This is a genomic window from Methanosarcina sp. (genome assembly GCF_028693135.1).
Classification (GTDB): domain Archaea; phylum Halobacteriota; class Methanosarcinia; order Methanosarcinales; family Methanosarcinaceae; genus Methanosarcina.
Window position 1 is genome coordinate 1 of the sequence record NZ_JAQUVZ010000024.1, and the last position, 47,200, is coordinate 47,200.

The window sequence follows — 47,200 nt, forward strand, 5'->3', positions numbered from 1 at the left end:
TTGTAGGAAATGCTCTTAGTTTTATGTTGTTATTCATTGGATCGAATAACACAAAACAAAGAGCACTTATTTTTATTTATCTACCAAAATGAAGTTCAAAATAGTGGAAACTGTCAAAGTTAGGATACACTTCACTCAACTTCATTATCGGGGAGTATCTCCACAGTAAACAAAAGAGACTTTGAGAATTTCAAATCAAAGTTGCGCTGGCGCACCCCGCCGCAAGCAACGGGGTATGTTCGCGCCACCGCTATTGTTGTAATGGAATATTAAAAATCGAGTATTTTCATTTGCTTATATGCTTCTTTTTCTTCTTGGTTTCCCTGATTTTGAACATAGTTTTTTATTACATCGGAAGTTGTTCCATCTCCTACTGTTCCAATGTAACCTCCATCACTCCAGAATTCACCACCCCAAAGCTGTTTTTTGATCTCAGGGTATTCTTTAAAGATTTGTCTTGCTGTAATACTTTTTAGAATTTGCATGACTTTTGAAGGAGAATACCTTGGCTCAGCTCCAACAAAAAGATGGACATGATCACCATCAGTACCAATTGCATCAAACTCAAAACAGTACCTTTCACCAATTTCAAAACAGATATTTTTCAAAAAGTTGATGAGTTCTATATCTAAAAGAAGATTTTTACGGTACTTCACACAAAAAACCATGTGATATCTAATTTTATAGACACAATGGTTTGCATGCCGTAGTTCCATTTATAGCATAAAGGTAACTAAAATATAAATCAGTTAGTTAACAACGGTTACTGGGGAAGTTTTTCATCCCCGCAGCAAGCTAGCGGGGTATTCGACTGAAAATAAACTTAAAAAAAGGTAAGAAATTAGATTGTAGGTCAGCTGTCCCTACCATCTAATCGCATTTCTTCTATTTTATCTTCTTCTATATAGGAACACTCCAAGCAGCCCGATAATACAGTAAATCATTTCAAATCCAGGCATACTTGTTTTTTCCTTCTGCTCAGAATCCTGTTCAATTTCTGATTTTGTATTTTCGTTTTCTTCAGAGTTATCAGATTCATCTTCAGGCTGTATTTCAGTTACATCTTCCGGAGATGTATTTGCCTTCCCTGTTATTGCAAAGGGAGAGAATCCCGGGGTTTTGGCTTTGAAATACAGGTATTTGTCGTCTTCGTTTACCAGGCTGGCTGGCAGCTGTCCCCATTTCTTATCGTTGTACCTGTTCAGGACAATGGAAAACTTGTCTATATTTTTATCCTGTATCCAGGATTTTTCAACCTTGAAGCTGATTACCGGGTTTTCGATGTTCTTTTCAGTTGCATACCCACCGTTTCCAACCCATAGGTTAAAGGACTTATAGACCTCACCTGAAGGCAGTTCGGAAACCAGTGAGGACTTACCTTTTAATTGTTCAGCAGTGGTTGTGATTTTACCTGCGGTCTTCTTAGCATCAAAGCCCACATAAACAACACAGGTTGCTTCCTTCGTGAAATCAAACTTTACAGCTTTTCCGTTTGAAATGAAGACCTGGGAAAGTTCCTTTACCTCAATATTTCTGGAAGATTCAGGAGAGCCGCCACCGCCACCGCTGCTTTTGCTGCTGCTCTTTCTATCTACATATATCAGAATAGTTTTTGTAGCCGGGCCGTTTGCATTATTCACAGTCAGTTTAGCTGTGTAAGTCCCTGTAGAAGTGTATGTATAAACAAAACTTGCTTCGTTTGAGTCTTCGATGCCGTCATTGTTAATATCCCAGCTCCTCGAGGTTGCATCCTGTGAAAGGTCAGTAAAGAGGACTGAAAGGGGAGCGTAACCACTGGTAACATTGACACTGAAGTCTACTACAGGAAGTCCATCATTTTCTTCTTCCTCTTCTTCCAGCACAGTTATATCAACAGTTTTTGAATCCGTGCCGTTCAGGTTTCTTACTGTCAGATTAGCGTTGTAAGTCCCTGTAGAAGTGTATGTATAAACAAAGCTTGTCTCTTTTGAGTCTTCAATGCCGTCATTGTTAACATCCCAGCTCCTCGATGTTGCGTTTTCTGAACAGTCAGTAAAGAGGACTGAAAGGGGAGCATAGCCGCTGGTGACGTTGGTGCTGAAAGCTGCTACAGGCAGTACATCAATTTCTTCTTCCAGCACAGTTATAACATCAGTTTTTGAATCCGTACCGTTTGAGTTTTTTACTGTCAGGTTAACGGTATAGTATCCTGCTGAGAGATAAGTATGCGGTGGATTCTTCTCAGTTGAAGTACCTTCGTCTCCAAAGTCCCAATTCCACGAAGTTGGAGACCCAGTACTGGTGTCATTAAACTGAACAGTTAATGGGGCATTTCCAGTTGTGCAATCACTGGTAAAACTAGCAACGGGAGTTATCGGTTGAATAACCGTAATTGTTTTAAGCATCGAATCATCGGAAACGTCATTTTGTACTGTCAGATTAGCCGTATAAGTCCCCGGTGTTGTATATATATGATTAACGTTTGCAGTAGTACTATCAGACCCATCACCAAAATCAAGCAGTTCAGAAGTCTGGTTGACGCTGTAATCTACAAAAGTTACAGTTTCCCCGACCAGTACATTATCTGAAGAAATTGCGAAATTTGCATTCACATTGGAAAATCTGGGGGGTCGCACCCAGGTCGAATCACCCAGTTCTCCCATGGTATAAAATACTCCGCCCTTCTGGTAGGTATAATTTAGAATTTCATCCAGTCTCGCTGTTGAAGTTTGATAATCTACGGTAACGGTTGGAGTGATTGTATGCCCATATAACACCAATACGTACCCATTATCTATTGCGTGGTCAATCCCGTATTTTATAGACTGTAAACTAACATTAGCACTTTCATCTATTTCAACACCATACAGAATTTGAGCATCGTCCCATTTGTAATAAGCCAGTGGGGTTTCATTTACATTCCCGTTTATAATTGCGGGGGCTCCCGTTCTAAGTGTCCGGAAATATGGACTTATTGTTGCATCAGTAGTATCATTTCTATGAGAATAGGGATATGCAAAGGTATAAACTGGAAAATCGTAACTGGTAATATCTACAATGTTCGGGAATATTTCCTGGTTTAGCAGTTCCTCAGGAGTGTTATTCCGTAGAAATACAACTGAATCTGTGTGATTATATCCATGCCCGGATATTTCCCATCCATCCGAATGCAGTGCATTTAGTTCATCTACCAGAGTCTGTGTTGGGATTCTTGAGTGATATATTATATTTGTATTCATAGTGCACTTAGCATTATACTTCTCGAATATTGACAAATATTGATAACATTTTTCAGTATTTGCTGTATCGTCCCATGATAGAGCAATACCTCCGGTATGATTCGTAGCTGCATTAGCAGTGCCAACCAGACTAATTATAAGTATGAGCAATAATCCATATTTTGCATATGGTTTAAAACTGTGAAATTTCATCGTGATCAGACCTTTTTAAAAGACAATATGAAATGTTTTCTTTTTAAATAGGGATTCAAAAGTTTCGTTTCTATATTTAAACTGCAAAAAAGTCTCTTTTTGGTAAATAGAACCCGAATATTCATTTTTAGCTTGATGCAACTTCATTATTATCCTCCGAGTATGTACCTGGTATAAACCTCGTATTTGGACTCTGATATGTTCAGAAATGCTCCTTTAATCAGAAGGTAGAATCTTAAAATAATCGTACAGTTTGTTTTCAAGTGGGGAATTTTATTGGTACACTGTGTTAAGATTGTTTAATAGATTACAATATAACATTCTAATATTTATACTTAAGTTATCAATGTAGTTCGCCCTATTTATGGCATGCTCATGAAGGGGGCAACCTGTAAAAAATTGATATAGTTTCGAGTGAAAACACTCACATTTAAACCGCCTGGTGGTGCATAACCACTGTCAGCAAGAAAAAACACGGAAAAACTGTTCCTGTACTGCACGCCCACATAAAAATAAGAAAAAATTGGCTTTGTAGAAAACTTATCCAAATCGGATTCAATAGGCGAAAAACAAATAAGTAACAAATATTTTCCAAAAAATAGGACTATTTAATTTTACATCCATAGTTGCCGTGTTCATGGGCATACAGTGTACAAATTCAGCGGCACCCATACAAAAAAATTGATTCCAAACAACAGAACTGGAAAAGTATACATAATTTTTTAAAAGAAAAGAGCAGATGAACTGCTCCAGCTAAAAAAGTAGCAAATTATTTTACAGACCTTTTTTACTTCCTGTCCTGTTCAGCATTTTTCAGCTTCTCTTCAGTGCTGCTGAGAGTCATCAACCTGCTTTCAACAAGCCCAATCGGAAGGTCTGCACCAAGGGTGAGCAAGCCGACTTTATCTCCTGCAAGAGTCCTCCCGGGCAGGTCAGGCATGACCTCAAGCCTTTTTCCGACAGGCGTTTCAGAGTATTCGGTTTTGGGCCCGGAAAGAGGGCTGGAAAGAGAACCGGATACAAGCCCAAGGGCAGAGTCGGAAACCAGCCGTGGGTGAGACTCGGAACACAGACGGGGATTCCCGAGGGGAGAAAGCCCGAGATCCAGCGTAGGAGATAGCCGGTTGTTAAAGTCAGGTACAAGGCCTCTAAGCTGGTCAAGGTCAGGGCTCGAAAAAGTAGAAGATTCGTGTGTACGAATGGACTTCACGGCAGGTGACTTTTCACTGTTCTTACGGGCTGCACGGTCAGAAGGGTGCGAAGGTAAAGCGGAATCTTCAGATTTGCGGCTATTCATGGCTTTAAGGATTGTCACAATGGTATATCAATTATACGAGATTCAAACGTCAAGTTTTGGGAACATATTTCGGAATCACAGTAATAGTTAACACTAACGTTTATCCATTATAATAATAATTAATGAATGGGGGAATTTTATGGAAACAATGGACGCGATTTTCACCAGAAGAAGCATCCGAAAATACCTGCCAGACCCAGTCAGCAGGGATATGATTGAGAATATTTTGAAAGCCGGCATGAGTGCACCATCAGCAGGGAATGAACAGCCCTGGCATTTCATTATAATTGACAGGCGTGATCTCCTTGAAAAAATCTCGGAAATGCACCCTTATGCAAAGATGTTAAAAGGTGCTCCGGCTGCATTACTGATCTGCGCAGACCGGAATACTCCGAAATTCAAGGATTTCTGGGTTCAGGACTGTTCTGCTGCAAGCGAAAACATGTTACTGGCTGCCCATGCCCTGGGGCTGGGAGCGGTCTGGATAGGAGTTTACCCGGCTGAAAAACTTGTCACCGGTATCCGGGAATTATTTAAGATCCCAGAGCATGTGACCCCGTTTTCAATAATCTCAATTGGTCATCCGGCCGAAGAAAAACCAGGAGAGCCCAGGTACGAAGCCTCAAGAATTCATGACAATTCCTGGTAAAGCCTCTCTAAATACTGGTTATGAAACAGGTTAGATAACTGATTGGAGGCTTTTTCTCCCTATTTTTAATCTTTAAGTGCCTTTTTATTTTTCGAAGGGATTTTCATACCTATTTATTGTATTAAATGGGAATATACCAGCAAATGGGAATATACCAGCAAATGGGAATATACCAGCTAGAATATCCTGGTATTCGTCGGAGTGGTTAACCGGAAAGACTCAATTTAATCGGAAAAATTCACTGATACCAAAAAGGTGATTTTTATGGAAAAGAAGTTGGAATCACTACTTATTTTATTCATGATCCTTTTTGCCGTACTGCCTTTTTCGGCAGGTGCCGCTGATGAAGAAACCATGCTTAAATATACGAGCTCAGGAAACGTTTTCGGCGGCGGGGATCAACTTAAGATCGATCAGGATATCCCGGGAGACCTGGTCCTTGGAGGGTCCAGGCTTGAGATAAACGGAAACGTTATAGATGATTTCATCGGCGCCGGCGGAGAACTGATTGTTAACGGGGATGTTTCGGGGAACATCATAGCAGCCGGAGGCTCGATTCGGGTAAATGGAAATGTTGGCGGAGACCTGGTAGCAGCCGGAGGTCAGATTTTTCTCTCAAAGGACAGCACAGTTGAAGGCGATATCCTGCTGGCCGGAGGAGAGGTAACTCTTAACGGGATCATCAATGGAAACGGATCAGTCTCAGCCAGGACCTTCCAGACAGGTGAGGACTTTGAGCTTAAAGGGGACCTTGAACTTGAAGCCGAAAATCCCCCTTCTGACCTTAAAGATAAGGTAGGGGGAAGCCTGAGCATCATACCCGTAACCAGACAAAACCAGTATAGAGGTGGAGCTGAAGGTTTCAGTATCTTTTCCTTCATTCTTGGGCTGCTGGCAACTCTTGCCCTGGGCTTTATCCTTATCTACACTTTCCCGGGTTTTGTAACCGGACTTGCAGAAATTGTAAAGGGCTCAACGTTGAAAGCCGGACTGCTGGGCTTAATGCTCCTTATTTTTGTTCCGGTTCTCTCCGTAATCCTGCTAATTACAATGTTCGGGTGGAGTCTTTCTATCCTGCTGATGCTGATGCTGGCACTTGCAGCCCTTATCGCTACAGTACCGGTAAAACTGCTCGCAGGGGAAATGATTTACGCTAAGGTCTTTAAAAAAGAAGCCGGGAAAATGATATATTACCTCACCGGAGCGGTTGTATTTGCAATAGTGTATGAAATTCCTTTCCTTGGAGGGCTAATAAAGTTTATTGCACTGCTGGCAGGGCTGGGAGCACTCGGAATCTGGATTTCAAAGAAGGCAAAGCCGGAAAGTTAACCGGCTTCCACAAGTTAAAAGGAGTTCAGGGAAGGACTTCTTCCCTGTATTTTTCAATTCCCAGCCTTTCAAGGAGTTCTCCAAACCTCTCTCCGTCAAGGCCTTCTCTCCTGTAATACTCAAAGGTTTTTTCAAAGATTGAGAAAAGCTGCTTCTCGTCCGCAAGCTCAAGAAGCTTTGTCCCGTGCCTGGGTTGGCGTCCTGCTTTGCCTCCGACAAAGATCGTGCATCCGGTTTTTTCTGCTCTCAGAGCATCTTTCCGGCAGGCTGCAATACAGGCTCCGCAGAGGATGCACTTTTCGGTATCTATGTGGGCTTTATCTTCCAGGACTGTTATTGCCCCCACCTTACACGCCTTTTCACAGCGCTTGCAGCCGACACAGTTTTCCTCGAGGATTTCAGGTTTTACCGTGCCCATTATCCCGAAATCATTTTCTTGAGGCCTCATACAGGCTGAAGGGCAGCCGGTAACTGCAATTTTGAGCTTTTTAGGGACAGCTTGTCCAAAATATTTTTCATCAATCCTGCAAGCCAGTTTCTGGCAATCAATCAAACCGTGTCTACAGACCGTATTCCCCTGGCAGGCAACTACAGCTCTTACCTTCTTACCGGAAGAGCCTCCTGAAATACCCAGCTTTTCAAGCTCATAGCTGGCTTCTTCCACATCTTCGAGTTTGACAAAAGGAATCTCAATCTGCTGCCTTGAGGTTATGTGGACATAGCCATAGCCGTATTTCTCGGCTGCATCCGCAATTTCCCGCAGCTTTTCGGCGTCTACATTCCCACTCACGACTTTCAGCCGCATTGAAAACATGTCTTCCTGCCTCTGAGGCAGAAAACCTTTATTTTTGATTGAAGATAAGTCTATTTTTTTCTCAGCCATTTGAAGTCACTTCACTGCAAGATGCATTAAAATTAATGTATATAAAAATTGTGAATGATTCTGCTCTCTGCCCTAATACTGCTTTCTTCCGGAGAAAAGATCTGAGAGAAGCTTAGAGAAACGAAAAGACATGGAACTGCACAAGTACCATGTAAAGCCCTGTCCCTGCAAAGATGCTGAGCATGGCGTTTCGTTTCCAGAAATGCAGCCCAGCAACAACCCCTATTGTAAACAGTTCCGGAACCCCGTATGGAGCTGCAAACCACTGCACATCCTTCAAGCAATAAATGACCAGCAGCAGGAGAATCATCGGAGGCAGGTTTTTTTCAATCGTAGAAAGTATTGCCGGAGGCTCTCTTGAACCAAAACACAGGAACGGAAGGACTCTTGTAGCAAAGGTTGCAAGGGCTATTACCGCAATGGTTACGAGCATCTGCAAAGTACCGGTCATCAGCTTTCCTCCCGTGCACTATCTTCAACAGGCTTTGCTGCTGCTGCATGAGTCTGTGTATGAGTTTTTCCTGTTCCCTTATTAACACGCAGATTTCCCTTCCCCAGTTTTTCCCTGCCAATCAAAATCAGAGTCCCCAGAATGATCGAGATCAGCAGCATATTGTCAGGGCTGAAAAGTATCAGAGAGGTGACTCCTGCACCCACCGCGGCTATGAAGGGAAAGCGTACGCTGGAATTGAAATACTGCTCTATGGTCAATACCACAAAGAGTGCAGTCAGCACAAAAGCCATGCCCTCAAGATTAAGGTCCAGCAGAGAGCCAAGCCCTGCTCCGAGTACCGACCCTGCAATCCAGTAGAGGTGGTCGAGAGCTGCAATGTAGAAGTAAAACCTTGATTTTGATCCGCCTGTCGGGACTTCGGTTGTGGTGAGGAGGGCATATGTCTCATCAGTTAATGCAAAGATAAGGTAAGGCTTGACTTTCCCAACATTGGAAAACTTTTCCAGCAGGGACAGCCCGTAAAAGGCGTGCCTGAGGTTCAGGAGCAGGGTAGCTATAGCAAACTCAGGAAGTCCCGCCCCTGCAGCAAGTAAAGCTACTGCCAGAAACTGGCCTGATCCTGCATAAATGAGAAGGCTCATAAGGAAAGCATAAATCCAGTGGTATCCGGCACCGTCAAGCAGGAATCCAAAAGCCATTCCGAGGGGTATGTATCCGAGAAATACAGGAACCGTGGTCTTGAGGGCACTCAGGAAAAGGTCCATATTACCTTCCCTCATTTCGTGCCTTTTTGCCTCCTTTTCAATCATACTATCTCTTCTGTTACCCTTTTGCCATAATTTATTATGAAGAATGAAAAACATAAATTGTATTTATTATATTTAAATGTAATTAAAAAATATAGTAACAATTGTCATATTATGGTAAATCTGGATGATTTATTATAATATGAAAAAGCCTTTCAAGCTCCCCTGCACGGCTGGAACTGATCAAGTTCAAAAGGCTGAGTATATTGATATATAAATAAAATCATATTTAATCACATGAGGGTTTTCCAGAGACTGAATGCTTTAATCCTGCTGGTTTTGATACTTTTTATCGCATATATCCGGTATCTAACTGACTTTTATATCTTCGAGGATCGGTCTCTATTGGATGCTCTTCTTACCTCTTTAATTGTAGTTTTTCTAGCCTATATAATAAATTCCCTTGCCGGAAACCTCATCCTTAGAAGAGTTTCGGCTTCCAAAGATAGATATACTCTGCGAAAGACGATATCTATCCTTGTTACAGTACTTGTTTTTGCCTCCCTTTTTGCAATCTGGATTGAGAGAACGACCACCCTGATTATTGCCTATGGGATTTTGAGTGCCGGAGTTGCAATTGCACTTCAGGATCTTCTGAGGAACATAGCCGGAGGAATTCTCGTAATCATATCCAGACCCTTTAAAGCAGGAGACAGGATCCAGGTCGGAGACAGTACAGGGGATGTGCTGGATATAGGGAGTTTCAACACCACAATTATGGAAATCCGGGAATGGGTGGACGCAGACCAGTACACTGGCAGGATTCTCCATATCCCTAACAGTTTTGTCCTCAATCAGACGATTAAAAATTATACCAGGGACTATTCCTTTATCTGGGACGAAATCCGGATTCTGTTAATCTATGGCAGCAACTGGAAAAAAGCCGAAGAGATCGCCCTCAAAACTGCAGGCCCAATCGTAGGGGAGTTCGAAGATCTGGCGCAGACGGAGCTCCGTCTCCTGGGAGAAAAATACTTTATTACAACATATGATGTGCAGACAAAACTCTTCATGAAGATGCAGGAAAACTGGATCGAAATGCGGTTAAGGTATGTTGTAGAGCCCAGAAAAAGAAGGGCAATCAGTCACCTTTTGATCTCAAGCATTCTCGAAGCTCTGGAAAAAGAAGAGGATATTATGGTAGGAACAGCAACGAGTATCGATCTGATGAAGTCCCGGACAAAAGATGATGTATGATATAGAGTAGTTGTATGATATACAGTAGTTGGTTTAGCTGCCCGAATTGCCGCCCGAATTGCCGCCCGAATTGCGCCTCGGGAGTACGCGGTCCTTTTCGCTTCGCTCAAGAGGACTACTTGATGGGTTATAGTAGTGAACTTTGCTCAGGGGACTAAATTATGGATGTTAATACTGAACTGCGCTCAAGAGGACCAATTTAGAAGTTATAGTAGTGAGCTTCACCAGGTCAAGCGGACTAAACTACGATTTCTCTGACTCGCATAACCTTATTCACTGTACCATGTCGTTTGTGTCACGCTCGACGCAGGAGAGCGGCTTTCAGACAAAAAAGAAGAGAAAATAAGAGACGAAGAAAAGTAAAAGCTACTGAAAACGCTGTAAGAAACTAACAGATATACACAAGCTTTTTTTTGTCTATTTTTATATATTTTTCTTCTGTCTTCTTTTTTGCAGGGCCGCCAGACAAGCTGGCGGAAGCATCCAATAATGGATGAATTTAAAACCGGTTTCTGGGGGGTAAAGAGAAGTATTTCTCGAACAGGCAGCAGTATTTCTTCAGTTATTTTTTGCCTGGCAGCAGGCGGTTACAGCTCTGTGCGGTAGGGGGAAAAATCAGAAGATATCTTCCCAGCGTTTCTGGATAGTATCAAAAGATCAATAGGGGATTGCCCGGATTTGGTAATCAGTTCTTTCCGAGGTCCTGTATTATTTAACTGGAATTTCTTCGGGGCGTATCATTTTATTCACTGATTTCCTCTATTGCAGGAATATTGAGGATGTGGAGTTGTGGAGGCTTGATCCCATTCTTCTGGAATTCTATCCAGGTTCTTGTGTGCACATCGGATTCAAATTTGAATTCATCTCTTAGATCATTTACATATGCTTTAGCCCTTAACCTGGTATAAAACGGGAGAGCTTTGTGCAGCAGGGTAACAGGTCTTTTTTTGGAGATGTAGACATATTTAGAGCTTACAACTGCTTCCCGCAAAATTCTCATTGCAGGCTCTACATCTGACTCTCCCGCAATATACAGGTCTATTACAACCATCATTTCCGAAGCCCCAGAATTTCCACTGGCAACACTTTCATTGAATATCAGGTTATTCGGGACTGTGACAGTATTATCATCAGGTGTGACCAGTTTCGTTGCCCTTAGCCCTATATCAGTGACTTCCCCATAATAATTTCCAAGGGCGATTTTGTCTCCTATCTGGTACGGTTTTTCAAATGTAATTACAATTCCTCCGACAAAGTCTGCAAAAAGGTCTTTAACTCCAAAACCGATGGATGCACCCAGAATCCCTGTAAGAAGGAACAGTTCCGTCCCGAAAATTATGAATATTTGCCTAAAAATATAATATAAAGCCACAATATAGATTACAAACTTTACCACAGGGATAATCAGTTTTACTTTTACCCTTCCACTCTGGCTCAGTTTATCCGAAAGCTTTGATAAAAGGATGGTAACAATCTTGCCGAGGATATATGCTATGGAAAATACCAAAAACATAGTTATGAGGGTTTGGGTATCTATAGACCTGATGGAGTCCAAAAGTTGCTGCGCGCTTGTGTCTCCATTTGCCATTTACCACACCAGCCTTAGTTTTTTCATATAAGCAACAACGCTATGCAGGGCTTCAGGCCTGATACGGAAGAAACCGGCTTCATCTTTAAAAATCAGTTCCTGGGTTAGAAGCCGGAAGATAATTTCGTCCACCCTCGATGTAGAACCTATCATGTCGGAGATTTCTGTTTTTTTGAGGCTCTGGTATAAAAGGATCAGGCTTAAAACAAAAGCTTCCTCGTATTCAAGCTCTATATTAAATGAAAACTGACCTATATCTTCGGGCTTTATCCGGGGATAATCAAGCCCAAGTTCCCAGATCCTCCGTGCGATGCCTGGGTTGCCTTTTGATTCCAGGTAGATCTTTTCAAATATCCGGTCTTCAGTAGTTTGTGTTTCTTTCTTATTCAGGAGACGGTTCTTAAGGTAAGGGATGTTTATTTTCGGGACCGGAATGAGGATTTTCTTGCCCAGCGAGGACAGCTCAAGCGGATATTTTGCCACGTATATGAAAGGCTCTTCTTTGGCCTCTTTATCATTATAAAATCTGATCTCCTCTTTTCCATACCTTTTGAGGATAAAGAGTCTGAGATTTTCCTTCTCGAAATCAGGAATGACAACCTGTACCGGAAAATACTTCTCAAGCCCGAATACCTCGTTTAAGTATCTCCAGGAATAAAGGTTCCAGGTAGTGATAAACAGCTTTTCCTGAGAGCTTATCATGTCCAGAAACTCATAAAATATGTCAAAACCACCGGTTTTTCTCCTGTACAGAAAGTGGCAGTTGTCAAGGAGCACTATCCTTTTAGTGTCATCAGGAAGGGAAATCTCCTTTTTGTTCCGGATAATTTCGGAAAAAGTGATTCCTGTCGCCCTGCTTGAATTTATCCTCTCTATTTCACCAAGCAGAGTAGTTTTTCCCGCAAGAGGCCCGGCTATTATGGCTATATTCAGTTTTTTCCCAACCTCATAATCAGCAATTGACGCCTGTATTTCTCCGATTTCATTCTGCAATCCAAGAATTTCACCGAAGCTGTTTTCTTCAGAGCCATTGTGCTGAGTTTCCACTGTATCCCCTTTCTTATATTTCTTGTATTGTACTTAATAGATACTGTTGATATTTCTGCCGGGACAGAAGTTATTTTCAGGAACAGGAATTTTTAAAGTAGGCAGGAATCTTTAGACGCTCCCTGGTAAATTAGTTGTTATTATTCCGAAATGGCCGTAAATGGCATCTCACGTTCTTTCTTTTCACGCGCTGCGCACGGCTTGAGCCCGCCTGTGTACAGTAGATATAAACGAACTCAATAACCGTGCTGGGAAGTCTGACCCCAGAATATCAACCAGGTAGCTGGGGACGACCAATCTTTAATGTATGCTTAAAAGAAACGAAGTCCTGCTGGAACTTTTAAATATTTATAGCCATTTATAGAGTCTGAAAATTATTCTTCAAGATTAATTTCTCACTTAACTCATTTATTCCTCACTTAACTTATTTATTTACTCTATTTACTCTATTTCCTGTATTTACTCTATTTACTCTATTTACTCTATTTACTCTATTTACTCTATTTACTCTATACTCTATTTACTCTATAAAAAAACCAACCCTTTACGGAGAAATAGCTGTGGACGACTGGATGATTTCAACCCTGATCCTTTTTCTTGCCCTGCTTATAGTGTACCTGCTCGTTAAATACATCAAATTGAAAGGCAGAGTCGAATCCCGTGCAAGAGACCTGTATGAAGCCTGGCAGACGCGAGAGATGGAACGCCAAGTTTCCGAAAAAGCTGACATTCTCTTCAGAACCTGGAAAATTGACGAGGAGAAAAAAATCCGCCAGGACGCCGTAAAGAAAAGTGAAGCCGTAATCCGCGGCAAGGTCACAGAACACCTGATCCCTTACTTCCCTGAATTCGAATACAATCCCAAGGACGCTAGATTCCTCGGCACCCCTGTGGACTTCATAATCTTTGACGGTCTTTCCGAAGGAGAAATGAATAAGGTGGTCTTTGTCGAGGTCAAGTCAGGTAAAACCGGCGCTCTTTCCCCAAGAGAAAAGCTTGTCAGGGAGTGCATCAACAGAGGAAAGGTCAGTTATGAGGTCATTCACAACAAGGAATGATCTCTTTTCATTAACTTTTTTTCCGGGACCGCTTAGTTTTTCATTTTTTAAACTTCAATTCCTTCATATTACTCGTTTTTATCCTGTGTGTTTCAGCCCGACGGAAGACCGACAGAAATGATAAGTATTAGGGTAAAGTTACCGATATAAATGATAAGTATTTGAGTGAAATTACCGATATAAATGAGATTTATCATATAAAAGTTACCGATATAAATGATAATTAGTAGAGTAAAATTACCGATATAATTGATAACTTTTAATAGCTACAAAAGATATCAAGATATATGGACAAAAAAGAGATACTGGAAATACTTCTCGATTGGAACTTCTGGAAAAAAGACCAGTACACTGGTACAAGAAGAGAAGGACTGTTGGACACAATAGAAAGAAAAGCACAAGCCAAAGAAATAATGGTCATAACCGGTGCAAGAAGGACAGGTAAATCAACTATAATCCTTCAGTATCTCGAAGAGAAAATCAACAAAGGAACAGCAAAAGAAGACATACTCATAATAAACTTTGAAGACCCACGTTTCAGGGGCCTTGATCTCGAGCTCCTGAACAGGATTTATGAGATCTACGAAACGGAAATAAAAAAAGGTTCTGAAGAGCAATATGTGGTTCTTGACGAAGTCCATGTAATAGAAGGCTGGGAAAAATTCGCACGCTACCTTCATGAAAACAGGCGGATAAACGTATTTATAACCGGTTCAAGTTCAAGGCTTTTGAGTTCTGAATATTCAACCGTCCTTGCAGGCCGCCACATAGACACAGAAGTATATCCTCTATCGTTTAAAGAATATCTTGAGTTCAAGGGAATACACATTGAGAGCGAGCTTGACCTTATCTCGGAACGTCACAGAATACAAAATATGCTCAAGGAATACATAGATACAGGTGGCTTTCCGAAAGTTGCGCTGGAGGAAGACGAAAGAAACAAAAAAGAGCTCCTCTACACCTATTTCCGAGACATCCTGATAAAAGACGTAACTATGAGGTACGGAATAAGAGACATAGCAAAACTGGAAGAACTCGCAAAATATTATCTAACAAACATATCATCTCCAAACTCATACAACAGGATAAAAAATGTCCTAAAAACAAGTCTCGATACAGTCGAGCGTTACTCCTCATACATTGAAGGCACATACATGCTGTTCTTTATTAAAAAATACTCTTACTCCTTAAAAGAACAGATCCTTAACCCGAGAAAGGTCTATTGCATAGACACTGGCTTAAGAAATACAGTATCCTTCACCTTTTCAGAAGATTACGGTAGGCTGGTAGAGAATGTCGTGTTCATGCAGCTCAGAAGAAAATACCGGGATATCTATTACTGGAAAAACGAAAAGCAAAAGGAAGTTGACTTCCTGGTCAATGAAAAAAACAGGATCGTTCAGGCAGTACAGGTCTGCTGGAACATAAGCAGTGAAAAAACGAGAAAAAGGGAAATTGAAGGACTGATGTCAGCCATGGAGACCTTTGAACTGGACGAGGGGCTTATCCTCACTGAAGATGCGGAAGAAGAAATCATGCTGGAGAGCAAAAAAATAACCGTTATACCTGTCTGGAAATGGCTGATTGTTGATGGGGAATGATGAAGGAATTAAGATCTTTGAGGGTGCTAAGATCTATGAAGAAGTAGATATCTATGTACATTCAGGCACTTTAGTTGTAAGATTGTGAAGTTTGCCGGTTTTTTACGGGAAAATTCCGGAAAAGGCGTTTAATTCTAATAATCTGAGGTCTAAATTCCATTTATGTCCAGACAAGCCGAAGATTTGTTAAATAGGAATTTAAAGGACATTTCGTCTCTGATTGAAGATAAAAAGTACAAAAAAGCCCTTGAAAAACTTGATAAGGCCGAAAACCTTGCGGGAAAAGCAAAGAGGCAGGATCTTTTATGCCGCGTCTTGCTACAAAAGGGCGCGGTCCTGTTTTCCATGCATAAACCGGATGAGGGCCAGAACCTGTATGATAAAGCCCTGAATATTTTCAGGGTTTCCGATTTAAACGAGGATGAGAATTCGGTTCTTCAATCCACTCTTTCGAATACTTTCCGTGAGCTTGCAAGACATTTTAAAATGGCAGAAAGTGTCGAAAATGCAGAAAAGTGTTACAGGAACGAAATAAAGGTCTACGAGATTCTTCTGGAGAAAAATCCAGAAGATGAGGACCCCAAACTGGAAATTGCCAGAGCTTTCGATGCCATCGGGGATCTATATAAGTATTTTGAACCAGAGGATATGGACCCCGAAACTGAAAGGCAGTATTACGAAAAAATCCTGGATGTAAGGGAAAAAGCATTTGAGCTGCTTGATGATAGTGAGACCTATATATATGGCCTGGCCCATGCTCTTGGAAAACTTGTTGATTTTTATATAATTCAGCAGGACTATGAATCCGCGATTCAACTTCAGGAACGTGTCGTTGAGGTTATGGAGGAACTTATTGATCTTCTGGCAAACTGGAAGGATTTGAAAGCCAAAAGCAATGCCTATGATAAACTGGGCTCCCTTTATGCGGAAGTAGGAAAAGAGGAGCTTGCAGAGGAGCAGTATTCGGAAGCCCTTGAATATTATGTAATGATTTTTGATGATGAAATCTGGCCCCTTTCTGTTAAAATGAGGCTGGCTGCCGAAGTTATGGAACGTGGAAAGACCCTCCTCCTTTCAAAGAAATACGACAGTGCAAAAGAATCCATGGACCTTGCCTTCGATTTCCTTGGAGGAGTAGACAAAGAAGAGCTGAAAGACAGTGTGAAAGAAGCCATGGATCTGGCCTATGTTCTCCTTGGAGAAAGAGATGAAGAAGAGTCGGAAGACTCCGGCTATCTGGCAGAAATGGCTGGAATCTCCGTGGAGTATGCAAAAACTCTCTCAGACCTGAACCGGAATAAAGAAGCAGAGGAGTTTACTGCAAAATCGGAAAAAATATTCAGGAAACTGGCTGAAGAGGGTAATGAAGATTCATAAATTTCCTCCAACATACCCTTCAATTCTTCCAGAAAATCCAGGGTTGTTTTATCGAATTGTTTGGTGAGTACCGGGATTCTCACCAGCCGACGAAGGAGGGCGGCTTTCTCAAGAAGCAAAAGAGGAAGTGACTATATAAGTGAGATAATCAGAGAAAAGAGACGTTTACAGATAAAAGAAGTTTACAGTTGCAATCGGGTTGGGTAGATAACGAATCAATAAACTTATCCGTGTAAAATTGATAGTTATATTCTATGAAGGACCCTCGTGAAACGGAAGGTGCAGGTCATAATTGCATTAATCGTATTCCCGGCTGGAATGAAGAGCTTGAATCGGCATTTTCTGCCTACAAAGGTCCCTACATTGCCGGAAGAATCGTATCCCGGCATAAAACGGTCTGTGAGATTCTTATTCCGGGAGCTGTCGTACAGGCAGGAATTTCTGGGGCGCTCCTGCGAATTGGCAAACAACCGGTAGTAGGGGATTTTGTCGTTTTACTGGACCAGCCAGAACTGGGCTCGCGCATGATTGTGAATATCCTCCCCAGAAGGACCTGCCTGTCAAGAGGGGCGGCGGGGGATGGGAGCGGGGAGCAGTTGATTGCTGCAAATCTTGATACCATCTTTATTGTAACTTCTGCGGGAAAAGACCTTAACCTGCGAAGGCTTGAACGGTATCTTACTGTTGTGTATTCCTCCGGGGCAAGCCCGGTGATATTACTGAACAAAATTGACCTTGCGGATGACCCTGGCCTGCTGACAGAAAAAATACAGTCCATTGCAGGAGACGTCCCTGTCATTCCCATAAGTGCCCTTTCAAAAGACGGGCTTGATGCACTCAGCCCTTATCTCAATCCCGGGGAAACAGTGGCACTTATAGGTTCCTCCGGCGTTGGAAAATCCACGCTTATAAACGCTTTTTTCGATGAAGCCGTCCAGAAAACCGCAGATATCCGAAAAGATGATGAGAAAGGGAGACACACTACCACAGTCCGCCAGATGTTCCTTCTTCCCAACGGTGCAATTGTTATAGACAACCCCGGGATCAGGGAAATCCAACTCGGAGACTCTTCTGACGGCCTTGAGAAAGCGTTTTCCGACATCATTAATTTAGCCCGCAACTGCCGGTTCAAAGACTGCACTCACCATGATGAGCCTGGCTGTGCCGTCCTGAAGGCAGTAAAGGAAGGGCTTATTCCAGAGGAGCGGCTGGACAGCTATCACAGGTTAACCGATGAACTCATGTTCCAGTCGAAAAAATCCGAAATCGGCCTTAAGCGGCTTGAGAAAGAAAAATACAGGGAAATTGCATTGACCATAAAAAAATATCGAAAATTTACGGGAAAACCGTAAGCTGAATGCTCTGCATGAACTCAACCGGAATCTCCTGAATTATCTTCCAGAACAAGCTGAAACCCTGCCAGGTTTTCCGATTCTGAAGGTTCAGAAAGCCCGGGGTCTTTCTACAGAATTGTCTGGTGGGTACCGTGACTCTCACCGGGCGTCAAAGGCAGCCAGCTTTCTCAAGAAAAATGGAAGGAAAAATTTTAAAGTTTGAGGACATGCCATGAGTCCTCGGTTAAGCGTTAGGAAAACACGTTTGTATATATTTTTCATAAACTAATCAGCAGTACATATCTCCTTTTACTCCAGCTTTTCTCCCTCTACATAGCACCCAAAATAGGTGTTTTGCTCCACTTTTTTAAGGATACTGTTAATGCTTTCCAGTGTGCTTTCCATCTTATCCATTCTCTTCTCTATCTCCTGTAGTCTAGCAAGAATTTCCTGGTCTGTAGTCACAATTTCATCCCCTTACACATCTACGAAAGTTAGCATATTAACAGAATAGAAGCTTCTAATGTATATTCCAGTATATTCAGCAATGTTCTTATAATCAACGTAAAATGTATTGCTGGCGGATTTAAATAAAATCAAGGTCTATTTTTTTCCGGGAAATGGAAAACGAAAGGGGAAGAAAAAGACTATGTTGAGAATTGCAGTAACCGGCAGTCCAGGTATTGGGAAATCAACAGTTGTGGCGAAAGCTGCCGAAAAACTTGCAGATCAGCCCGGCTTCAAAATAGGCGGCATCCAGACTGCCGAAATCCGAAAGGAAGGCACAAGGGAAGGCTTTTCAATCCGGGACCTTGCAACCGGGAAAAACGGCATCCTGCGCAGCGTCAAGGGGAGTGGGCCGAGATTTGGAAAATATCACGTCAACCTCGAAGACCTTGAAAAGATAGGGGCAAATGCTCTCAGGAATGCCCTTGACTGTGATCTGATAGTTATCGATGAGGTCGGGCCGATGGAGCTTAAATCCGGGGCTTTTATTTTGGCGGTTGAAGCAGTCCTCAAATCAGATAAACCGGTTCTTGCAGTGCTTCACCGGTCAAGCAGTCACCAGCTGGCGCAGAGAATACGGGAAGAGTTTCAAGTTTTGACGGTTGATGAGGGGAACCGGGATGAGCTACCTGAAAAAATCGCAAACCGCTTCTTCAGAGAGTTGGGATGAAACTAATCATTCCAGACCGGGGCAGTATTGATTCAATTCCACTTAAACAATTACACCAGATATCAGGATAGAAATTCTCAGCATATTCTTTACATTTTTTTGTAACTGGCCCGAGGTAAATATTTTTATCTTGATCAGACCCTGCATTTGGATACTTCAACCAGATTAACGAAACGCCAGTCATATTTATGTGGAAATATAATATAGAAGAAAAGAGTGAAATGCCTGGCAGAGTTATTATTCAAAATATGGAATTAATCAGGACGCGATACACTAAAATAAAAATCATAGGGTGTGCAGTTTATGAACATTAAAATAAAATACATTGTTTCAGACTTCAATGGAACTCTTGTGGATGCTATGCCAATTTACACCAGAGTTTTCTGCGATGTAGTGAAACGACAGACAGGGATTGAATCACCTAATGTAGCCGCATATTCCATCGCCGCAACAGGCACACCGTGGGATGAACAATTTTCTCATATTTTGGAACACCATAAACTACCTAAAGATGCAGTGCCAAAACTGATGGACGAATTCTGTACCACCATTTATGATGAAACATATTCACTGTTTCCGAAAGCAGAAGCGCTTTTAAAATTATTCAAAACCAAAGGCTACAGGGTGTTCATCACTTCTGGTAGTGGTACTGGACCAATGATGAAGCGTCTTTATGAAGTTGGTATTTTCCCTTACATTGATTGTTTATTAGGATTCGATATTTATAAGAAAGGTCCAAAACATATTGAAATGCTCGCTGAAAAAGAAGGTTTGTCTTTAAAACAGTTTGCGTTGCAGTCAGTCTATTTTGGGGACGGACCGGGTGATATGCGACTTGCTAAGAACGCAGGACTTTTCGCTATAGGAGTGGCTCAGACGGTAGATCCAGAGATTCTAAAAGAAGCCGGTGCTGATATGGTGCTTGCGAAAATCGGCGATGCACTGGAGATGGACTGGGAGAAGTTGGAGATAAACATTTGAGAATCATTTCATTGGTCATCGGTTAAGAACTTACTTCCATCTACCAATATTGTTTTTCATTTCACCTTCTTTTTAAATTCCTTTATTTAGATAATTAATATCAGATTTAGATTATTAATACCAATTATCTAACGCTTAACAGATGACGCATGGAAATCGTTGCAAATAGTCTTTCGTGCTGTCAGGCGGGTACGGCATCAAAAGTATCGTTTTCTGTACAGGAGATAATTACGGGCCGGTCTCTTCCGGGATCAGGGTACATTGTGGAGCATCCTGTCTGGTAAGATAAAGTAAGTTGCCCGAATAAATCGATCCCAGAAGCGGGCCCGTCTGCTTTATCCTGCTTTATTTCTGGGAGAGCAGAGCTAGCAGGATCACGGAAATTACGATCAAAAGTTTTGAGGTAACCAGAATAAGTTTTTTCCTCAATATCCTTTCTTTTTCTGATTTTTCGTCTTTTTCCGGTTTATCGTATTTTTCCAGTTTTTGCTCCGGATTTCTGGCCATCCTTCTCGATCCTCATCTTTTTTACGTTAATTTCGTTTTAAAGCTTGAATAATTTTTCCTTTTTCTCCGGAAAAAACGCAACTTGGATTCTGGCTAAATTTTGTTCCTGGATCAGGAGCGTCATCAATTTTTTTAGAGTCGGAGCACCCCGGTTTGCCAGTCATTGACTATTCTGGCAACTGCCCTCATTTCATCCACCTCGCCTTTCTTTTGCAGGAAATTGCACTGTTTGCCTATCAGTTCAATTACGGAGTGACCGCTCTGGTCTTCGATTGTGACATTGTAACAGGACTCAAGGGCAGTTTTGTTTTCGGCAAGCAGTTTCTCTATAATCTTAAGGGCAACACCAATGGGGTCCTTCAGGTGAGTTACATCCTTTATCCCTAGCAGGCCCTGTACATATTCATCGTTTTCATCGAAGGGGATAACTCCCGGTGTATCAATAAACATGATACGTGAACCTCCGTCCACATTCTGCAATCCTCTTGTGTAGCCGGATATGGGGGAGGTGCCCGCCCTGTGCCTGCCAGTAACGCCATTGATTACGGAGGACTTGCCTACATTGGGATAGCCGAGGGTGCCGACAAGGATATCACGCTCTTTTATACTGCAGGAGGATGCAAGGATCTGGTGCCTTAACATGGTTGTCCCGGACCTGTCCTTGCTGGATATAAAAACCGTAGGGGCAATTTTGGAGAGGCGGGACTTGGTTTTCTCAAGTTTCTCTTTTGATACGAGGTCACACTTATTGATGACTATTATAAACGGCTTCTTTAAACGGACAATATCCTTTTCAACCTCACTGTTTCGGGTCTCTTCCGGAAACCGGGCGTCTATGACTTCAAGAAGGACATCGGCTTTTTTGATAACATCCCTTACCAGAACTTTGTAGCTTGCCATTGGCTGTGCTATGATGGAGTAAGGATATAAGGATATCTTCAAATTAGGGATATCTTCATGGGAAACTTTTGTTTCCATAACCTATGACCAAAGGGATGAAAACAAATACAAAACAATAAAATGGCACAGTTAGCCATCAAACAATACATCCGGCAAAATCCAGACAATGATTTTTCAACGATGGTTTCTCAGCTACAGAGTTTCAGGTACAGAATTTCAGCTACAGAGTTTCAGCTACAGAGTTTCAGCTAATGGTTTTTTGGTTCTCTAATACTTTTAGAACGGGTTCAATTATCTTCTGTCGGATTGCTGGCAGTTCAAATCTAAATGATGAGCCTTCTCCGATTTTACTTTCCACATGTATATTGCCACCGTGCATTTCAACATATTTTTTTACCAGGGTCAGCCCCAATCCCGTACCTTCGAAAGTGCGGTTAAGAGAAGAATCAATCTGGATAAATGGCTTGAAAATTTTATCAAAGCTATCTTCCAGGATTCCTATTCCGGTATCTTTGACGGTAATAACTACAAGGTTGTCTTCCTTCTTTGAGATTACATCAATTGAACCACCCGAAGGCGTGAATTTTATAGCATTATTTAATAAGTTGTTCATAATCTGCTGGAACTTAACCTCGTCGGCAAATATCCATAATCTTCTATTTTCTGAATTATAATTTAATTTAATATTCTTCTCATGAATTTGTGGAAGAATCATTGAGATAACTTTATTGATAGATTCATCAACAGAAAATACTTCTATGTTGAGCTCTTCATTTCCTGATTCTGCTTTTGATAACTCGAGTATGTCGTTGATAATATGGAGAAGGTTTTTTCCGCTTGAAGATATGAACTGAACATACCTGGACTGCTTTTCGTTCAGGGACCCTGCAATTCCTTCTTTTAGCAGGTCCGAAAACCCGATTATAGAGTTCAAAGGAGTCTTCAGTTCGTGACTCATGGTTGCAAGAAACTCGCTTTTTGTGCGATTTGCCGCTTCAGCAGCTGTTTTTGCATTTATTAGAGCATCTTCTGCTTTTTTTCTAACGGATATATCCCTTATAACCACAATGATTGTCGGCTGATCCTGGTAGATTATTTTTGTACCAAGGCCTTCAATCCAGAAAGGCTCTCCTCTGGAAGAGACTGCTTTGTACACACTGAGGTAGCCTCCCCTGTCATTGAAAACATTTATCTGGTCTTCAATTGCCATCGGTAATGATTCGGGAGCGAGATATTTTGCAATGTTCGTACCTGTTACCTCTTCGAGCTCCAGTTCAACCATTTTTCCAACAGCGGCGTTTGCAGCTATTATCCTGCCTTCAAAATCAAGTATCAGTATACCATCGAGAGTGTTGTTTACAAGAGTGCGGAAGTTCTCTTCACTTGCTTTCAATGCCTTTTCAGCTTTTTTACGCTCTGTAATGTCCCTGACATACACTATGAGCCTTTCCTCATTGCCCAGTTTGAGTATTCTGGTTGCAACTTCAGCTGGAAAAAGCGTACCGTCCTTTTTTTTGTTTATCCTCTCGACTGTTTTATTTCCTGTGATTTCTTTACCGGCTATTATCTCCGGAATGCTTCTGGTAAAGCCCTCGGGAAGAAGAGCAGCTACATCCAGCCCCAGGATCTCCTCTCTATCATACCCGAAAATTTTGCAGGCTGCACCATTACAGTCAACAACTTCTCCATTAGTTGTTTCTATTAATATACCGTCAATTGAGAGTTCGACAACCTGTTTGAATTTTTCTTCAGATTCCGCAAGTTCTCTTTCTGTTTTCTTGGTGGCAGTGATATCATAGACATTTATAAAAAAAAGTTCCTTATCTTTAACGTTGATTGTATTGACATACATCTCTACATGCCTTATTTCTCCACTGGCAAGTTTATGGCAGGAATAGAAATGGCCTTTCTTTTCGGAAAAAACCTGCTGGCTAATTTCTCTATTTCTTTCCTGAGAGAATGTACTAATATCAGTGATTTTTTTTGCAGTCACCTCTTCATAAGTGTACCCGTAGTAAGCGCATGCCGGATCGTTTGCATCGACAATACGGTAATTGAGCGGGTCTACTAGAAGTGTGACAGCCGGGCTGTTGTGAAAAAGTTGTTTATACCTGTTCTCGCTTTCCTGCAGAGCTTCATAATTCTTTTTTATCCTGATTAGAGACTTTATCCTTGTTTTGAGCTCAAACCTATCTATTGGCTTGTTAATAAAGTCATCAGCTCCGCATTGAGTTGCTTTTATTTTGTTCGGCTTCTCAATAAGTCCGGAAATTATAATTATAGGTATGAACCTGTAGTCCGGGTCGCTTTTGAGTCTGCTGCAAATCTCATACCCGTCACTTTCAGGCAGCATCAGGTCTAATAAAATCAAATCCGGAAGTTCAGCTTTCATAAGTTCAATGGCTGCTTTTCCGGTATATGCAGGGATAGGAAGATATTCATCCTCAAGCTGCAAACAGAGTAATTCTACCTGATCCCTTTCGTCGTCCACGATGAGAACTTTTGGTTTATCTAAATCGTGCAATTCTATCATCTTGAGTGCCATTTTTTATGATTTTTGGGGCTACACTGTGAATAGTATATAAATTAACTATCTGTATAGTCCTCAACTTATATAATATATTTCTTAAAACAAAACAAAAAAATATTATATGTTAAATGATTTTTCAAGGGATTTACATCAAATACCCAATTTTACCCAGCGCATTATCATGTGATATAGCCATTATAATATTTATTCAGTGTACTTTGTCTCAAAAAACTTACATAAATGAGACTATTACATTATTAAATAACTACTATTAACTATATAAAATAAGTTCCAATTGGGAGCTGGTTTTTGTACACAATTCTTCCTGTTTTCATTCAACCGGTTTTCGGGGCGGGAATAATATCACGGGTGATTTGGAATGAAAGGCTGATTGAAACTGAAATGGATAAAAATATTGAGATTGAAAAAGATTGAGGTAAATTAAAATCAAATGCATTTAAAAGAAAGGATTTACTGAATATTAAATGTAAACTAAAACTAAAACAAGAATTAAAACAAGAATTAAAACAAGAATTAAAACAAGAATTAAAACAAGAATTAAAATAAAAATTAAAGTAAAAATTAAAATAAAAATTAAAATGATGTTTTTAAAGCTCGGTGTTCAGTCTTTTTCCCAGAATTCCTCAGCTTCTTCTTCCATTTCTTCCAGCCTGTCGTAATAGTCCGGAAACTCGTTAAGATGAGCCAGAGCAATCTTTCCTGTCATTACGGGGTCGTCGTTCGTGACGTTTGTTGCGGGGTCTATGGTCCCATGTTCCAGCTCTACATCCATGCCTCTGCGGAACTGGTCAACATCGAACTTATCCCATTTTAATCCCAGTTGTTCTCCAACTGCTTTTGCTTCTTCAGCGGTAAAACTTTTGGTTGTCAACATTATCACTCCGGTTAATGGTTTGATCTGTTTGTGTACTTAAGGTTTGTCCTGCAGAATGTCCCTTTTTTCAGTTTTCCTTTCAAGGAAGGGTTTTATCCTTTAGTAAAAAGGCATGTTCTGCCATTAAAGGATATGTCCTATCCTTATATTTATCATCTATATGAAAATATAAAAGAGGGAGCGAAACATGTCAGAAAAAGATCTTTTGTTTATGAGACGCGCCATTGAACTTTCCCTCGAAAGTGTAAAAAGAGGAGGAGGGCCATTTGGGGCCGTCATTGCGAAAAATGGGAAAATAGTTTCGGAAAGCTGCAACCAGGTCACCGTACTTAATGATCCGACTGCCCATGCAGAGATCGGTGCCATAAGAGAGGCAGCTCGGAAACTGAATACCTTTGACCTTAGCGGATGTGAGATCTATGCTTCCTGCGAGCCCTGTCCTATGTGCTTCGGGGCCATTTACTGGGCAAGGATAGATAGAGTGTTCTTTGCCAGCACAAGGTCTGATGCCGAAAATATCGGCTTTGACGATTCCTTCATATACGAGGAAATTTCACGCCCCGTCCGGGAACGAAGCATTGAGTTCAAACAGCTCCTCAGGGAAGAAGCGCTGGAAGCTTTCAGGGCGTGGGAAGAAGCTGAAAATAAGGTGGAGTACTGAGCCGGCCTAACACAACAACCTGACTCAACTTCGCTTTTTGACTCTCTACAATGTTTTTAATACACAAAACCTCATCTAAACCTTAGTTTTTCTGATTTTTCATTTTGCGCGAGTACTTTTGTTTAATTTTTGCTATGTAGGCAAACTAATTTCTTTAATTAGAACATAATTACTATGGGGCTTTAACTTCAATCCGGGAAAGTTTTCGTACTGGTTTTGGACCTGTGCGCTTTTGTGTAACTTTTCCACAACACTATTAAAATTTAAATGTTTTGCAGTACTTATTTAGTTCATATTTAGTTCAGACAAAATTTTGTAGGGGATTCTGGAAAATGCCTGAAAACAAAAGCAAGTACATCCGCTGGTTTGAAGAGACCACGATCGAGGACGTCCCGCTTGTTGGCGGAAAGAATGCTTCCCTTGGGGAAATGTACAGGGAACTTACTTCAAAGGGAATCAGGATTCCAAATGGCTTTTCAGTCACCTCTGATGCTTACTGGCACATACTGAAGGCAGCTGGGATTCTGGAAAAGCTTAAAAAAACAATGGAAGGGCTTGATACTGCGGATGTTGCAGACCTTGCAAAAAGAGGGAAGATTGCAAGAGACCTGATCCTTGGAGCCGGAATTCCGGATGACCTCTGGGAGGAAATCAAAATTGCATATGACCGCCTCTGCGAGCAATATGGAGAAGATACGGATGTAGCGGTGAGGAGTTCGGCAACGGCTGAGGACCTACCAACTGCTTCTTTTGCAGGGCAGCAGGAGACTTACCTCAATATCCGGGGCTATCCCGGGCTTCGGGACGCCTGTATACGCTGTTTTGCTTCTCTCTTTACGGACAGGGCAATTTCCTACCGTGTAACCAACAATTTTGACCACTTCAAGGTAGCCCTTTCCATAGGAATCATGAAAATGGTAAGGTCGGACCTGGCTTCAAGCGGGGTTATTTTTACTCTCGATACGGAAACGGGTTTTAGAGATGTGGTCTTCATTACCGGGGCATATGGGCTCGGAGAGAACATTGTGCAGGGGCAGGTCAATCCCGATGAGTTCTACGTCTTCAAGCCGACTTTCAAGGTAGGGTACAAGCCGATAATCCAGAAGAAGATGGGAAGCAAAGAAATCAAGATGATCTACGGCAGGGGAGATTCCAAAGTGCTCACCCGGAACGTGGAGGTCCCTGAGGCTGAAAGGTTGCGCTTCTGTATTAATGACGAAGAGGTGCTCAAGCTTGCCGGGTATGCGATCGATATTGAAGACCATTATTCTAACAAGTACAGGGAATCCAGGCCCATGGATATCGAGTGGGCAAAGGACGGCATAACAGGAGAACTCTTCATAGTGCAGGCAAGGCCCGAAACCGTCCAGTCCCAAAGAGAAAAGGATGTGCTGGAAACCTATGTCCTTGAAGAGAAATCCGAAGTCCTTGCAAAAGGCAGGAGCGTGGGAGACAGGATCGCATCCGGAAAGGTCCGTGTGATCCCTGATGTTTCGTACCTTCCCTCTTTCAAGCCCGGAGAGGTCCTGATTGCGGACACAACAACTCCTGACTGGGAGCCGGTTATGAAAACCGCAGCCGCTATTGTTACAAACAAAGGGGGACGGACCTGCCATGCGGCTATTGTCAGCCGGGAACTCGGAATCCCTGCGGTTGTCGGGGCTGGAAATGCAACTGAAATCCTCGAAACCGGCAGGGAAATTACCGTGAGCTGTGCCGAAGGAGAAGACGGGCTTGTATACGCAGGCATCCTCCCCTTCCATAAAGATACCCTCAGCCTCAAAGACCTGGAACGCCCCAAAACCGAGATTATGATGAACCTTGGAAACCCAGACAGCGCTTTTGCTTATTCCATGATTCCTAACGGCGGGATCGGGCTTGCAAGGCTCGAGTTCATTATCACAAGCTATATCAAGGTCCATCCTATGGCCCTTGTGCACCCGGAAAAGGTCAAAGACCCGGAAGAGCTTCGGGAGATCGAAAAACTGACACGGGGATATGAGAAAAAGGAAGATTATTTTGTCGAGCAGCTTGCCAGAGGCGTCGGGTTGATTACTGCAGCTTTTTACCCGAAGCCTGTTGTGGTCAGGATGAGCGACTTCAAGACCAACGAATATGCAAGCCTTGTTGGGGGCAGCTATTTTGAAATGGACGAAAATAATCCCATGCTAGGGTTCAGGGGGGCTTCCCGTTACTTTGATGAACGCTACAGGGAAGGGTTTGCCCTTGAGTGCAGGGCTATGAAAAAGGTCAGGAATGAAATGGGGCTTACGAACCTTATTCTTATGATCCCCTTCTGCCGGACCATTGGGGAAGCGAAAAAAGTCATTGCCGAGATGGAGAAAAACGGGCTTAAACGCGGAGAAAACGGGCTTCAAGTCTATGTTATGTGCGAAATTCCCAATAACGTCCTGCTTGTCGACGAGTTCAGCAAATTCTTTGACGGCTTCTCTATAGGCTCAAACGACCTGACCCAGCTGACCCTCGGGGTTGACCGCGACTCCGAATTGCTTGCCGCGGAATTCGATGAGCGGGATCCGGGGGTTATGAAAATAATGTCAATGGCAGTGCAGGGAGCAAAACGCAACGGAAGGCATAGCGGGATCTGCGGGCAGGCTCCGAGTGATTTTCCTGAAATTGCAGAATTCCTGGTAAAAGAGGGAATCGATTCTATTTCCCTTAATCCGGACTCTGTTATGAAAATTACCCTTAAGGTTCTCGAAACTGAAAAGGAGCTCGGAAGGCACTGAAAAACTACCCGAGAACCTTTTGACTTATTTTTTATGAGGTTGCCAAATTTTCAGCCGATGATTGTCAGCGACCGTTTATCAGCAGTTGTCTATCAATGGCTGTCTATCAATGGCAATTGTTGTAGTTCAATGGCTGTCTATTAATGGCAATTGTTGTAGTTCAATGGCTGTATACATTTACAGGATAGCCTATACCTGTACCACAAATACCGCAATAGAGGGAAATATATATACGTGATGCAGTAAGTATACATATTGGGTATGAAACATAAAAGGAAGCAATTAATTATGCAAAAAATAACCAAAACACAAATTATTGGGGATAAAAAAGAGCCGGAACATATGCTTTATTTGAAAAGATGTCCGGAGTGCCATTCTAAACTTGAAAACGATCTTTTCATAGGATTTCAATATTGCACTGTATGTGGGTACTGGACAAGAACAGAAACTGCAAGACTTGAACCGCTAATGATTATGGAGTGAATAGATATATGTTTGATTATCCATCAAAGTGTGCTAGGTGCGGCACACCTCTTAAAAAACAGGTAATTGGTTCGAATAACTTTTACTACTGCAGAAAATGCGGGTGTATGTCCTCAGTTACATCAGTCAGTGCAACCACTCAATCCGCAGCCCAGGAGACGGCTAACATTTAAAAACGATATTAAGCAGATAACTTATTTTCAAGGTTAAAATGATATTAACCATCCCTGAAGCCAATATACTATCGAGATGGTTAATATCTGAACTGCGAATCTTAAAACATGTCTCAAGCAAACCTGGCCCTGACCAATTAACGATGTCAACTACCCCTGAGCTAAAGACTCAGGGGCTTGTCTAACAAGCCCTGATTGACCAGATCACCGATTAAGAGCTTTGGAAAATCGGTAAACGATAGGAAAGAATACATAGTTACCCTTGAATGTCGCCTCAGTTTAAGGCTCTAAGGATGCCGGTTAAACAGTCCTGAGAGGTAGGGACAGTGCTTGCATCGTTAAACCTTTCCATATCAGATCGAGAGGAGGACGGATTCCGGAATTGACTCCACAATTCGGATACGCATTACCCTACGTATGTAGGTGGAGGGTGATTTATTCGCCCTCATTACATTAATAAAAAACGAATTCAACAGAGCAGGACGGAGAAGTTTACGCATTCCTCCCCTGAGCTAAAGACTCAGGGGTTTCCTGCTGAGAATTTATGAATTTTGGGCCAGGTAACTGTTTTGGGATTATTTTTTATTTTTTATTTTTCCGGGAACTTCCGGGTTTGGTGTTCTTTGATTACCCGGTTGATATTATTTAGAATATCCGAACTGGAATCGTTTGTTTTTTCTTATGCGCCTTATGGAGCTGAAACCTTCTCTTTTGCCCCAGTAGGGCTCTTCGTTGTTTTGTGTGGATATCCTCATAAAAACCAGCGCGGTCTTGAAGTGAAAATTATCTTATCCATATAGAATGACGAAGAACCAAAAAGTAGCAGGTTAATTCATGCTGGTATTCAAAGAGAAACTGAATGCAGAATTGTCTCCCTTTTCCAAAAAATACCCCCCATGATCCCGAAACCACATTTTAATCCACTTTTCATAGGGAGCCTCCGCCAGCTTGTCTGGCGGCCCTGCAAAAAAAGCAGAAAAAAGCAGAAAGTCATCAGTTTCCCTGATCACTTTAATAGGTTAGTTTCTTAAAGGGGTCATCAGTCGTTTTTGCTTGTTACTTTAATCACTTTTTCTTTTTTCTTATTTTTTGCAAGGCCGCTCTCCTGCGTCGAGCGTGACAAGAACGACCCTGTATAGCTAATAATGTTGTACGGGTCAGATACATCTATAAAGTAGTCCTCTTGAGCGCAGCGAAAAGGACCGCGTACTCCCGAGGCGCAATTCGGGTGGTAGAGCAAATGACGTTGTACGGGTCAGAGTTCTAAATTTCGAGTCGGCATTTTTTTCTTTTTATTCGAAAATCTCAACCTTTTAATGGCGGATGACCGGATTAATTGGTTAGTATTATTCATAAATGGCCTCAAATGCATATTTCGTTCTTTATTTTCACGCGCCACACTCCGTTTTAACCCGCCTGCGTACAGTAGATAAAAATGAAATCATTAGCCGCGCTGGGAGGTCTGACCCAGGATATCAATCAGGTAGCTGGGGACAACAATTTTACTTTTGATTCTACTTTTTATTTTGTAACTTTTCTTTCCTGTTTTTCTGGTTTCCTGTTTTTCTGGTTTCCAACAGAAAAATAAAATTTTAAGTAACTTGGAAAGAAAAAGGTATATGAGTTCTAGAATCCAATAAGCAACATTAACCTCAACAATTGCATAAACCTGAAAACAGCTTTAAAACAGCTTTAATAATAGAAACTCCCTCTGTTTGATCCGCATGGTCGAAAAAGAAATAGATTCATTATGCAGTCAGTACGGCCTTAAACCGACAAGCCTCTCTGACCTTATGCTAAAGGCCAATTCTCCTGACCCGAGCCGGGAGTACGGCTTTAACGAAGAAGAAAACTCTCTCTATCTCCCCCTTTATGAAGAACTGAATGCCTTCAATTCTCTTTCCGAGACAGGAAGCGATTTTCTGGCTTACATTCAGCTTGTTCTTGATCCTGATAAGGCAAGTTCGGAATACCTTGCGGACTTTTTCAACAATCCTCTCGGGTTGAAGATCCGGAAGGCCTGGGGGACGAGGGGCTTTATCCTGAGACCTGAAACCCGGGAACCTGAAGAACCGGCTACGTCACTCTCGGAGGTTTCTGCCCTGAATGACGCTGCAGAAGATGCTTCTTTTTCAGGAGAATCCGGATATTCCGAAATTATCTCCCCCCTGGCAGCAAATGAAATCACATTTGCAGGCAAAGCTTCGGTTGAGAATATGTGTACGGAAACAGGGGAGAGCACTTCTGTATTTTCAGGCGCGGCTGTTCCTCTTCTTCCCGAAATTTCATCTTTACCAGATGTGGATCTTGATTCTCTTACACATAGCAAACTCTATCTCCCTGACCTGCAGGTCCAGCTTGAGGTCCTTAAAATCAAAGATCTCACAAAGGAACTTATTTCTCAGCTAAGCGTGTTCGAGTGCAGGCTTTCAACCTATCCCAAGAGTATAACCCATATCCGCAAGAAGCTCGAACTTATCCGGGAGGCGGTGAAGCTTGCAAATGATTCCGACTACATTCTGGAGCTAATCAGGCGGGGGGAGAGCAAGAAACTTGAGTTCAAGTCCACGTTGCGAATGAACCTTATTACCGAAAAGCCTGACTGGAATATCGAACATGCAGTCCTGAAGACGATAATCGCTTACCTGAACACCGACGGCGGCATTCTTCTTGTTGGCGTCTCCAACAGCGGGGAGGTTATGGGAATCAAAAACGACGGCTTTCCGAACGAGGATAAGTTCCTCCTGCATTTCAAACAGCTCATAAAGCAGCATATAGGCCTTAACTATGCCCCCATGATAGAGTACGCCCTTGTGCCAGTAAGCGGTAAAAAAGTCCTGGAAATCGACTGTAGAAAAAGTGATAAGGCCGTTTTCCTCAACCCGGATAAAGATGACGAAGAGTTCTATATCCGCATAGGTCCCTCAAGCGAAAGGCTCACAGGCAGTAAACTGATCGAGTACGTGAATCGGCAGTATAACGGAAAACCGGATTAACCATACCTGCATGATAACCCGGCGATAACCCGACATGATAACCCGGCATGATAACCCGGCATGATAACCCGGCATGATAACCCGGCATGATAACCCTTTATGTTTTAGAATTTTGAAGGTTCAAGAGTTTTGAACTCTCAAACCTGAAGATTTCAAATTACCAGCCCGAATATGTTTATTATTCCCGTGGCAGTCAGGTCCACTGCAAGAGCCGCGAGCAAAAGCCCCATAAGCCTTGTAAAGACAAGCATTCCGTTATATCCTATGAACTTGTGGATCCTCCTTGAGAAGAGGAAGACGAACAGGCAGATTATGAATGTAAATATAATCGATATGAGAACGATTGCTTTTTGTGGAACGCCATCCGCCATTCCCATAAGGACAATTACTGTGCTGATCGTACCCGGACCTGTCAGAAGCGGAAGGGCGATCGGAAAGACCCATATATCTTCCCGTTCCTGGGACTGAGTAATTTCTTCTTCAGTAATGCTCTCCCTTGAAACCTTTGCATGCATCATGTCAAATGCGATACTGAAAAGCAGGAGTCCTCCCGCAACACGAAGCGAGTCCACACTGATGCTGAATATATTAAGTATCATGCTTCCGGTAATTGCAAAAAATAGGGCGATTACGCATGCAAGTATCACTGCTTTTTTTGCGACGTCATTTTTGTCCTTGCGGGTCATCTGGCTTGTCAGGGAGATAAAAGTTACAACTCCACCGATAGGGCTTACAATCACAAAAATTGATGAGAATACATAGATGAAAAACCCGAGGTTTTCGTTTACCATTTTTTTATCTCCTGCCCCTTTACAGATCTCCAGGTTTTATATATAATTTGGTTATTTTTATAATAGTTGCCTTTGAATTTTGCCAGGTTTTTTATATTCGGTTTCTTTAAAATTGAAATATAACAGTTAAAACAATATAATCTGGATACTCTGAATTTAAAGTTTTCCAGTAAGTCTTATTTCACGATACTTTGATGAGGAAGTAAGAAGATAACAATCTATCTATCAGGAGACTATCAGGAGACGGCTCTATATTAAGGGATAAATCTTTGATGCTGTTTGTAAACAATAGTAAATAACAGTTCACGAGCTATATAAGCAACGGCAGTGGTTCTGATGACCGGAGAAAAAATAGATAAAAAAATCTTTGAAGATCTCAATTTCATAAAGAAACAGCTTGCAGAAATTAAGGAACATATGGTGGATATAGATGTCCTGCTCACCGCAGAAGAAAAAGAGCTTGTTTTCAGAAGTTTTGAAAATGAGGCCAGAGAAAAGCTTGTACCGTTAAAGAAGCTTGAAGAAATGAGGCTTTGAAATGTTCGAAGTTTTTTTTGATATCCCTGCACAGGATTTTATGATGAAGGCAGATGAGAATACGCACTCGAGGGCCAGGGAAATCCTTGAAGAGCTTGCTTTTGATCCCGTTCCACTGGGCGCAAAAAGAATTATCGAAAGCCAGGAAAAAGTATTCCGGTATCGCTCCAGGCATTTAAGGTTGCTTTATAGAGTAGATTACGAAAAACTGACCCTTGTAGTAATTACAATAGAACCCCTGAGCCGCATGTACCGTTGAATTGATGGTAAGGGTTTTTACTGGAAATTATATTTCTATCTTCTTTTTTATACACTGCGGACTTTTCTGGCTTTACTGGTTTTTTTGGTTTTACTGGTTTTCTCTGTTGATGCTTTCCTGTAGCCTGATCCCTGAAAAAGCCCGCCTGTTCCAGCCATCTAACAGAATAAGCCTTTATAGGATGAGAACTAATTCAAATATTTGATTATGTTGCCCTGAATGGGGCGTATTACATTGTTAAATAGTAAATCTCTGGCAAAAGTTCTCGGTCTTATATACCTGATTCTTGCGCTTATCTTTTCACCGTTTATTCTTCTTATGATGAGCGCAGAGGGAGCTCTTGGCCTTACTGAAAGTATAATTATAATAATAGTTGTTATTCTCTTTTACGGAATTGCGGGAGCAATAGGTGGATTCCTTATTGGCGTTATTTATAATTTTGTCGCAAAGAAAGTTGGGGGCATCGAAATGGAAATTGAAACTGCCTGAGTAAGAGTTTTCAAACTGGCTTGAAAGCCATATCTTTCTATTATTTTTTCCTTAAGGAATGATAAAAATATAACTTCTAAATTTCAGTTTGGGAATTGATCTATAGTTCCATTTCCCCCAATAACCATTCTTGGCAACAAAACCCCTCGATATTATATTTGAATCATTCCTAAAAATTGAAAAATACCGAAAGTTTTGTCTGCTCAATCTTCTGGACTGAATTTTCCTGTAGTGATTTTTCCTGTAGTGATTCTTGCAGTTCTTCCTTTTCCTGCCCCTGTTCTACTTTCGCGCCACTTTCTGAAAACTCATCTATAAGAGTGCCTTCATTCTCCGGGTCCAGCGAACTCCTGTAATATCGCATTGTCCTCTCCTGCCAGTTTCCGGGGAGCAGCTGAAATTTCATGCCTATTTTCTGCTCGTTCCATTCCCAGACTTCAGAGTGGTAAAAAATAGCTGCTAACTGGCTTGAAAGGTGGGCATACGGGACCTCTGCCCTGAGCCTGTACAGGAATTTGCCTATGCCGTCCTTTTCAGTCCCTGTATACAGCTTTTCGGCATTGTTTGCCAGGTCTTTCCATTCCCTGTCCTGCATAAACCCCTGTAGTTTTTCCAGGTTACTGCAGCTAATTTTATCGATCCTGGGGAAAAGGCCTTTCCTGAACTTCCTTTTTATAAAAATATTTCCCCGGCTATCTATCCACCAGGAAAAAACCTTCTCTTTTGTTCCAAGGGTGTGGGATACAGACCAGAAGGTAGCCATGGGGAATTAATCGGATTTTGAAATATAAAAAATCTTTTGTGGTTAATATATTTTTCCCGGGTTGAAGAGAGAAGTCAAAGCTCTCTTTTTTATGATGTGAGAAATTCTGGCTGTCCACAATTACATGATTGATGTTTTCAAAAACCTGGGAAGACAAAGACCTGAGAGGATTTCGATACTTCGTTACTTGCCCCTTCTTAGCCACTTTAAGGGCTAACTCAATAGTACCTTCATCAATACGAAAGTCATAAAAAAAGTATTTTTACGGTTGCAAAAATGAAAGTGTTTGTACGGTCAGAAAAAACTCTGCCGCAAATGCGGCAGAGATATTTTTTAATATGAATTATGCTTCTGCAGGTGCAGGTGCAGCTGCAGGTGCAGATCTAGCTGCGGGCATTTTTTCGACTTGAGTCTTTCTAATCTCGACTCTGCGAAGCGGGTAAATAAACTTAGCCTGCCTGTAAATGGTTGCTGAGAGCCTGCCAAGAATTGCTTCCTGCATGAAGGTCTCAAAATCGGATTCTGAGGCGCGCCTTTTGACGATCTCGACCATCATTTCCCTGATGGCTTTAATCTGGCTTGAACGTGCTCTCTTGATGGTGAAGCAGGTTGGCTTTACACGGATAACGTAGCCGTCTTTGGTTTTAACATCGACATTGGCGTCGATCCTGGAAGTCTGCCTCTTAACGATTGAGCGGATATAGTCAGTTGTGAGTTCGTGACCCATGAGGTCGGTAGTTGCAATGTCTCCAACGACTTTGCTGATCCTGAGGATGACCTTTGTGTTGTTCTTGCTCATGTCGTTGGTGAGTTCCCCAACTGTAGTCTCAACATTGCGACCTATGAGCAGGGAAGCGTCTCCTGCCATTGTGTTTCCTACAATAGCTCTGTTTAAGTAAACAGGAGCTTCAATATTGTACCATTCCTTGGATTTCCATCCGTCAAGCTTTCTTTGTACTTTCTTTCTTGCCAAGTAATTCCTCCGAAGTATGCTCGTTTTATATAGTTTTATTTTGCTTTGCCCTGATGCCCTCAGGCAGTCTCAGGTATTTGTCTTCCGGATGCTCAGGTGAGCTTTATCCATAATCGATGAATGTGAAAGGTTTTCAGGCGTTTCTGCACAGGTTTTACACTGCCGCAGGTTTGCTCTTTAAGCACCTTGTCTTTGCATATATCAAAAATCTCTGAGCCTCTTGGCGTTTCCGGACTCGGGCCCCATCCCATCTGCCGACAGCCACAGGCTCCTTATAGTCAAAAATGTGACCGGAAATCGGCCAGAAATCCTCAGAAATTAGCGGATACTAACTAGTTAATGGCTCTCTATACATATCATTTCCATATATAAAGAAATCGGTCAGAAACGCTTTCTACTCTGTTGTTTGCATCACCGGGGTAAAAAGAGAGTAAAAAATGTTTGTGGTCCTTCATTAACTGATTGATCTATTCCAGAAACCAGGAGGAAATCTTTCATTTTTCTCTCCCTGCACCGCAATGGACCTGGACCAGCCACCAACCAGATAAAAAGCGACCTAAAAACCGGCACCGCAAATAAGAGAAAAAAATGTTGAAGGAAATATCCCCGGACTGAAAGAACACTTGCCTTTGTCCCGGAAACTGCTTTATAATTCAGAGGTTCGACATAAAAACATTCTCTTTCATACCCTATACCACATTTCTATAAGAGATCCTCTCCCGAATGCCGAACTGAAAATTCCTCCTTCACATCGATCCCCCACCATGAAACCTTTTACTAAAAATCCGAAACCTGCCGGGCGTTGAGAGGGGGTTCCTGGCTTGAAAAATATATTTACTCACTCATAGGATTTTGAATTCAGGGGTTCTGTTTGAGGATTTTATGATTTTGGGGATTTCGTCGAGGGATAAAATAACAGAGAACTGGATAAACGGGAGGTGGGGAGAAAGGGGAGGTGGGGAGAAAGGGGAGCAGTCCTCCAGATAATATAATAAAACAGTTATATTTAGACAGTCCCGCATGTGGCTCCATTTCGGGAGTTGAATAAAAAATAGCTCCGAGGAGAGGCTTTGTTCTGGTGAGGGAGAAAGTTGAGAGGAAACTATCTATCAAACTGGTCAGGCTACAGTTTTTGCAGGATGATACGGGAATACTCTTTTTTGTTATGGGTTTTGTAATTTAAAAACTTTTGTAAGTAAACCTGCTGCGTTCTTTCGATAATTCCTACTCCAGGCAGCTAAAGAGTTAAGGGGTAAAAATTGTTTTGTGATCAGGATCGGAAAAGGCAACTTCATCGTTTTTGATGAAAACAGGCTTAAAAACAGGCTTGAAAAAACCTATTGTCAGTTATCTTAACTTCCAGCCTTTGCCCTAAAAAGTCAACCAATGATATCTTTACATCATTTCTTTTTCTTTATTCAGTGCATCTATTTTTGCATGTATCTCATTCATTTCCTGTTTGTACCTAACTTTGATTTCTTTAACTTCTTTGTATATAAGCAGGCTTTCATCACTGATTCCTTTCATTGACTCTATATGTATTACGACTTCATCTATGCCGTTAACCAATAGTGGTTCTACTTTCCGCCATTCTGCATACTTAATATCCAATTCGTCTCTTCTTTTGTCTTCAAGCGTAAAGATCTCATCCCAGAGGTCCATAATCTGGCTGTCTATCTCTTCTTTTTTAGGCATCATCTTCTCCCCTATTCGTTAAATCTTTGTATAAGGGCATTCCTATTAATTCATTTCAGTAGCTTTTTCTGTCAGCTGTCAAGCCATCTTTTTCAACCAGTGCCAGTGGACTCAATAGTGCTTTTATTTGCACTTTACAAAAAACATGAAACCTGTCGGGCTTTGAGAGAGGGGGCGGCCCCTGGCTTGAGAAATATATTTAGCCAGAAGCAGGGCTCGATCTCATCGAGTTATCGAACTGGATCACTAATCAGATGCAGTAAATTTATTCTCCACAGCTATAAATAAAATAGTCAGGCTATGATTTATATCTTAAAAAGAGGTGCAAGAAAATTAAAACTTTCACTGTCGTAATCGAAAAGGACGAGGACGGAATTTACGTAGCTTCTGTTCCCGAACTCCCGGGTTGCCACACCCAGGCAGAAACACTTGACAAGTTAAACAGGCGGATAAAAAAGGCTATTGAACTCTACCTTGAAGTCAAAACCGAAGATAAGGAGTAACGGAGCTTCCCCTCATACACATTAAGCCTGACTGAAAACTACAGAATCAATCCTCGATCTCCCCCAGCAGCCTCTCATTTGCAGTCAATACCTCAACTCCCATATCACTGAAGTCCTTGTCGTGGGTTACGAAGATCATGCCCTTTGAGCGGCAGACTTCTGCAAAGACGAGATCATTGAAATCATATTTTCCCTGCTCGAAGATGTCTATTATTTCCGGAAGATCTATGCTTATAAAGTCAGAGTCACAGGCAAGGGTGTTTTTGAGGATTTTTCTTACGTTGTAGGCGATGTCCTGGGCTACAGCCCGGAAGCCTGGAGAATTCCGAAATTCCTTGTACCTGGAAAACTCCGACTGTTGCTTGAACTCTATCCTTGAAAAGGCATTGATAAATTCCGAAATGATCATGCAGTTTATATAGATACTCCCGTCTGAGGCCCGGATCTTTTTTAAGGCTCTGGAATAGATTTCCGACCTTGGGTCCTGCCAGCTAATCGGACCGTAGATGTAAAGCCAGATGTTGGTATCAAAGAAAAAGCTCTGCGGCTGGGAAAAATCATAGCTCGTTATGGAATGGACTTTTACGGGGAGGGCTTTTGCAGGGTGGGCTTTTATAGGCCGGACTTTTACCCCGGGCTTGAGCGAATAGACTGTTGCAGCATGGACTTTATTCCGCATCCTCGCCTCCGATTACGTCCCTGAATGCCTTTAAATAGGAATCTGCATGCTCAAAATAGCCTTTTGCCCGCTCCACAACCCTCTTAAGAAATACTTCATCTTCGGGATCGATGTCCGCAAAAGACAGGTTATTTTCAACGAACTCCTCTGAAAAACTCCCATAAAGCTGTCCAACAGCCGCATTCAGAAAAGCAGGCGTCAGGTCATCCGTCTCTTCAAAAGAGAGTTTTACTTTCCTGTTTTTGCGAAAAGCCTCTGCAATTCTATCATGCACTTTCTGCCCATCACAGGCAGCAACGCAGCAGTTGCCTTCCGCAGCTTCAATAATACTGATTATTTCTATTTCCCCCGTAACAATCCCCATCTGAGACCTCCTGCTGTGGTTTAAAGTTCAGGCATGAGCAAAAACCGGAGCCCACAACCTGGTCCTGGTTACCTGATTCAATTGCCTTCAGGCTATTTAATCGCATCTCACCAGCTTTTAACAGGCGTACTATTAACAGGCGTACTATCACCTTAGAGTTAAAATTTACTCTCAGCAGCCTTTCAATCGGCTTTTTTGAAAAAAAGCCATCCTTTATCCTTTTTCCCGTAGTTTGTCCTTATCAGTACATAATCCCCTTCGAGTTCTTTCCCATGAAGCGTTACAACAATTTCTTTCTCTTTACGCTTCAGAAGCTCAAAAATACCCTTATCCCAGATTTCAACCTTGCCGGCTCCATATTCTCCTTCAGGGATTTCTCCCTCAAAATTAGCATATTCGAGCGGATGGTCTTCAGTCTGGATGGCAAGCCTTTTGGTACCGGCTTTTTTTGGTGGCTCCTTCGGGACTGCCCAGCTTTTCAGGACCCCGTCCATCTCCAGGCGAAAATCATAATGCAGGTTGGTTGCATCATGGCGCTGGACCACAAAAACAGGTTTATTAGAACCTTTTTCGAAACCGTTGGCTCGAGGCTCGGAGGTCTTTTCAAAATCTCTCTTCTTTGCATATTCCTCAAGCATGGAAGATCAATAGAAAATATGGATGCGCCGGGTATAAATGATTATGTGATGAAACTTGAAAAAGAGGCTTATGATGAAAAGAACTGAAAAGTTATGAAAAAGATTCATAAAAAAATATAAAAAAATGCCTGCTAACTATTCTTCGTTCATTTTCTGGCAAGCGCATAATCTGCGTAAATCTTTAAAAACTCCTCGTCGGTTTGCAGGAGCACGGTCTCAAACATGGCTACGTGGATCTTTTCTTCCCTGGCGATGTCAAGAAGAATTGTACGGATCTCCTCGTTTTTTGTCAGGTTTGCCATCTGCTCATAGATGTTAACAGCATCCAGTTCTGCAATCATTGCAGCTCTCAGGATTTCCTTATCAAGGTCTTTCTGGCTGGTATTCTTAAGGTCTACAAGTGTTTCCGAAAGCATGATTTTACCCCCCGTAAGTACGCTCTTTAATGATATGGAAAGGCAAACTTAATGTTTCTTTCTATTGGGAACCACTTATTAAAGAATACCTTAATTCTTTTTTGCTTTTGAAGTTATATTCCAGGGCTCAAACCTTTTTAATAGAGTTGCTGGAACCATCTCCATTAAATCACCTACCTTTTTGCCGTCTCAACTTTTATCCTTATGCCAGATTCCCACAGAAACTTGCACACAGGAACATACAATTTTCTATCCGTTAACTTCTTTAAGTCTACAAGAAGCCTTCCTGTATATGGTTTCTGAGGAGAAAAATAACCCTCTGTAGATTTCCATAAACCATCATTGCAATTATTTTTATAGGATATTTGCTTTTTTTCGAGATGTTCTTTGACTTATTTTATAGAAATCTATATCTGGCAGACGTCTAAATGGGTAAGGTAAATATACCAATAAAGCTATAACTTATTAATTAAATTAATTCAGTTTGCAAATAACACTAAAATTATTTGTCCAAGTTCATAATGTGCTTATTACTCCACACCTGGAGGAAAAACCATTATAATATATTTAAATCAGTAATTTTTGAGCATTTTTGAGATATTAGATTTATAATAGAATAGACCAGAAAGTAAAATCGGGACTCGAGGAGGGAAATTGTATGACCAGAAAAACAGATGAAGTTGTGTGTCCAAATCCTGAATGTGAATATTATCTTAAGGAGGAAGGAAAAGCCATAATAAAACGTGGAAAATATAAAACCGGACACCAGAGATACTATTGCAAAAACTGTGGGAAATTTTTTATGGAAACGGTTGGTACAGCTGTTTATCGAAAACATCTGCCTGGGCCTGAAATAAGGCTGATATATAAGCTTTTTCTCGAAAAAAATGGGATACGGAGTATTGAAAGGATAACAGGGCACCACAGGGATACAGTAAGCAATCTGCTAAAAGGAACGGTTAAAAACGACAAAACCGAAGAATATCTGGTCAAACAGATCGGACTGACAGTTGAGGAATGCGAAAAGTTATGGGTGTTTTTAGAAAAAAAGAGGAGTTCTTCCCGAAAGTCAGCTTGAAATAAGTAGACGAATATATCTATCAGTACAAACACGCTGCAGTGTAATAATCGAAAGTACCTGTTCTCACAAAAAACGTCATTAATATATAGTGCAAATATAAGTACTTTATATTATGACACTAATTTTGCAGACTCTCAACTATGTAAGAGTTAGATATTTATTTTTAGACATTTATTTTTTCAGTTAAGCCTCTTTCTCCAATACTTTTCTTTTTGAGTTATTCAGGGTTCAATTACAAAGATTTGCAAAAGTCGCAAGTATTTTATATGCGGACATACAATTATTACGGAACTTACGCACATTGCAAAACTGTCAGACGTCTGCGAGACGGACAGAGGATCACCTGTGGAGAGTTACCTGCTTTACACTGTTGAGCTCTCAGTCAATTGTTCTCTCAGTCAATTGTTCTCTCAGTCAATTGTTAAGTCTTCCTGTGATCTTGCACCATTGCGGGCACCCCGGAAGCTTGATTGCGTTGGTTACATAGGCTGTATACCTGACTGAAGTCCAGAAATCACGAAATTCTGGAATTTAGCCATTGTGAAAATGCAAAATAAAATAGAATAAACAGTTTTTGGATGTAACACACAAATAAGGAGTCTGAAAAGGAGTCTGAAATATGGGTAAAAGTACATTATTGAGGGCAGGATCCCTATTTTTAGGATTAATGCTTTGCCTGGTATGGGTACCGGCTGCATTTGCTCAATCAGAGGATGAAGGAGATGGAAACCAAACAGTTTGTCCTCCCGTTCCGGATGAAATCGTAATACATGAAATAAATCCCAGTTATTATAATCTATATCTACAGGAGGGAGAGAGCAACAGCTTCAATGTAAGCTTCAGAAACAATGGTAATGAAGCACTTGACATTGAACCGAAAGTTGTAGCTGTGCCTTACAGCAGTTATAATTTAGATGAAAGCTGGATAACCATATCCCCGGCAAGCACAACAGTAGATCCATATACAGAACAGGAATTTACCATTGAAATAAACGTTCCCGAGGATGCGGATGGTGGGAACTATGAAACTAATATTGCCTTTACAGATGATGTGTTCTCAAATCCCGAAACATACGTCTATCCTCAGTATGTCAATGCAATGTACCTTTCTGTCATGGTTCCGGTTTATCCGAAGCTTGAGCTTCAGACAAGTTACATCTATGATACCATTGAGGCTGGAAAGGAATATGAGTACACGATGAAAATCAAAAACGTAGCAAACAAAAATATCACCATCAATCCGGAAGTAACCAGATATGATTATACACTTGACACATTTGGTTTTGAGGACGACGCAATAGAAATCTCTGCACCTTCGGTTTTAACCCCAGGTGAAATCGCTGACATAGCCATTAAGGTCTCTGTTCCGGAAAATGCTACCGGAAATTACAATAGTTACATCGAAATGAATGTTGACGGGAAAGAGAATAATGGGTATGAACCGCAAATAGACCTGAACTTCATAATTAACCAACAGCCTTCAGTTCCTTATGTAAAAACCTTCAGCACCAGGACTGCAGACCCGATAACAATTGAAGTTTCCACCTATACGTACGGTTCGGATGCATGGTTGCGTTCCCCCCCGAAAAATCAAAACCCATCGTTTGAACTGAACCTGAAATACGGTTCCAGCCCTGTTGATATGACCCTTGTAAAAACAATGCAGAGAGACAGTGTAAGTATTGGATGGAATAATTTCCCGGTATGGTTAAATGATGAAAGCGCAGGCTATCAAAATAACGGAAAGTACTATACCGAAACGTATACAATACCCGGAGCAATCGGAGATTGGGAGCTTTCAATTCATCCGATAAATACTGAGAATTTTGAATATACGATAACTGTTGGAGACTCTGAATAAAAAGCATGAGTTCTGGATAAAGTGGAAAAAACTAGGAGAAAGTAACAGAATCTTACCCCCTTTTAACAGAATTTTGCCTCCTTTTTCAGGGTTCTGTTATCTATATTCCTTAATTTTTTCCATTTTCTAATTTTTGACGGCCTGTATATATTCGATTGATATAATATAATAGCACAATATATAGTTATATTCTTAGTTTGACAGCCACTAATTGGAACTGATATTTTCCCTTCTTTTTTGGCCCAACTGAACTTGACAAGTTACATAAATTTATAAAAATTGGTTATATTTTTTAAGTAATTCCATTCCCTTTTGTTACAATCAAACTATTTATCCGATCAAAATTCGCAATAATATATTATTAACCCGATTTTTCATGACCTTGATTGTAAGTGTCAAATTTCTCAAACTTTTTTTGATGAATTTTGTGGACCTAACATTTAAGTGTTTCAAAATATCAATCGTATACAATGTGTTAATAATCCTTTATAAAATAAAATAAAGTATTATAAAGCTTTAAATTTAATTTTCGTGCATCAGTTCAGACATTCTATAATAAGTATATTTATATGTTCATCTTCCCAACGTTTTTTGAGTACAGGTATTATCGGACCAAAAGTAAGCAAAATAGGAGGTAGAGCATGAATATAAACAGAAAGTCAATCTTGAAGGCAATAGAATCCTTTTTTGTTGTTTTAATATCGTTGACTTTAATTCCCGTACCTTCTACAACCTGTGCCCCTATACCCAGTTATCAGACAACTTGTGACCAGAAACTGTAACAGTGAATGTAACCAGAATAACTGTAACAGTGAATGTGAACAGGCGAATGACGTAACAAAAGCCCAGGAAAACTACAATTGAGACTGGAACCCGGAACGCCTTAGGGAAGGAACATGCAACCTGCCCGATATCCAGTAAAAATATAACTGCGTCTGCCTGCAGAGAAGAAGCCAGGATCAGACCTGTTTTACCCAGGCTTAATTAAAATCCTTAGTTTGACACATCAGGGTAATTGTTGTAACTTATAACCAAAAAAACGCATTTATTAACGCATATCTTTTGGAAAAAAATGAAGAGTACACAAAATAGAAGGACAGAGTTTTTAAGTTTGAACTGTTTGTTGAAAAACACACATAATAGTCACTCAATCGTATGAAAATCCATCTATAAAATCGGAAAGTTTAAAGAAATATTATATTCTCATTGCCAGTGAGAATCGGATTTACTATCTTTATCTTTGGAAATTATGGTTGAGTGGATACTATGGAGGAATTCTATAACGAAGTTAAATAAAGTTTTGGGATGATTTATAATGAAAACTTTAAAAACTTATTTGACAGTATTTGCCCTTACTCTTTTTTGTCTTGTGTTAAGTAGCCCTGCTGCCTTGGCAGCAAATATCGTAATTGACGATGATGCTCAACCAGCTGTATCCGGTCTTTATCTGACATCTGATTATACAGACGATGCCGCTTGCATTCAGGAGGCGCTAGATAACTCAAAAAGCGGAGACACCATAACTATCCGCGAAGGAGACTATTATATAAAAAATCGAATATATCAGGGTAGTAAAAGTCTGAAAATAATAGGCGAAGGAAAAGTAACTCTTCACATTCAAAATTCTGAAAAAGAATTCTACGGGATTTATTTCAGTGGATCATTGATCACTAGCAAAAACCTGGCAGCTAACGCTAAAAAGGGTTCATCTCAAGTGGTTTTAACTGACGCTTCCCAGGTTCGCCAGAACGACTTGATTAAGATCTGGAAAAATGTTAAGTGGTGTCCTCTTGATTATCCGGATCAAATGACAGGGGAAATATATGCTGTTAAAAGTGTAAATGGAAATGTCGTCACTTTAAATCAACCACTTCTTAGAGATTACAGCTTGTCCGAGACCGTCCAAACTGAAGTATACAGACCTATTGAAATGCATATAAAGAATATAAGGCTGGAAGACACGGGTGCGACAACGTCTCATCATGGACTGGTTATGGAATATTGCAAGGACAGTTCTGTCACTAATTCTCAGTTCAGTAATAGTGGATTTGGGGCTATTTGTCTGTATTCCTGTTTTAATGTGGATGTTACTAATAATGAAATATATGACTGCCTTAAGCCCGGCAGTGGATATGGTGTAAATGTAGCTAGTGGCTCGGCTTTTGTCAATATTGAAAATAATCACATAGAAAATTGCAGGCATGCCATAACAGGCAATACAGCTGAACGCAAATCTTTAAATCGAGACGTTTTTATCGCTGATAACACTCTAATAGGGGCAAAAATCGCCGGCTCTGATGTTGTTGATGCTCATCCAGTGACTATTAATTATATAGTCACTAGAAATAAAATATATCCGCAGCTTCCGTACTTTTTTGCGTTTCTTGACGGTACACAATACTCAGAATTTACCGAGAATGAAGTATATGGTGGATATGGGGCAGTCGTAAGACGAGGCAGTGTAAATGATGGAGTGCATATAATAAAAAATAATATTATGGATGGAATCGCCGGGGTTACGTATCAAGGAGGTGAAAGTGGTATTGGAGACACTCTTATAATTACAAATAATGTTCAAAATAGTGGAATATACGGAGTCTATTTCCCAGATCACGAAAGTTTCAGGAATATAATAGTAAGTGAGAACACTTTTAGCGATCTTTCAAATCAGGAAGTGTATCAGAAGTTCCCAATAAACAAGATAAACTTAAAAATCTCTGATGCTTCAGTTAGTGTAGAAAAGGCTGAAGCAGCGACTGTCCCTGAAGATGAAGAAAAAGTAGTGGTTGAAGAAGCGCCTGAAACTGAAAAAGAAGACGAAGAAGTAGAGGCTGAAGAAGCGCCTGAAACTGAAAAAGAAGAAAAAGTAGTGGTTAAACCAGCAACTGAACCTGAAATGGAAGAAGAAGTAGAGGCTGAAGAAGCGCCTGAAACTGAAAAAGAAGAAAAAGTAGTGGTTAAACCAGCGACTGAACCTGAAATGGAAGAAGAAGTAGAGGCTGAAGAAGCGCCTGAAACTGAAAAAAAAGAAAAAGTAGTGGTTAAACCAGCGACTGAACCTGAAATGGAAGAAGAAGTAGAGGCTGAAGAAGCGCCTGAAACTGAAAAAGAAGAAAAAGTAGTGGTTAAACCAGCGACTGAACCTGAAATGGAAGAAAAAGTAGTGGTTAAACCAGCGACTGAACCTGAAACAGTTGTCAATACTGCCATCTATGAATTAACGCCTCTGGATAATATACAGACTCTCAAGGAATATGTGGAATTTACATACGAATGCCATGTGATGACAAAAACAGGGCTGACTACTCTCCTTGATGCATCAATGTGTTACTGGGAAAATGATGAGGATGAAAAATCCATTTCCATGCTTAAGTCCTTCATCCATCTCGCTGAAAGAATGAAGGAATGCAAGCAGATCTCGGCTGATGAAGCGGATTACATGATAAATGAAGCGAAGAAGATACTCGACCAGATGGATGAAGGAGATGGAACATCCAATGTAACTGGCGAAGTCTACGATAAAACAAAAACAGTTTGTACACCAGTTTGTACACCAGTTTGTACAGAAACAAAACCAATTTGTGAAGAAACAAAACCAGTTTGTACACCAGTTTGTACACCAGTTTGTACACCAGTTTGTACAGAAACAAAACCAATTTGTAAACCAGTTTGTACAGAAACTAAAGAAACATTAAAACCAATTTGTAAACCAGTTTGTACAGAAACAAAATCAGTTTGTACAGAAACAAAATCAGTTTGTACAGAAACAAAACCAATTTGTAAACCAGTTTGTACAGAAACAAAACCAGTTTGCGAAAAAACTAACGAAGCATTAGAGACTAAAGCAGCGCCTGTAACTAAAACGGTAGAAGAATCTTCAGTTTGCACAGAAAAAGCTAAAGAAGAAGCTTCAGTTTGCACAGAAAAAGCTAAAGAAGAGACTTCAGTTAGTGCCGAAAAAGCCAAAGAAGAAGCTTCAGTTTGCACAGAAAAAGCCAAAGAAGAAGCTTCAGTTAGTGCCGAAAAAGCCAAAGAAGAAGCTTCAGTTTGCACAGAAAAAGCCAAAGA

42 protein-coding genes are annotated in these 47,200 nt (G+C 41.1%); 21 read left to right on the top strand and 21 right to left on the bottom strand.

Annotated elements, in window-relative coordinates; genetic code table 11:
* Positions 1 to 269: 269 nt before the first annotated feature.
* From tnpA to PHF18_RS11330, 3 genes are all read right to left on the bottom strand, one after another.
* The gene (tnpA, locus tag PHF18_RS11320) at positions 270 to 716 is read right to left on the bottom strand and encodes an IS200/IS605 family transposase (RefSeq protein ID WP_300102754.1); all 447 of its coding nucleotides are present in this window, start codon (positions 714 to 716) and stop codon (positions 270 to 272) included.
* 174 nt (positions 717 to 890) lie between these two features.
* On the bottom strand, positions 891 to 3,410 hold the full coding sequence (locus tag PHF18_RS11325; RefSeq protein ID WP_300102757.1) for a PGF-pre-PGF domain-containing protein: 2,520 nt from the start codon (positions 3,408 to 3,410) through the stop codon (positions 891 to 893).
* Positions 3,411 to 4,197: 787 nt separating this feature from the next.
* Positions 4,198 to 4,725, bottom strand: coding sequence for a hypothetical protein (locus tag PHF18_RS11330; RefSeq protein ID WP_300102760.1), 528 nt, complete (start codon positions 4,723 to 4,725; stop codon positions 4,198 to 4,200).
* A 121-nt stretch (positions 4,726 to 4,846) separates the two neighbouring features.
* Between PHF18_RS11330 and PHF18_RS11335 the strand changes: the two genes are divergently transcribed.
* Together PHF18_RS11335 and PHF18_RS11340 are read left to right on the top strand one after the other, a co-directional pair.
* Positions 4,847 to 5,356 (top strand): nitroreductase family protein, encoded by a 510-nt coding sequence (locus tag PHF18_RS11335; RefSeq protein ID WP_300102763.1) that lies wholly within the window; start codon positions 4,847 to 4,849, stop codon positions 5,354 to 5,356.
* Positions 5,357 to 5,620: 264 nt separating this feature from the next.
* The gene (locus tag PHF18_RS11340) at positions 5,621 to 6,685 is read left to right on the top strand and encodes a hypothetical protein (RefSeq protein WP_300102766.1); all 1,065 of its coding nucleotides are present in this window, start codon (positions 5,621 to 5,623) and stop codon (positions 6,683 to 6,685) included.
* A gap of 25 nt (positions 6,686 to 6,710) precedes the next feature.
* Here the strand turns inward: PHF18_RS11340 and PHF18_RS11345 are convergent, their stop codons facing one another.
* The 3 genes from PHF18_RS11345 to PHF18_RS11355 all read right to left on the bottom strand — a co-directional run bounded on the left by PHF18_RS11345 (position 6,711) and on the right by PHF18_RS11355 (position 8,831).
* Entirely contained in the window at positions 6,711 to 7,568 is an 858-nt protein-coding gene (locus tag PHF18_RS11345; RefSeq protein ID WP_300102769.1) for a 4Fe-4S binding protein, read from the bottom strand.
* 112 nt (positions 7,569 to 7,680) lie between these two features.
* Positions 7,681 to 8,019 (bottom strand): branched-chain amino acid transporter permease, encoded by a 339-nt coding sequence (locus tag PHF18_RS11350; protein WP_300102772.1) that lies wholly within the window; start codon positions 8,017 to 8,019, stop codon positions 7,681 to 7,683.
* Complete coding sequence (locus PHF18_RS11355) at positions 8,019 to 8,831, bottom strand: AzlC family ABC transporter permease (RefSeq protein ID WP_300102774.1); 813 nt, start codon at positions 8,829 to 8,831, stop codon at positions 8,019 to 8,021. The genes PHF18_RS11350 and PHF18_RS11355 overlap by 1 nt, the downstream gene beginning before the upstream one ends.
* Before the next feature lie 342 nt (positions 8,832 to 9,173).
* Between PHF18_RS11355 and PHF18_RS11360 the strand changes: the two genes are divergently transcribed.
* On the top strand, positions 9,174 to 10,025 hold the full coding sequence (locus tag PHF18_RS11360; RefSeq protein ID WP_300102777.1) for a mechanosensitive ion channel domain-containing protein: 852 nt from the start codon (positions 9,174 to 9,176) through the stop codon (positions 10,023 to 10,025).
* A 742-nt stretch (positions 10,026 to 10,767) separates the two neighbouring features.
* Here PHF18_RS11360 and PHF18_RS11365 read toward each other — a convergent pair.
* A complete protein-coding gene (locus PHF18_RS11365; RefSeq protein ID WP_300102780.1) occupies positions 10,768 to 11,613 on the bottom strand; it encodes a mechanosensitive ion channel domain-containing protein in 846 nt (281 codons plus the stop codon).
* Entirely contained in the window at positions 11,614 to 12,660 is a 1,047-nt protein-coding gene (locus tag PHF18_RS11370; protein WP_300102783.1) for a hypothetical protein, read from the bottom strand. It lies immediately after the preceding gene.
* Positions 12,661 to 13,220: 560 nt separating this feature from the next.
* Here PHF18_RS11370 and PHF18_RS11375 point away from each other — a divergent pair.
* The 4 genes from PHF18_RS11375 (at position 13,221) to rsgA (ending at position 18,048) form a co-directional block, all read left to right on the top strand.
* The gene (locus tag PHF18_RS11375; protein WP_300102787.1) at positions 13,221 to 13,718 is read left to right on the top strand and encodes a Holliday junction resolvase-like protein; all 498 of its coding nucleotides are present in this window, start codon (positions 13,221 to 13,223) and stop codon (positions 13,716 to 13,718) included.
* A gap of 287 nt (positions 13,719 to 14,005) precedes the next feature.
* The gene (locus PHF18_RS11380; RefSeq protein ID WP_300102789.1) at positions 14,006 to 15,319 is read left to right on the top strand and encodes an ATP-binding protein; all 1,314 of its coding nucleotides are present in this window, start codon (positions 14,006 to 14,008) and stop codon (positions 15,317 to 15,319) included.
* A gap of 183 nt (positions 15,320 to 15,502) precedes the next feature.
* Positions 15,503 to 16,696, top strand: coding sequence for a tetratricopeptide repeat protein (locus PHF18_RS11385; RefSeq protein WP_300102792.1), 1,194 nt, complete (start codon positions 15,503 to 15,505; stop codon positions 16,694 to 16,696).
* 254 nt (positions 16,697 to 16,950) lie between these two features.
* On the top strand, positions 16,951 to 18,048 hold the full coding sequence (rsgA, locus tag PHF18_RS11390) for a ribosome small subunit-dependent GTPase A (protein ID WP_300102795.1): 1,098 nt from the start codon (positions 16,951 to 16,953) through the stop codon (positions 18,046 to 18,048).
* A 291-nt stretch (positions 18,049 to 18,339) separates the two neighbouring features.
* Here the strand turns inward: rsgA and PHF18_RS11395 are convergent, their stop codons facing one another.
* Positions 18,340 to 18,495: a hypothetical protein gene (locus tag PHF18_RS11395; protein ID WP_300102798.1), complete on the bottom strand. Its 156-nt coding sequence runs from the start codon at positions 18,493 to 18,495 to the stop codon at positions 18,340 to 18,342.
* Positions 18,496 to 18,679: 184 nt separating this feature from the next.
* On the opposite strand from PHF18_RS11395, the gene PHF18_RS11400 reads away from it, so the two are divergent.
* Together PHF18_RS11400 and PHF18_RS11405 are read left to right on the top strand one after the other, a co-directional pair.
* Positions 18,680 to 19,207, top strand: coding sequence for an NTPase (locus tag PHF18_RS11400; protein ID WP_300102801.1), 528 nt, complete (start codon positions 18,680 to 18,682; stop codon positions 19,205 to 19,207).
* 303 nt (positions 19,208 to 19,510) lie between these two features.
* Positions 19,511 to 20,188, top strand: a complete 678-nt coding sequence (locus PHF18_RS11405; protein ID WP_300102804.1) for an HAD family hydrolase — start codon at positions 19,511 to 19,513, stop codon at positions 20,186 to 20,188.
* A 345-nt stretch (positions 20,189 to 20,533) separates the two neighbouring features.
* Here PHF18_RS11405 and PHF18_RS11410 read toward each other — a convergent pair whose 3' ends face one another.
* The 4 genes from PHF18_RS11410 to PHF18_RS11425 form a co-directional block, all read right to left on the bottom strand.
* Positions 20,534 to 20,695: a hypothetical protein gene (locus PHF18_RS11410; RefSeq protein WP_300102806.1), complete on the bottom strand. Its 162-nt coding sequence runs from the start codon at positions 20,693 to 20,695 to the stop codon at positions 20,534 to 20,536.
* A gap of 132 nt (positions 20,696 to 20,827) precedes the next feature.
* On the bottom strand, positions 20,828 to 21,595 hold the full coding sequence (locus PHF18_RS11415) for a GTPase (protein ID WP_300102809.1): 768 nt from the start codon (positions 21,593 to 21,595) through the stop codon (positions 20,828 to 20,830).
* A 244-nt stretch (positions 21,596 to 21,839) separates the two neighbouring features.
* A complete protein-coding gene (locus PHF18_RS11420) occupies positions 21,840 to 24,140 on the bottom strand; it encodes a PAS domain S-box protein (RefSeq protein WP_300102812.1) in 2,301 nt (766 codons plus the stop codon).
* A 607-nt stretch (positions 24,141 to 24,747) separates the two neighbouring features.
* Positions 24,748 to 25,020 carry a DUF5661 family protein gene (locus PHF18_RS11425; RefSeq protein ID WP_300102815.1) on the bottom strand — a complete coding sequence of 91 codons (273 nt, stop codon included), beginning with the start codon at positions 25,018 to 25,020 and terminating at the stop codon, positions 24,748 to 24,750.
* A gap of 187 nt (positions 25,021 to 25,207) precedes the next feature.
* On the opposite strand from PHF18_RS11425, the gene PHF18_RS11430 reads away from it, so the two are divergent.
* The 5 genes from PHF18_RS11430 (at position 25,208) to PHF18_RS11445 (ending at position 32,083) form a co-directional block, all read left to right on the top strand.
* Complete coding sequence (locus PHF18_RS11430) at positions 25,208 to 25,681, top strand: nucleoside deaminase (RefSeq protein ID WP_300102818.1); 474 nt, start codon at positions 25,208 to 25,210, stop codon at positions 25,679 to 25,681.
* Positions 25,682 to 26,013: 332 nt separating this feature from the next.
* Positions 26,014 to 28,431 (top strand): phosphoenolpyruvate synthase, encoded by a 2,418-nt coding sequence (gene ppsA, locus PHF18_RS11435; protein WP_300102821.1) that lies wholly within the window; start codon positions 26,014 to 26,016, stop codon positions 28,429 to 28,431.
* 288 nt (positions 28,432 to 28,719) lie between these two features.
* Positions 28,720 to 28,914, top strand: a complete 195-nt coding sequence (locus PHF18_RS11440) for a hypothetical protein (RefSeq protein ID WP_300102872.1) — start codon at positions 28,720 to 28,722, stop codon at positions 28,912 to 28,914.
* Positions 28,915 to 28,922: 8 nt separating this feature from the next.
* Complete coding sequence (locus PHF18_RS18090) at positions 28,923 to 29,087, top strand: zinc finger domain-containing protein (RefSeq protein ID WP_367279193.1); 165 nt, start codon at positions 28,923 to 28,925, stop codon at positions 29,085 to 29,087.
* A gap of 1,724 nt (positions 29,088 to 30,811) precedes the next feature.
* A complete protein-coding gene (locus PHF18_RS11445) occupies positions 30,812 to 32,083 on the top strand; it encodes a helix-turn-helix domain-containing protein (protein WP_300102823.1) in 1,272 nt (423 codons plus the stop codon).
* A gap of 152 nt (positions 32,084 to 32,235) precedes the next feature.
* On the opposite strand, the gene PHF18_RS11450 is transcribed toward PHF18_RS11445, so the two are convergent.
* Positions 32,236 to 32,874 carry a MarC family protein gene (locus PHF18_RS11450; protein ID WP_300102828.1) on the bottom strand — a complete coding sequence of 213 codons (639 nt, stop codon included), beginning with the start codon at positions 32,872 to 32,874 and terminating at the stop codon, positions 32,236 to 32,238.
* A 336-nt stretch (positions 32,875 to 33,210) separates the two neighbouring features.
* Here PHF18_RS11450 and PHF18_RS11455 point away from each other — a divergent pair, with 336 nt between their 5' ends.
* The 3 genes from PHF18_RS11455 to PHF18_RS11465 all read left to right on the top strand — a co-directional run bounded on the left by PHF18_RS11455 (position 33,211) and on the right by PHF18_RS11465 (position 34,159).
* Positions 33,211 to 33,411 carry a hypothetical protein gene (locus PHF18_RS11455; RefSeq protein WP_300102830.1) on the top strand — a complete coding sequence of 67 codons (201 nt, stop codon included), beginning with the start codon at positions 33,211 to 33,213 and terminating at the stop codon, positions 33,409 to 33,411.
* A gap of 1 nt (position 33,412) precedes the next feature.
* Positions 33,413 to 33,670 (top strand): type II toxin-antitoxin system RelE/ParE family toxin, encoded by a 258-nt coding sequence (locus PHF18_RS11460; protein ID WP_300102833.1) that lies wholly within the window; start codon positions 33,413 to 33,415, stop codon positions 33,668 to 33,670.
* Positions 33,671 to 33,904: 234 nt separating this feature from the next.
* Positions 33,905 to 34,159 (top strand): hypothetical protein, encoded by a 255-nt coding sequence (locus PHF18_RS11465; protein ID WP_300102836.1) that lies wholly within the window; start codon positions 33,905 to 33,907, stop codon positions 34,157 to 34,159.
* Between the two features lie 169 nt (positions 34,160 to 34,328).
* Here the strand turns inward: PHF18_RS11465 and PHF18_RS11470 are convergent, their stop codons facing one another.
* The 3 genes from PHF18_RS11470 to PHF18_RS11480 form a co-directional block, all read right to left on the bottom strand.
* On the bottom strand, positions 34,329 to 34,922 hold the full coding sequence (locus PHF18_RS11470) for a hypothetical protein (protein WP_300102839.1): 594 nt from the start codon (positions 34,920 to 34,922) through the stop codon (positions 34,329 to 34,331).
* A 343-nt stretch (positions 34,923 to 35,265) separates the two neighbouring features.
* A complete protein-coding gene (locus PHF18_RS11475; RefSeq protein WP_300102842.1) occupies positions 35,266 to 35,895 on the bottom strand; it encodes a 30S ribosomal protein S3ae in 630 nt (209 codons plus the stop codon).
* 1,395 nt (positions 35,896 to 37,290) lie between these two features.
* A complete protein-coding gene (locus tag PHF18_RS11480; protein ID WP_300102845.1) occupies positions 37,291 to 37,593 on the bottom strand; it encodes a hypothetical protein in 303 nt (100 codons plus the stop codon).
* A 350-nt stretch (positions 37,594 to 37,943) separates the two neighbouring features.
* Between PHF18_RS11480 and PHF18_RS11485 the strand changes: the two genes are divergently transcribed.
* Complete coding sequence (locus PHF18_RS11485; protein WP_300102866.1) at positions 37,944 to 38,093, top strand: type II toxin-antitoxin system HicB family antitoxin; 150 nt, start codon at positions 37,944 to 37,946, stop codon at positions 38,091 to 38,093.
* Positions 38,094 to 38,139: 46 nt separating this feature from the next.
* Here PHF18_RS11485 and PHF18_RS11490 read toward each other — a convergent pair whose 3' ends face one another.
* From PHF18_RS11490 to PHF18_RS11505, 4 genes are all read right to left on the bottom strand, one after another.
* Positions 38,140 to 38,772, bottom strand: a complete 633-nt coding sequence (locus tag PHF18_RS11490) for a PIN domain-containing protein (protein ID WP_300102848.1) — start codon at positions 38,770 to 38,772, stop codon at positions 38,140 to 38,142.
* Positions 38,762 to 39,136, bottom strand: coding sequence for an STAS-like domain-containing protein (locus PHF18_RS11495; RefSeq protein WP_300102851.1), 375 nt, complete (start codon positions 39,134 to 39,136; stop codon positions 38,762 to 38,764). The genes PHF18_RS11490 and PHF18_RS11495 overlap by 11 nt, the downstream gene beginning before the upstream one ends.
* A gap of 182 nt (positions 39,137 to 39,318) precedes the next feature.
* Positions 39,319 to 39,774 (bottom strand): DNA polymerase ligase N-terminal domain-containing protein, encoded by a 456-nt coding sequence (locus PHF18_RS11500; RefSeq protein WP_300102854.1) that lies wholly within the window; start codon positions 39,772 to 39,774, stop codon positions 39,319 to 39,321.
* A gap of 146 nt (positions 39,775 to 39,920) precedes the next feature.
* Positions 39,921 to 40,190, bottom strand: a complete 270-nt coding sequence (locus PHF18_RS11505) for a demethoxyubiquinone hydroxylase family protein (protein WP_367279194.1) — start codon at positions 40,188 to 40,190, stop codon at positions 39,921 to 39,923.
* A 658-nt stretch (positions 40,191 to 40,848) separates the two neighbouring features.
* Between PHF18_RS11505 and PHF18_RS11510 the strand changes: the two genes are divergently transcribed.
* The 3 genes from PHF18_RS11510 to PHF18_RS11520 form a co-directional block, all read left to right on the top strand.
* Positions 40,849 to 41,268 (top strand): hypothetical protein, encoded by a 420-nt coding sequence (locus PHF18_RS11510; protein WP_300102857.1) that lies wholly within the window; start codon positions 40,849 to 40,851, stop codon positions 41,266 to 41,268.
* Between the two features lie 622 nt (positions 41,269 to 41,890).
* The gene (locus PHF18_RS11515; protein WP_300102860.1) at positions 41,891 to 43,132 is read left to right on the top strand and encodes a hypothetical protein; all 1,242 of its coding nucleotides are present in this window, start codon (positions 41,891 to 41,893) and stop codon (positions 43,130 to 43,132) included.
* 1,315 nt (positions 43,133 to 44,447) lie between these two features.
* Positions 44,448 to 47,200 (top strand): right-handed parallel beta-helix repeat-containing protein (locus tag PHF18_RS11520; protein ID WP_300102863.1); only part of this gene is annotated, 2,753 nt, incomplete at its 3' end.

Bases quoted from the DNA above. Each gene is read 5' to 3' on its own strand.
- tnpA (WP_300102754.1), bottom strand. From the start codon at position 716: ATGGAACTACGGCATGCAAACCATTGTGTCTATAAAATTAGATATCAC.
- PHF18_RS11325 (WP_300102757.1), bottom strand. From the start codon at position 3,410: ATGAAATTTCACAGTTTTAAACCATATGCAAAATATGGATTATTGCTC.
- PHF18_RS11335 (WP_300102763.1), top strand. From the start codon at position 4,847: ATGGAAACAATGGACGCGATTTTCACCAGAAGAAGCATCCGAAAATAC.
- PHF18_RS11340 (WP_300102766.1), top strand. From the start codon at position 5,621: ATGGAAAAGAAGTTGGAATCACTACTTATTTTATTCATGATCCTTTTT.
- PHF18_RS11345 (WP_300102769.1), bottom strand. From the start codon at position 7,568: ATGGCTGAGAAAAAAATAGACTTATCTTCAATCAAAAATAAAGGTTTT.
- PHF18_RS11350 (WP_300102772.1), bottom strand. From the start codon at position 8,019: ATGACCGGTACTTTGCAGATGCTCGTAACCATTGCGGTAATAGCCCTT.
- PHF18_RS11355 (WP_300102774.1), bottom strand. From the start codon at position 8,831: ATGATTGAAAAGGAGGCAAAAAGGCACGAAATGAGGGAAGGTAATATG.
- PHF18_RS11365 (WP_300102780.1), bottom strand. From the start codon at position 11,613: ATGGCAAATGGAGACACAAGCGCGCAGCAACTTTTGGACTCCATCAGG.
- PHF18_RS11380 (WP_300102789.1), top strand. From the start codon at position 14,006: ATGGACAAAAAAGAGATACTGGAAATACTTCTCGATTGGAACTTCTGG.
- rsgA (WP_300102795.1), top strand. From the start codon at position 16,951: ATGAAGGACCCTCGTGAAACGGAAGGTGCAGGTCATAATTGCATTAAT.
- PHF18_RS11400 (WP_300102801.1), top strand. From the start codon at position 18,680: ATGTTGAGAATTGCAGTAACCGGCAGTCCAGGTATTGGGAAATCAACA.
- PHF18_RS11405 (WP_300102804.1), top strand. From the start codon at position 19,511: ATGAACATTAAAATAAAATACATTGTTTCAGACTTCAATGGAACTCTT.
- PHF18_RS11410 (WP_300102806.1), bottom strand. From the start codon at position 20,695: ATGGCCAGAAATCCGGAGCAAAAACTGGAAAAATACGATAAACCGGAA.
- PHF18_RS11415 (WP_300102809.1), bottom strand. From the start codon at position 21,595: ATGGCAAGCTACAAAGTTCTGGTAAGGGATGTTATCAAAAAAGCCGAT.
- PHF18_RS11420 (WP_300102812.1), bottom strand. From the start codon at position 24,140: ATGGCACTCAAGATGATAGAATTGCACGATTTAGATAAACCAAAAGTT.
- PHF18_RS11425 (WP_300102815.1), bottom strand. From the start codon at position 25,020: ATGTTGACAACCAAAAGTTTTACCGCTGAAGAAGCAAAAGCAGTTGGA.
- PHF18_RS11430 (WP_300102818.1), top strand. From the start codon at position 25,208: ATGTCAGAAAAAGATCTTTTGTTTATGAGACGCGCCATTGAACTTTCC.
- ppsA (WP_300102821.1), top strand. From the start codon at position 26,014: ATGCCTGAAAACAAAAGCAAGTACATCCGCTGGTTTGAAGAGACCACG.
- PHF18_RS11440 (WP_300102872.1), top strand. From the start codon at position 28,720: ATGCAAAAAATAACCAAAACACAAATTATTGGGGATAAAAAAGAGCCG.
- PHF18_RS18090 (WP_367279193.1), top strand. From the start codon at position 28,923: ATGTTTGATTATCCATCAAAGTGTGCTAGGTGCGGCACACCTCTTAAA.
- PHF18_RS11445 (WP_300102823.1), top strand. From the start codon at position 30,812: ATGGTCGAAAAAGAAATAGATTCATTATGCAGTCAGTACGGCCTTAAA.
- PHF18_RS11450 (WP_300102828.1), bottom strand. From the start codon at position 32,874: ATGGTAAACGAAAACCTCGGGTTTTTCATCTATGTATTCTCATCAATT.
- PHF18_RS11455 (WP_300102830.1), top strand. From the start codon at position 33,211: ATGACCGGAGAAAAAATAGATAAAAAAATCTTTGAAGATCTCAATTTC.
- PHF18_RS11460 (WP_300102833.1), top strand. From the start codon at position 33,413: ATGTTCGAAGTTTTTTTTGATATCCCTGCACAGGATTTTATGATGAAG.
- PHF18_RS11470 (WP_300102839.1), bottom strand. From the start codon at position 34,922: ATGGCTACCTTCTGGTCTGTATCCCACACCCTTGGAACAAAAGAGAAG.
- PHF18_RS11480 (WP_300102845.1), bottom strand. From the start codon at position 37,593: ATGATGCCTAAAAAAGAAGAGATAGACAGCCAGATTATGGACCTCTGG.
- PHF18_RS11490 (WP_300102848.1), bottom strand. From the start codon at position 38,772: ATGCGGAATAAAGTCCATGCTGCAACAGTCTATTCGCTCAAGCCCGGG.
- PHF18_RS11495 (WP_300102851.1), bottom strand. From the start codon at position 39,136: ATGGGGATTGTTACGGGGGAAATAGAAATAATCAGTATTATTGAAGCT.
- PHF18_RS11500 (WP_300102854.1), bottom strand. From the start codon at position 39,774: ATGCTTGAGGAATATGCAAAGAAGAGAGATTTTGAAAAGACCTCCGAG.
- PHF18_RS11505 (WP_367279194.1), bottom strand. From the start codon at position 40,190: ATGCTTTCGGAAACACTTGTAGACCTTAAGAATACCAGCCAGAAAGAC.
- PHF18_RS11510 (WP_300102857.1), top strand. From the start codon at position 40,849: ATGACCAGAAAAACAGATGAAGTTGTGTGTCCAAATCCTGAATGTGAA.
- PHF18_RS11515 (WP_300102860.1), top strand. From the start codon at position 41,891: ATGGGTAAAAGTACATTATTGAGGGCAGGATCCCTATTTTTAGGATTA.